The organism is Armatimonadota bacterium, assembly GCA_028871815.1.
Taxonomy (GTDB): domain Bacteria; phylum Armatimonadota; class Chthonomonadetes; order Chthonomonadales; family Chthonomonadaceae; genus REEB205.
This window is the reverse complement of the sequence record JAGWMJ010000010.1, coordinates 57672-115342: the sequence shown is the minus strand read 5'-3', so window position 1 is coordinate 115342 and position 57671 is coordinate 57672. Positions and strand designations below refer to the sequence as shown.

Genomic DNA, 57671 nt, shown 5'->3' with positions numbered 1-57671 from the left:
ACCGTAAGTACGCAGGTATGGAAAGGCTGGAGCTGAGGTAGATGTTCGGCTGTCGCCGCGCGATACTCACCGCCTCCTCCGCCACCGGGTAGTCGAGATGCGCAAAGACCACCTTGAGGTCGGGAAACTCAAGCGCCATATCGGCATACAGCCCCGGATTTGTAAACGGCATGCCGTGTGCGCCAACGCATCCCATCAGCGGCACGCCGAGCCGGTCTGCGGTTTCAAAATAGACGCGACCGAGCGGGCTGTTCGGCGCGAAGCCGTGGCTGAATCCGTGGAGCTTGATACCGACGAAGCCAAGCTCCTTGACACAGTACTCCAGCTCACGGACGGTTTTATCTTCGCCATACTCCTTGATGTTAAGGCTGGCGATGCCAAAGATGTGACCGGGGTAGGCTGCCATGTTCTCCGCGATCTCCCGGTGAACCGCGATCGGGTCCTCCGCGCCGCCAAGCGGCTGCAGAATCGCCGCCACCACGTGCGCCGCGCTCATGGCTCCCACGATGTTCTCAATGTTGTTGCCCGACCAGCCGAAGGTGCGATCGCCTTTGCCGCGCTCGCTGATGTGCTGATGCGTTTCGATGATCGGAAGATCGGTGGAGATCTGTACTTCCAGGCTCATGGTGCTCCTTCTTGCCTGCCTGATGCCAGGCCGGCTTGATTTCGCCGGCCTGGCGCGGAAATCATGCCGCATGCAGCCAACTTCGGTGTTGGCAATCAGTCGGTGGGTTGTGTCTTATGACCGCTTCCGGTTTTTGAGACACGCGGCTAGTAGGCAGACAAGAGGGCGACAACAACCGGCTCGGAGGTGACCGATGAACAGAGAGATGATTATTGAGCGGCAGGGCAAGGCCTACGTACTCTATGGCGGCCTTCTCGATCTGGCTCACGCAGCTGGACTTACATCCATTCGGACGGAGTTGATACAGACACCATGTGAGGGCAACCAGAACGTGGCGATCTGTGCGGCTACGGTAGTGCTGACGGCAGACGGCGCTGAGCGAATCTACACCGGCCTGGGGGACGCTGCACCCGGCAATGTGGCAGCGGCCATGAAGACGTGCCTGATCCGGATGGCCGAGACGCGAGCGAAGGCCCGCGCACTGCGTGATGCCGTGAACATCGGCGTGGCCGTCTTTGAGGAGTTTGGCGAGCTCGAGCTCGAGCAGTCGCAGCCGGTGGCGACGCCGGCCCGCGGCACGCGGCGCGGCAGCCTCACGTTGGAAACCAGCGGCGTCGCACCTCGCCGCCAGCGCGCGGTTATCGATCCGGATGCCGCCGCCACACCGGCGCAATGCAACGCCATCTCGAGTCTATCTGCGAAGCAGGGCCTCGATGCCACGGCCAAAGCAAAGGAGTTGTTCGGTAAGCCGGCAATCACGGAGCTGACGCAGCGCGAGGCCGGCGCCCTGATAGGGTCACTGAATGAGCGACCGCCGCTCAAGCTGCGAAAGGCGGCGTAATCGGCTGGCCTGACGCGGGCTGGCCGGGCGCAGCCGCGGTGGCGCCGGTCTGAAGGAGAACGGCTCACTCAGCGCGAAAGCAGAAGAGTCCAGCCGCCGGACGCCCGCTCGAGATTGCAAGGCTGTTCGCGACGCCGGCTGCAGCGCACAATGAACCGGTGAGGCGCCGATGCAGTCCGACTTCTCCATACGTGCCGGAATGGTGTTGGAGCCGGACGGCCCTCCGTTGCACGATGCGGTGATCCGGGTGAGCCACGGCCGCATTACGGAAATCGTTTCTGCCGCCGGTGCGGGCCGCGCACAAATCGATGCTCCGGAGTGCCTTGCAGCGCCGGGTTTCATCGACATCCACGTTCATGGCGGCGGCGGCGCGTGGTTAATGGACGGCGCCGTGCGGTCGCTCGAGGTCGTCTCCCGACATCTGGCGCAGCACGGTGTCACGGCCTATCTGGTTACTACCGTGACCTCGCCGTGGGATCAGCATGCGAATGCAGTGGCGGCGGCCCGCCGATACGCTCTCTCACATCAGAACGGTCGCGATGGCGCAGCGGTGCTCGGCTGTCACCTCGAGGGACCGTTTATCAATCCGCTCCGGAAAGGCGCGCAGCCCGAGGCGTTTATTCGTCCCCCATCCATTGCTGAGCTGGAGTCGGCCTTAGGCAGCGATATCGAGTTTGTTCGTATTGTTACGCTCGCTCCAGAAATGGTGGGAGCGGGTGATCTCATCGCCTATCTGGGAGCGAGAGGCATCGTCAGCTCGATCGGGCATACCGATGCGACGGCTGAGCAGGTGTTCGCTGCCGTGGAGCTTGGAGCGCGGCATGTTACGCATTGCTACAACGCAATGCGCGGCTTGAGCAGCCGCGATCCGGGTGTGGTTGGAGCGGCGATGGCGCATCCGGCATTATCGGCGGAGTTGATCTGGGATAACATTCACGTTCATCCAACCGCTTGTATGGCGCTGGTGCGCGCGAAGGGCTCCTCGGGCATCATGCTGATCTCCGATGGCATACCGGGATCCGGCATGGCGGACGGCTATCGCTTTTCGTTGGGCGGGCTCAAAGCCGAGGTACGTGAAGGGGCCGCCCGGCTTCCGGACGGCACTCTCGCCGGCAGCCTGCTCACGCTGGACGTGGCGTGGCGGAACGCCGGCATTCTTGACCTACAGGCGCGAACCGCCATGACGAGCGCCAACGCGGCTCGCGCCATCGGCATGGCCGAGCGTAAAGGAGCTTTGGCGCCCGGCAGGGATGCGGATATCGTGCTGCTGAATCAGGATGGCAATGTGGAGGTCACAATTGTGGCTGGCCGTGTCGTGTATGCCGCGCCAGGCTTCGCCGCCACAATGCTTGACGACACTTAGAGGAGGGGTGGATGCGCCAGGAGAGTATTTCGCAGGAACAAGCAGAGTTCTTTAACCAGAACGGATACCTCATCGTCCGTCAAGCGCTGGATCGGGCGGAGCTGGAGGCGATGCAAGCAGCGATGGAGCGGCTGGTAGCGTTCGCAGACAAAACGCGGCCCAACGATCCGGACTACATGTTCCGAGCCGGCCATCGAACCGGTGCGAGCGTCTTGCAGCGCATTGAATACGTGATCGACAAAGATGACACTGCTAAAGCGCTTCTGGCGAATCCGTTTATTCTGCGGTCGGTGGAGACTCTACAGGGGCCGGACTTGATACCGACCTGGGACTCGATGGTGCTGAAGGCGCCCGGCGAAGGCATTATCGTTCCGTGGCACCGTGACGCAGGTACCGGCGGCGTGGGGGATCGGCCGATCTTCAACGTGGATTTCTATCTCGACCGCGCTGACGAAGAGAACTGCGTGTGGGTGATTCCTGGCAGTCAAGCCTGGCCCACGCCGGAAGTGGAAGCATGGTTGGGTGAGCACCGTGACCGCGAGCAGTCCGTCGAGGAGTTCAAATCAAGCCGGGCCGTACCAGCCGTGATGGAGCCGGGAGATGTGCTGTTCCACAACATCCTCGTGCTCCACGGCTCTCCCGCTACAACGGTGAATCGCTGGCGCCGCGTGGTCTACTACGAGTTTCGTCCGGCACACGTGGAGCTGGAGCGCGGGCCGCACGTGCCGGAATACATCCCCCTGAAGCAGAAACTGCTGCTGGCTTGCATGCGGCTGAGGTGCGACGCGGCATGGTTACCGAAGGACGAGCGAGCGTTTCAGTATTTGCCACCAGCGCCGTTCAACACCACGGAACTGGCGCCGAATGAAACACTGGACACCTACCGGTACGCACACGGTGACTACTGGCGTTAGCTTGCCGGCGTGCGGAACGGGTTCAGCTGCCGGGAGCAGCTGGAGGCGGCCAAACAGGGTCGCGGCCGGCGGCCGTTCCGGAAAGGCGGCGAGCACGCAGTGACTGCTCCAGAGCGAATCGCCACGCTCCGTCCCGCGAATCCTCCGCCGCTCGCTGCAGCGCACGCTCTGCGGCGGAGCCGGGTACGCGCTCCAGCGCCATCCTTGCATCATCACGTACTGCAGCATCATTCAGCAGCGCCTCAAGCCGCCGAACGTTCCGGCCATCCGCGGTGTGCCCCACCAGGAAAAGCGCACGAGACCTCACGGTAACCAGCGTGGCCGATTCCGCCAGATCCAGCAGGGAACTGGATGTCACGGCCGCCACGTCGTGATTACCCGGCACGGCCGCCGCATGCGTGACCCTTCCCAGCGCCTGGAGAGCCGCCTTCGCGATCGCTCTGTCGTCCGACGCCGCCAGCCTGCCCAATCCGGGTATCGCGTCGGGCCCAGCGTCACCTGCTCTCATCCAGGCGGCCACACGTGTTTGGCCATCGCCGGATTGAATCGCTTTAAGCAGGTCAGCCACGGTCATCGTACTTAGCGGCACGGTTTAAATCCTCCAGGGCGCACGGTAGGGCATTGAAAGAAGCCGATTGGCCTCTCCATCTCCGATGAAGTGCTCGTGCGCCGGGTCCCATCGAAGCGGACGGCCCAACCGGTAGGATATGTTCGCAATAATGGGCATCGTCACCACGCGGTGGCCGATTGCAACGTCCATGATGGGCAGTTTCCGCGTTTTGATGCTATCCAGCCAGTTCTGCCGGTGATCCAGGCTTTCGGGAATGTGGATTCCGTCCGGCGGCGGCGCATAGTCAAACGCCTTCTGCTCTGTGGTGCCGCTGCTGTCTCCGCCGGAGACGGTGAGTTCGCCCTTGTCACCGTAATAGCGCGCGCCCCATTCGATCTTGTCGGTGCTGCCGGGAAACGACTTGGGATCGCCCGGCTGCCCCCACGTAAGGGTCCAGGCAGGATTCTCAAACTTCCACGTTACATTCATCGTCACCGGCACGTCCCACACGCCATCCGGCGACGGCATACCGGTCGCCTCCACGCTGACCGGCCCGGTCCGGTCGACGTTCATAAGCCAGCTGACGATGCTCAAAACGTGGTTACCACGATCACGGATGAATCCGGCCCCAAACTCCATCATCCACCGGAAGTTGAAGAAGCAGTAGGCGGCATTGTACGGCAGTGAACGGGCGGGTCCCAGCCACATCTCCCAATCCAGGCTGGACGGCGCAGGCTCCTCCTTGCCCCAGCCGTCGGTCCAGTTGGTCGGGTGCCAAACCTCCACCCGCGAAACCTGGCCAATCTGGCCATTCCGGACGTATTCGCATGCCGCGTGGGAGTATCGCTGTGACCGGCCCTGCGCTCCGATCTGCACAATTCGGCCATATTTGCGTGCCGCCGCGATCATCGCCTGGCCTTCCTCGATGGTCTTGGCGGTCGGTTTCTCGCAGTAGACGTCTTTGCCGGCCTGACAGGCCATTACCGTCATAACGGCATGCCAGTGGTCTGGTGTGGCGATCATCACGGCGTCTACGTCGGACCGATCGAGAATCCGGCGGAAATCCTTCGTAACAAATGGATTGCCACCGGTCTTCTTCAGCGCGTCTGCGATATGGCCGTCGTCAACGTCACAAACAGCCGCTGCGCCCGGCTCCACATGGTCCATTCCGCGGCCGCCGGTACCGATGTAGGCGAGGCGGATCGTGTCATTGGCGCCCGGTTTCCCATGGCGACCGATCACGCCTTCCTTCACCAGCAATGGTCCAGCAACCGCTCCAGCCGAACTCTGGAGCAGGCGGCGCCGCGTTAGCGCCCTCTCGGGGCGGATCGGTCTATTAGCTCGCTCGTTTGGCACTGGCTGCCTCCTCCGCGAATCTGCCTCTCTGTTCGACGCGCTTCGGCGAACTCCTGCGCAGGATTTGCACGGAGCATGGGCAAACATGCGTTGCGGAAGGAGCCAGCTTGAAAACCATCACCGCCAGCGCACCGGGTCGCTGTGGCATCGTCGGCAATCCATCAGATATGTACGGCGGAGCCGTCGTCTCCTGCACGGTCCGGGAGCGCGCAACATGCCGCCTGGAGATTCGCGAAGGACCAATTACGGTGGTAAATGCCGACGAAACCGGCGTATGGCGCGATGAGGCGTCGCTGGAACTGCGCGGTGATAAGCTGGATGTGGCGCGCGCTGCCATCCGCTGGTTTGAACTTCCCGTGATGGATGGGGGATTCCAGCTCAACATCGATACCGAAATTCCGATGCAAGCCGGTATGGCTGGGTCCACCGCGATCCTCACGGCGCTGGTCGGCTCGCTTGCCGCTTATCGCGGTGTCAACCTCTCTCCATGGCACATCGCCGAAACGACGCGAAAGGTGGAATCCGGCATCCTGCGCATCCTGTGTGGCTTGCAGGATCAGCATATGGCCGCATTTGGTGGCCTCAATCTGATGGATTGCACCGGCAAGGCGATGCTGGAGCAGCGAAGTGACGAACCACTTGTGACTGTAGAGCCGCTGGCGCCATGGGCGCCACAACTTCCTATCCTGCTGGCCCATACCGGTGTACCGCACGACTCGGGCAAGGTCCATACGCCGCCAAGGGAGCGGTGGTTGGCCGGAGATCCCGAGGTACGCCAGGTCTACCACGATCTCGGCGAGTTGGCGCGTCGCGCAAAACGGGCCATAATCGAAGCGGATTGGCCGCTGCTTGGCGATCTGATGAACCGCAATCACGAGCTGGCTACACGCGTCTCCGGCAAGCATGACGCTGTCGAGAACTTGATCGGAGCCGCCCGCGACGCTGGGGCGATTGGCGCCAAGCTGGCCGGCGCAGGAGGCGGCGGCACCATCATCGCGCTCTCGTCCCGCCTGCCCGAGCTTGCTGATGCGCTGCTTGAAGGTGGTGCGGAGCGGATTCTCTATCCGTCGCCACAGCCTGGCCTTGCGGTTACGGTTTCCGGTGACGCTTAGCGCGCGTCACTTTAACCGCGCGATACCCTTACAGGATTGATGCCATGCGTATAACCAGTCGGGCGCCGGTTCGAATTGATTTCGCTGGCGGGTGGACCGATGTCGGCATCTTCGCGCACGGAGCCGGTGGCGCCGTGCTGAACGCTGCGATCAACCACTACGTGCGCGGAACGCTTGAAACGGTAGACACGGATGTAGACGACGGAATGCAGCCGAGCGCCTCACAGCACGATCTTTCGGTGGATTACCATTGCGACCTGCCGTCGGGGTCCGGTCTTGGAACATCCTCGGCGCTCAATGTCGTCTGGCTGAGCCTGGTCAAATCGAACATCGTGACGGATGCAGATCGCGCACAGATCGCGGAACTGGCCTACCAGCTTGAAGAGATGCTCGGCATCCTTGGCGGCAAACAGGACCAATATGCAAGCGCATACGGCGGTTTCAACTTCATGACCTTTACCGATACCGTGGAGGTGGAAAGGCTGACGCTGCCGCCGGCGGTGGTCGAGGCGCTGGAGGATCGGCTGGTGCTCTGTTACACGGGCAAACCGCGCCTATCCGGAAACATCCATGAGCACGTTTGGGGAGCGTTCCGTCGTGGCGCCGCTGAAACCGTAAGCGCCCTGTATACGCTGCGAGCCTGCGCGAACGAGATGCGACAGGCGCTGCCAGCAGGCGACATCGAAGAGTTCGGACGGTTACTCAATCGAAACTGGGCGGCGCAAAAGCAACTTGACTCCAGCGTGACAAACCAGCAGATGGAGGAACTGTTCGGCCTGGCCCACGTCTCCGGCGCTGCGGCCGGCAAGGCTTGCGGCGCCGGCGGTGGGGGCTGTCTCCTGTTTTTGTCCGAGCCCGGTCGGCGCGCCACGCTTGCGGAGGTACTGCACAACCGCGGTGCTCGCATCATTCCGTTTCGCTTCGAGCTGGAAGGTTTGACGATTCAGCGAGAGCCGGGATGATTCCGCTGTTCGCGCTTCTCGCGGCGCCGTTGATGCGACCCGCCCGGCCGATTCGACCACCGAAACCGCTACTTGCCGGAGTGGCTTCCGTCTCAATCACGCCACCGCTTGCAAAAATGATGGTTCCATTAGGTGGATATGCGGCCCGCCGTGGCGCGGCCGCCACCGGGGTTCACGATCCCATCTTCGCTCGTGCGCTTGTGTTAGCGCAGGGCGGGCGAAGGGTTGCTGTGGTCTCCGTCGATCTCTGCTTTCTACCAGCGGGCATCACGCAGGCCGTCAGGCATGACCTGGTACTTCGGCGCCATCCGCTCCTGGCCGGGGCGCTGTTCCTGAGCGCTACGCACACACACTCGGCGCCCGATCCGCTCGCGATGGATGCTGCGAACACGTTCCACTTTCAGGGTTGGTCGTCATTCGACGGCCCACTGTTGCGGTTTACCGCCTCCAGAATAGCCCTGACAATCGCGGAAGCCGCCGACAGGCTCGTGCCGGTACGCATGGCTGCAGCACAAGCAAGCGTTAAGGGCCTCAATCGCAACCGACGTGGTGGCCCATCCATCGACCGCATGATGACGGTGCTCACGTTCCAGCCCGTCAAGGCGGGTCGGAGTGCATGCGTGGTGGTGTTCGCGGCTCATCCCACGCTATTCAGCAGCTCCATGATGGAGATCAGCGCCGACTGGCCGGGAGTGATGGAAGCCGCCGTCGAACAGAAACTGGGACAGGGTAGTTGCTGCCTGTTCCTGAATGGGGCCGAGGGTGACGCGGCGCCGGCTGGTGAAACGGGATCCACCGAATCAGAACGGGTTACCAGCTACGGCCGCGCTGTGGCCACTCAGGCGCTGCGGCTGGCATATCGTAACGACTTCGTTCCGGCGCCGCGGCTCGCGCTCCAGCCCGTGCGCGTGTCGCTGCCGGAGCCCAGACCCAACGGCCTCTACCTGCTCTCGGCCTCCGGCCTCGGAATTACCTTCGAAAAGGCCGGTGAGCTGGTACGCCAACTCATGCCTCGCGCAACTACCATCAGTCTGATTCGCCTGGGACCCATCGTTCTTGCAGGCCTGCCTTGCGAACCGACTGGCGCGCTCGGACTAAGCATCGAGCACGATGCCAGGCTGGAAGGAGTGCGGTATCCGGCCGTGGTCGCTCTGACGAATGACTGGCTGGCATACGCCTTGGAAGCGTCGGAATACCGCCTGGGCAACTACGAAGCGGGAATGTCGTTTTACGGAAGCGGGCTGGGTTCTCTGCTGGCTGCGAGCGTCAAGGCTGCACTGCCGCAACTGGTTCGGGAGCGTAAAGCGCGAGGCACTTCGCTGCGCCGCCCGCCTTCAGGAACTCAGACAAATCTACGCTGAAGACGGTGCGGCCTAGTTGTTCAAGCCGCCCTGCCAGCTCAGGGCAGCCAGCGGGCAGCACGACGCTGTTCCCAACAGAAACTGCATTACATGCAAATCGAGCTGCCTCTTCAGCATTGACTTCGATCGTCTGGAAGTTGCTGCGAATAACTTCCCGCGCGTATCGGTCGAAGGCCTCCGGATGGTAGGCGACGGTAGCGCCATCCAGTGGGAAGAAGCAGGTGTCCAGATGGTACCAACGGTCGTCGGTCAACTCCAGAGAGAGAACCTCAATGTGAAGCCAGTCTGCAATCCGCATATGGGATGCGATGTCACTGCGCTTCAGGTAGCCGGCTACCAGCCTGTCGCCGGCCATCAGCGCGTCGCCTTCGCCCTCGAAATAGCAATCGTCCGGCAGCGTGAGCACGTTGTAACCGGCCGCCTCAAACCACGCTCGAAACCAACGTTCCTCTCCCTGGCGCTCGGCATGGCGGAAGCGTGAAACGACCGCCATATTGCCGACCACCAGGCCGGCATTCGCGGTAAACACCATGTCGGGCGTCTCCAGCGCCTGTTCAATCAGCTCCACCGTTGCGCCGGCATTCTCCGTCAATGTCTGGTACAGTTTGCGCCATTGGCTTGCTGCCAGGTCCAGGTCCGGTTGGCGGGCGATGTGCATCCAGGGGTTTATTTCATACTTGACGCCGTACGCGGTTGGCGGGCACATCAACAGCCTGCAGCCGGCCGTGGGCCGCACTGCCAACGGTCGCGCGTTCAAAGCGCTGTTTCCACGCCCGGCAGATTTGCGGCAAGTTCCTTCAAAAAGAACTCGCAGTCCGTCACCAGTCCGAATGCTTGATGTGTACCACGGTCCATCAACTTGATGACCGTGTCGGCATCGGAATCCACGCATACCGTTCGCACGGAAGCGGGCAGCAGGTTGCCGGTGGCTACCGAGTGAAGCGTAGTGGCCACCATCAGCGCCACACCAACTCCAGGCACCAATTCGCGCATGGCATCCTGTGCCTTCACCGAGTCAGTGATCACATCGGGCAGCGGTCCGTCATCACGAATGCTGCCGGCAAGAACCACGTCGATGCCGCACGTGAAGCACGCGTGCATCACGCCGGATTTCAGGATCCCGCGATCCACGGCTCTCCGGATGCTGCCGGCGCGACGTATCGTGTTGATCGCCCGCAGGTGGTGTTCGTGCCCGTGAGCCGAGCCCAGGCCCGTCGCCGTGTCGACTCCAAGCGAGGTGCCGAAGAGGCTGTGTTCGATATCGTGGGTTGCCAGGGCGTTACCGGCAAATAGCACATCGATGTGCCCGGCGCGGATTATGGCTTCCAGATAGTGTCCGGCGCCGGTGTGCAGAACGGCCGGCCCGCCAACGAACAGTACACGCATTCGCTCGGCATGAGCCTCAAGCATCGCCTGGGCGATCGCCCGGACGACCAGCTCCTTCGGGCGCTCTGTGGAGACATCGCTTCCCATGAAGGCAAAGGCGTCACCGGCCTCACGGCGCGCCATCGGCGTTACGCGTACGCCGGCATCGCCCACCAGCACGGCTTCGCCACGTTTGACCCGATGCATCGGCACGCAGCGGACGGTTACAGGGCTCGCTTTCGTGTCCAGAACAAGTCCGCAATCCATTTCGATATTAGGAACCGGAATCCACGCTCGTTTTACGTGTACGGCGGTCTCGAGATTGGTGGTGGCATAAAAGCCGTCGGGAAACACCCCATCTGCCGGTGATGGAGCGATTATGGCCTCACCGCTCGCGCGGACGGCGCCATGCTGGCCGATCCGGTGGAGCACATGCTCCAGTTTGGCGGGATCGTCGGCGATCACGAGGATTTCTGCGTGGCTCGTGTCAAACCGTGTCGCACCGATCCGGAAGTGCTCGATCTCGTACCGTGCATCCTCAAGCAGGATGATGTCGAGGACCTTTGAGAGTGTGAGCGAATCTACGATATGACCATCCAGGTGGACCAGCTCTGCGGCCATTGCCTTCACCCTCTTCCCTTTATCACCGATAGGCGCAAATATGGCGCGCTTCGCCTTCGCGAAATGCGCGCCATGGTGTAATCACAACCGGCAACGGCCGTTGATCTTTTGGGAACTGGGCCGCCGTTCGCCCCTCACCCGGGTGGTGCTACCGCAGTTCCACAGGAGGCTGAGTTAAGTATCCTGCGGGCGCATTGTACCCGCTGCAGCACAGGAACGGGTTTTGCAGGCGCTGCGATGCAATCGGCGATTTCCACGAACGCGTCATAGCGGGCGCCGAAACCATCCAGGTCCGGCTCCCGACACAAAATGGCCCGAACACCATCCCCACCTTACGCCGGCGCCGAATCTGCGATTACGGCGTGCCGAACGGCCCGCCAACCGCGGGTTCCGTAGGATCTGCGTCGACCTTTGCAGCGGCGTGCAGTATTGCGGACTCGGCGCGGCTTGCCGGTATGCCCACGATCTGCTCGCCATCGGCAAATCTCCATGCGTACGGCACGCCCTCCAACGGGGGCGCCGTCGCAACGCCGCCCTCCAGCAGGATCCTGCTTCGCAAAGGCACTGTGTACCCGTACTCGTCGGCTTCGGCGCATATCCCACGTATGCCATTTCTCACGGCATACGAAGGGCCAGGAGCGCGAAGAGGCCCCTGCCTCGCTCGCCAATGAGCTGGAGGAACATGATGTACCGCGCGCCCGGTTTCAGCAGCGGCTCATCCTCGTCCCGCTCCCCAATGCCGCGCGTGCCCAGCGCAGCGTTGACCCAGGGCAAATCGCCGCCGTTGTTCATTACCTTCACTACGGACGGCGCCTGCACCCCTGCGCCGCGGAAATATCGCTCGACGGCGACCAGGAAGACGGTCGACTCGGCGGCTCCAGCGTAATTCTGCGGCATGTGCTGCTCACGCAGAACAGCCACGACGCGCCCAAGCACAACAACCGGCGCCTCGCGCACCATCTCGACAAGGGTGCGCGGCGGGGCCGAATAAGTACCGATCGTTGCCGCCGCCGACGGAGAGGCGGCATTCTTTCCGAAACCGGCCGGCGCCAGGAACGGTTGAATGGCGGCCACGACAGGCTTGAGCACGCCGCCATCCTCCAACGGCCGCGTCATCCTGCCGTTCTGAACCACCGAGCAGGTTTGAGCGCCCGGGTTCCAGACGACCTCTGCGCTGCAGCCGTTTCCTTCCAGCCATATATCATCATCGCTGGGCGGTGCGGAGAGGATTGATTTAGACGCTTCGTTCGGAGCCGGGGCCGCGTTGAGCAACTGCTCCAGCGCGCCCGAGACCGAACTGACGTCAGCGACGCCCGCGTAGCTCGCCTTGCCGCCGGAAAGATGAAATACAACGGCGTACCGCCAGACCGGCGGTGCCGGCGAACTGCCGGCTGGTTTGCAGCCTGTGAACGGCAGAAAGGCGAGGGTGAGCGCCAGGCAGGGCGTCATCAGATCGACCTGTAACATGGTTACTTACCTCGTTACTTGCCTCGATGCGCACGCATTGGGCATTGCGTATAGCCTAGGTTGGTCAATTCATTCGCCTCGTCAGGCGTGCGTACGGCGGTGCCGCAGAGGAACCAGTTTTGTTCCGTCGACCACATCAGTGCGCCGTGATCGCCAGGCAGGACCAGATCTGTGTGGCCGAGACCAAGGCAGTGACCTATTTCGTGTGCCGCGAGCTCCGCGAGGTGATGCCGGGAGCTCGCGGGAGGAAAGAACGACCCGCATGAGTAGTCCGTTGCGCATGGGCCCATCGTGTACGGGTTGAACGTCACCGTCCTCTGAGCGTCATTCTGCCATATTGTGCGAGGGCACATCGTCGGCTCGTCCGGACTGCAATAATCCTGGAACAGAATGTTCGCGCCGAGCGTGAACGCAGTGTAGACGAACGTCGCCAACCGGCTTGCGTGCCGGTTATCGGTTGCGGCGCCGTTGTAGGCATTATACTGCGACGTTGAGGCCCACGTGATGTTGCAGTTGTCGGGCAGCCCACGATACCGGCGATCACGCGCGGCTTGAAGCGCGCGCCGCTCAAGCCACCATCCAACGGCCAACGATAAGGTTTCTTCTGCGCCGACCAGTGTCGCGCCAACTGTCATCCGGACCTTAGCACCTTGCAATCGTGAACGATAAGCGCTGTCATCCAGAGCAAAGCGAAGGATCTCTCTGCCGTGGGTCCCGGCTTCCAACACGAGCGCGGCTCCGGTCATCGCTCAGGTCTCATTAGGTCGCATAGCGCCGACTCGCAGAATGCAGCCGCAACGCGACGCGCGCGGACTGCCTACGACGGCGGAGGACCAAACCGATGGCGCAGTGTCATCAGGGCTGCCGCAACGCCGTCTTCGTCGCAAGAGCCAATGATCTCGTTCGCGACCGCCCTCACCGCCGGCTTGCAGTTCTCCACGGCCAGCGCCAGGCCGGCCCAACGGAGCATGGGGATGTCGTTCCAACTATCACCAATAGCCAGCGTCTCCTCCTGCCGTACTCCAAGCCGCTCTGCGACGATCCGCAGCGCGCTGCCCTTGTTCGCTTCAGGAGGCAAAAACTCGAGATACTCCGCGTTGCTCTTGGTCACACAAAGGGCTTCGCCAAATCGCTCCTGGTACTCGGGCAGCATCCGGTCAATCGTCGCGGGCGCATCCACGATCAGCAGTTTGGTTGGCCGTTTGCCGGCGCAGAATGCAGCGAAATCCTCTTCAAACCGCACCGGCGAATGCGTGCGCGATCGGTATAACTGCAGCCATGGAGTTTCGTGCGCCGTATGGAGGAGATCGTTCCAGTAGAAGTTGAGCTGCAAGCCGCGCCGGACGCACTCCTCCACGATAACCTCGCTGAGGCCCTCGGGAACGCTTTCGGAAAGCCAGGTCGGGCCCGAAACGCTGGCCGATACCATCGCCCCGTTGTACGATATCATCGGTGTGGTCAGGTCGAGTTCGCGCGCGAAGGGAGCAGCCGATGCCTGCATCCGGCCGGAGGCCAACACAACTGCCATGCCGGTGTCTACGGCTGCCGCAACGGCTGCCCGGCTGGCCGGCGTTAGTTCCTGCTCGCTGTTGAGAAGCGTGTCATCGAGATCGAGAGCGCACAGGCGCAACATTTGCGGCATCTTACGGCCTTTAGTAAGTTGAGACATGCGTCGTGCGTCGGGTTGCGCTTCGAACCGATGACGGCGACGGAACGTAGTGTATCTTATATCGGGTTGCCTACGGACGTACAGCGGAACATAGGGATGCAGCACGATGAGACGCAATCGACAACTACCCGAGGATGACGGCTTGACGGAGGACGATGAGAACCCATCGGTCGCCGACGCTGGCGATGCCGGATTAACTGCCGCGAGCTCAGAAGCTCTTGAGCTACTGACCGCACTGATCTCCGTAACGCGGCCTGGTGACGAGTACAATCGTGCGTTGCGCCACATTTACCGCCTGGTTGAACAGCAGGCGGGCGTAACGGCCGAGGCCGTGAAGGCGATCGCCGAGTATGAAGAGGCGTATAACAAACTGATTGCACCGGCAAACCGAATTGCCGTGTGCCTGGGCACGGTCGCGCCGGAAGACCCGCCAGCCGAGGGCAGCGCCGCCTCGCGGAAATCTCGGTTGCGACAGAGGCAAAAGGTGCATGCCGGCACGGCGAGAATTGCTGTAGGCGACCAGGAGTATCTAGCCAACATCGATCCCGCGATGGAGGAGAAATCGCTCGGAGTGGGCGTACAGGTACGGATCAACGACGCGTTTGCCATTGTTGGCGCCCTTGGATACGCCCAGGGTGGATCGGTGGTGAAGGTCAACGAAGTGATGCCGGATGGGCGGCTCCGGGTTTCGCTCGACTCTCAGGGATCGCAGTCACGCATCGTGTATCGTGGTGACTCGATTCGTGATGCCATTATCAAGAGTGGCGCGGAGGTGCGCGTCGAACCGCACTTCAAGGTCGCAATAGAGTGCTATCCTGCCCAGCAAGGCAGCGACTACTACCTGGAGGAGGTGCCCGAGCTTCCCTGGAGCATGGTCGGCGGACAGGACGAAGCGATCCGCGTTATTAACGATGCCATCGAGGCGCCACTGCTCCACGCCGAACTCTTTGAGCGCTTCAAAAAGCGGCCGCTCAAGGGCATTCTGCTCTACGGTCCGCCCGGTTGCGGTAAAACCCTGATCGGCAAGGCGACCGCGTGGAACATCACGCAGGCATACAAAACGGAAACGGGCCGCAACGTGAAGGAGTACTTCATGTACATCAGCGGACCAAAAATCCTGAATATGTGGCTGGGTGAGAGCGAGCGGATGGTGCGTGACCTATTTGCCCAGGCGCGCGAGAAAGCGGCGGACGGATGCCTCGTGTTCATCTTCATCGACGAAGCCGAGTCGCTCCTTCGAACAAGGTCCGGCGGCCGCTGGATGAACATCTCCAACACCCTGGTGCCGCAATTCTGCGCGGAGATGGATGGGCTGGTTTCGCTGGACAATGTTGTGGTTATGCTGACCTCAAACCGGCCGGACTACATCGACCCGGCGATCCTGCGGCCCGAAAGACTGGACCGCAAGGTGAAAGTCGGGCGGCCGGACCGAAACGCTTCGCGAGATATCTTCCGCATCTACCTGAACGGCATGCCGATCGATCCGGCGCTTGTGCTCGACCACAAAGGCGATGCCGACGCTGCGCTGAATGAAGTGCTGGACCGCGTGACCGACGCTCTGTTCACACGCAGCGAAGCAACCCGCTGCCTGGAAGTGATGCTTCGAAACGGCAGTTCCGAAGTCCTTAACTGGTGCGATCTCGTGAGTGGCGCACTGATCAAGTCGGTGGTCGAGCGTGCCAAGAATGTGGCGATCAAGCGCAGTATCCAGTTGATGTCGAGTACCGAAGGGATTCGCCTGGATGATCTGCTTGCTTCGCTGGCTGATGAGTATAGCGAGAATGAGATCTTTCCGAAAGGCGATTCGCTCGAGGATTGGTTGAAGCTGCTGGACTACGAGCCGGAGCGTGTTGCCAGCGTGCGGAAACCGCGCAAATCGGAGCGGGCACGCGCCACGCCCGAAGTAATCTAGGGGCGAAGCCTCCCGGGGAAACCGTGAACCGACTTACTGGGCTGGAAACTGAATACGGCATCCACGTTGAAGGACGTGGCCCTCGCGACTGGATCCGCGAAACCGTTTCGCTCGTCGGCGCCTGCCCATTTCCGTCGGTGCGGTGCTGGAACTACCGGAGCGAGCAGCCCCGTCGAGACATGCGGGGATTTACGGCGCAGTTCCTGGCCTCGGATCCCGTCGACGCGCAATTCGACATCGGCGCGTCGCCGGGCGCCGGCGAGACGCGCTGCGATCGATGCCTGGAAAATGGCGCGCGCTTCTACAACGATCACGGCCACCCGGAGTACGCCACGCCGGAGTGCAGGTCGCTGCGCGATTTGGTGGCGCACGATGCAGCCGGCGAGCGCATCGTCCTCGCCTCTGCGCGGGCATTGAGCCAAGCATCCGGCCGCAAAGTGACGATCTACAAGAACAACACCGACTTTCACGGAGCCAGCTACGGCACTCACGAGAGCTATCTGATGCAGCGCAGCGTGCCGGTGCAAACGCTCATTTCCGCTATGCTGCCATTTCTGGCAACACGGCAGATCTACGCCGGTTCGGGAAAGGTAGGCTCGGAGATCCGGGAGCGCGGTGGGGTGGGCTTCCAGATCTCGCAGCGGGCCGACTTTCTCCAGGTGGCCGCCAGCGTGGACACACTGCACAACCGGCCGATATTCAACACGCGCGATGAGCCGCACGCCTCGATCGCACAGTATCGCCGACTTCACGTGATCTGCGGCGATGCCAACATGGCGCAGCACTCTACGGCACTTAAAGTGGGTGCAACCCAACTGGTGGTGGAGTTGCTTGAACGCGGATGGAGCCCGAAGCTGGAGCTGGTAGACCCCGTACGAGCGGCGCACAGCGTATCGCGCGATCTCACCTTGAAAGAGACGGTCGAGTGCTGTGATGGCTCGCCGCGGACGGCCATCGAGGTTCAGCGGATCTACCTGGATGCCGCCCAGCAGCTGCAGCTTGACGATGCCGATGCCGTGTGGGCCTGCGCGGCGTGGCGCGACGCGCTGGATGGGTTGGCCGACGAGCCGGAAGGTATGGCTGATCGCATCGACTGGGTGGCGAAGTACCGTTTGCTCGACACGTTCCGAGAGGCAGAGGGCCTCAAGTGGTCGGACGCAACCATGCAGAGCCTGGATCTGGCCTACCACGATCTGGATCCCGACGTAGGGCTGTTTCATGGCCTCGATGCGGCTGGCCTGATGCGTAACACGGTTACGCCGGACCAGGTTGAAATGGCGATGCGGCAGGCGCCAGCCGATACGCGTGCCGCGATCCGCGCGCTGTTTATCCGTCGGTTCCCCGGTAGCGTGCGAAGCATGGGCTGGGGCGGTATCCTGTTTAATCACGGGGACCAGGAGCTTGCACTCAGTTTGGAGCCATTGGTGGAAGCCAACGTGGCGATACTGAACAAAGAGCTCGAGGCGGCAGGCTCGGTTCAGGAAATCATCGACGCGCTCGCCAAGACGGCTTGAGCCTGTGTGCGGCAGTAGGTTGGCAAACGAGAGAGAGGCACCACCATGATCATGAAGTGCGAAGAGCGAAAGCAGGCGCCGACGGCGCCGGTCAACCCGCTACGCAAGGGCGCCGATGACGAAGGGCCATCGAAACCCGATGTGAAGCGGCCCGATACAAGCGACCTACTGAAGCGAATGAGGCAGATCGATCCCGAATCTGCCCGCCGATACCGGCAGCGCAGCGGCGAATAGCAAGATGACAATTGCGCCGGATCTCTGGACACTTCTCGAACGGTCGCAACATCGCTTCGTCACGGCGCAGCCACCGCCGCAGGAGGGTGGCCGGCCAGCATTGGACACGTGCGGCACCACCGTTATCGCGGTGAAGTTCGATGGTGGCGTTCTGAATGTGGGTGACCGCAGAGCCACCGCTAACTTTGCCGTGATGTACGATCACGCCGAGAAGGTTCTGGCCGTTGATGAGGTTACGTTAATCGCAATAAGCGGCTCGTATGCCCGTTCACTGGAAGTGGTTCGCTACCTGCGCACGTCGTTCAAACTGTTCGAGCGCACCTACCTTCAGCCGATGAGTCTGGATGGCAAGCTGGCCGAGCTGACCCGTGTCGTGCGTGCCGGAGTCCCCGAGGCGCTCCAGGGCATCGGCGGCTTCATTCCGGTGTTCAGTACGTTCGACCTGGAGGCGGGTGAGGGCCGGATCTTTTTCTACGACGGAATGGGCGCCCGGTTCGAGAGCGCTGAATTCGGCGCGGCCGGCTCAGGATCGATGCAGATTCGAGGCGTCTTCGACTATATCGTGAAGACACTGGGTCCGTTTCACAAGATGCCTCGGACGGACGCGCTTCGGCAGGCGCTGATCATGTTGGATATTGCTGCTGACCTCGATGCCGCAACCGGAGGCTTCGCCAAGATTCTCCCGGTCGCCCGGGCAATCACCGCCGGCGGGATCGTGGATGTTCCCGATGACGAGCTGCTAAAACTCGTCGATGAACTCCGCACACCCGGGCAGCAGGCGCATCAAGGCTAAATGTACACTCCCTACGACTTTAACGAGGCGGTCTCACGCCGCACGGAGTTCATTCAGGACAAGCTCGTCTCCGGTAGCCCGGTGGTGGGGATGGCGGTTGACGCAGGCGTGATGCTCTTTTCGATGCGCCACACACAGCGCAAGATCTACGAGATATATGACAGGCAGATGTTTGCGGCGCTCGGAAACCAATCCGACGTAGAAACAATTCGGCTTAGCGCCATCCAGATCGCGCACCAGGAAGGGTTTGAACGCAGCCCGGATGATGTGACCATCCACCGCCTGGTTGGATTCGCTCTGAGCCCATCAATCAAGAAGGCGTTCGGCGACCAACTCTCGGTACCCTGGGTTGTGCGGGCTGTATTCGCCGAACTGGGACGTTCGCCGGAATCCGATTCCTTCGTCACGCTGAATTACGATGGCGAGTATCAGGTGCTGCGGCAAGCAGCGGTAGTTGCGGGCAGTTTCGCCGCCGAGGAGGCGATGCGAAAGCATCTCGAGCCTACGCCAGAGCGTCCGAAGTTGAGTGTAGCGATCGACATCGCCGCGCGGGCGTGGGCCGCAGGTGCGCGAGCAGATCGCACTCGCCGGTCCGAGATTCGACCGGACGACCGCGATGAAGTTCAGGCTGCTGATGATGGGGAGGCGGTCGACTCGGATTATTTGAACGCTCTGCTTGAAGACAGGACCCCCGAGGTCGGCCTCCTGGAGCGGACAGCGGACGGCGCGCCGCGTTTCCGCCTGGTTCCAGAGGCCTCTATTCGCGAAGCGCTGGCCGCCCGGCTTTGACGCCTGGCGAGTAACCATATGGAAAAGCGGATCGTGGGTATTGAGACCGAATTCGGGTGCATGGTGCAGCCGGAGGCGGGGATGTCGCCGGAGGACGCGGTCGACCGCGTGCGCGATCATGCGTTTTACGAACGGGCGCTTGGGTTACTGGACCTGCACGCCCGTGACTATGCCTTTGAACCAATGCGGGCCGGCGGTTTCCTGAAGAACGGAGCCCGACTCTACGTGGATGCCGTTGGGAGTCACGAAGAGTATGCTACGCCGGAATGCTGTGACATCATCGATCTGGTTGCGCACGACCGGGCTGGACGCGTTTTGCTTGCCGGCATCGTGCGCGACATGGGTCTGCAGGATGTTATCAGTTTCCACAGCAACAGCATCGACCACTTTGCCGGTCATACGTTCGGCTGCCACGAAAACTACCTGGTGCAGATCGAGGACAACGCCTACAGTGAGGCGCTCACGGCACTCATACCGTTCCTCATAACGCGGCAAATCTATGCCGGTACCGGGCGTGTCGGCGGGCACCGGCTCACGCGGCCCGGCAGCAAGACGAACGTGATGACCGTGGGTGAGCATGAGGTCGATTACGTGTGGGTCTCCAACTTCTATGGCGTGGAGCTCGATTCCAGCGTCGATTTCCAACTGAGCCAGCGAGCCGACCACATTGTCAAAACGGTCTCATCACGCGTACGGTTCAACCGGGCAATCATAAATCCGAAATGGGATTCGTACTACAGCTACAGCAACCTGCACCGCCTTCACATACTCTTTGGCGAAAGCAATATGAGTGAATACGCCTGCATGCTCAAGTGCGGGGCAACCAGCCTCGCGCTGGATCTCGTGGAGGAGGGACTTGCGCCAACCGAACTGCAGATTGCCGATCCCCTCATGGCATTGAGGCGCATCTCACGCGATCCTAAATGGCGTTGGGTGGTTGAACTTACCAACGGCCGAACGATACGTGCCGTCGATCTTCAGCGAGCCTGGCTGGCGGCCGCCAAGAAGCGGTGCGCCGGCGCCGGCGAACGCACTGAAATGGTCTTAGCAGAGTGGGAGAGGACGCTCAACGACCTGGAGGTTGATCCGTTGAGCACAGCCGATCGCCTCGACTGGTCCGCCAAATACCGGCTCTATTCGCGGTTTATCCAGGAAACGGGTGGAAGCTGGCACGATGACGCCATGCAGAGTGTGGACCTCGAGTATCACAACATCGATCCCGAACGCGGCTTGAGCTACGAGTTGGAGCGCATTGGTGACCTCGTTAGGCTGACGACCGACGATCAGGTGGCAGCCGCGGTCGAGAATCCGCCGGACGATACCAGGGCATTTGGTCGCGCAGCCATCATCCGCCATCTGCTGAAAACGCCCGGACTTCGATACCTTATCGACTGGGACGCCGTGTATATTGAACGCAGCCGCCAGTTGGAGCTGAAGAATCCGTTCAGTACGTATGCGCGCGAGGCCACCCGGTTCATCAAGGGCCTTTAGGCGATAGGGGTGGCCTCACGCGCGAACGAAGCGACACCTCAGAGCGTCGAATCCGTATAATAGATTGAGTTTGCGCGATCGCGGGTACTTCGCGGTGTCATCACAGGAAACGTCATCACTTCGAACTGCGTTTCTCGGGCTGGGCTCCAGTTTGGGAGATCGGCGCGATAACCTGTGCACGGCTGTTCTGCGGTTGGCGCGTACAGAGGGGATTATTGCCAGGCGACACTCGTCACTGTACACCTCGCCGCATCTGGGACCGGTGCCGACCGATGCGGCGGCATATCCGCACCACTTCAACTGCGTTATAGAACTGCATACCGTTGCCGATCCAAAGAGGCTGTTGGAGATATGTCACCAGGTGGAAGTTGCTGGCGGACGTAACCCCGGAGAGCATAACTTGCCAAGGAGTATCGATATCGATCTCCTTCTCATGGACAACATTCAAGCCGCCTGGGATGATCTGGTGATACCACATCCGCGCCTGCATGAAAGACCGTTTGTGGTAGTTCCACTCGATGAGATCGCGCCGGACCTGGTTCTTCCCGGCGGATTCCCCTTGGCAGGGTTGGCAAGGGCGATCGACAAGAGCGAGTTGAAGTGTCTCTGCGGCCCGGAATGGATGGCTGTACTATGAACTATCTGTACGAGGCTACAGACCCGGCAGGCAAAACGGTCGTTGGCAAAGTTGAGGCTCTGGATGAGCATCATGCTCACGGTCTTCTGGCGGATCAGGGCCTTTCGGTGGTATCGCTTGGTATTGGCAGGGCTGTAAGCGTGGGCACGGTAAAGCGTAGCGCAGTTGTAGCTAATGACACCTCAACCGCACCGGCGCCACTGCCCCACAACAGGCTGGCCGTGCCGTCGTCGGCTCTGGCGCCCGTGTCTGCCACGCCGGCGGCCGGGGCTCGCATAACGTTCTCCGGCTCCGTCGCTCACCTGACGCCAACAGCGCCGGGCGACGTGGCGTACACCACGCCGCCGGTTGTGCAGCCCGTTCGCTGGCTTCACCGGCGCGTATCTACGCGCGACCAGCTCTTCTTCTTTCAGCAGTTTGCCGCCCTGGCGCGCAGTGGCGCCTCACTCTACACTTCACTGGAGTCGCTGGCCCCTCGAACTCCGAACTCGCGCCTTCGGAAAGCCGCGGAGCAGATGGCCGCTGCTGCCCGCACCGGACAAACGGTATCGTCGGTTATGGAGCAGATGCCGGACGTCTTCCCAGACCACGTCACGGGCCTGGTTCGGGCGGGGGAACTGGGCGGTTTCGTAGAGGTGGCGCTTCTGCAGATCGCCGACATCTACGAGCATAACATCGCTCTGTATCGTGGCGCGTGGATACCGAAGGCCATGGCCCTCCAGGCAGTGCTGATGGTGCCGATCATCCAGCCGCTGTTTCCCACCATCTTTCCGAATATGCAATACGGGCTGTACATGGAACTGGTGCTATTTCGCAACCTGCCCATCTGCGCCCTCGCCATCGGGCTGATCTGGTGGGCCGGACGGCGCTTGCAGTCACCGAAGTGGCGCCTCCGACGCGATACCTGGTCGCTCAGGATTCAGCCATTCGGCAACCTGCAGCGGCAGGGCGCCATCGCGCTGTTCCTTACGATGTTGAAGCGTCTCTATCAGGCCGGCCTGCCGCCGGCGGCGGCCTGGAACGGCGCCGCGTGGAGCGCCAGCAATCTCGCTATCCGCAACCATCTGCTGGAGGCTGGCGAGATGGTCCAGCGCGGCTCGCCGATCCCGGAGGCGTTCCGGCACACTGGGCTCTTCACGGATGGCGTGGAGCAGCTGGTGATGACGGGTCACCAATCCGGTGAGATGGTCGAGATGCTGGGTCAGGCCGAAAACTACTACAGGGAGCAAACCGCCACGGCAACCACGCGCGCCAGGTTTGCGATATTTCGTCTTGGGCTGATGGCGGCCATTATCATCGGCGGCCTCTCGGTATGCTGGTTGGTAAAAGCCTACTTCTATCAGGTGTTTCACTACACAGACGGCTGGGTACAGTAGAGGAATCCCCATGGGTACATTCCGCTATACTGCCACAGGCTCAGAAGGTGGCCAGGTTTCGGGAGAGGTAGAAGCGGAGGATCTCGCCTCTGCGGCAGATGCCATACGTCGCCTGGGCCTGGTGGCTACGCGCCTTGAATCCGCCGTGGCAGTTCCCTCTTCGGCTGCCCCTCCCGGAGTCCTCGATCTCAGCAGGGCTGTTGCTGTGATGCCGGCGCAGGCCGACGCAATGCTCAACATCGGGGCAGACGGCACCGTAGGCAGACTCGAGCCGTGGGAGCGTGGCGGCCGCGTCGAGCCGCCGCCCGCGCCGGTATCCGCGACCATCGGTTCCAGCCAACCCGGCGCCGCCGCGCCGTCGCGAATGGATTTTGGAACGGTCGCCACGTGGAAGGTGGATGACAGCCGCAAGAGCATCGCCGACCGGTTTGCCGATCGGTTGATAAAGCCTCTGTTCGCCGGCGCCGCTCTTAAGGATCTCGCCGCATTCTATCGCCAGTTCGCAACGCTCATAGGGGCTGGACTGCCGCTGTTTCAGGCGCTGGTCTCGTTGGAAGGCAACACCACCAACCCGCGGTTGAAGCGCCTGGCCGCCGACGCTTACATGCACGTTCAGCGCGGCGGCAAACTGAGCGACGCGTTTGCAGCGCGACCCTGGCTGTTCAACGCCATGCAGATCGCCACACTTCAGGCTGCCGAGCAGGGCGGTATGCTGGACGAAGCGCTCCGGCGGATGGCCGGCTACGTGGAGCATGAACTGGAGGTCAAGCGCCTCATCGCGGCCGAAACGCTCTACCCCAAGCTCGTACTTTTTGTAGCGCTGATGCTCCTCGGAGGTAATTTCTTCGTCACCGGCATGCCCGCCATAGCCGACCTGGTTCTCGGTCGTATGACCCCTGCTGGTTACTTTATGGATACCATCGGGTTCGCGCTGATGTTGTTGATACCCGTGGTGCTCGTGGTTGCATTGTTTCGGCTGGTGGTGTTCAACAGCCGTTCCGCGCGCGAGGCGTATGATCAAATCAAGGTGACCGTGCCTGTTACCGGTGGAATAGTCCGGTCGTTTGTAGCGGCCCGTTTTGTTCGCACGCTCGCGGCGCTCTATCGTGGCGGATTCGCTTTGGGAACGGCTGTGCGCGTTGCCGGCGACTCTTGCGGCAATGCAGTTGCCTGCGCGGCAGCGTATCGCGCGGGCCTCACCGCAGAGCAGGGCGGACTAATTTCGGATGCACTGGCACGTTCCGGCTTTTTTCCAAAGCTTACTATCGACATGATGAGGACTGGCGAGGTTACCGGCAATCTGGATGCAACCATGGACAAGGTCGCCGAGTACTACGAAGCAGAGGGCCGAAGCGCAACGCATAAAGTGGCGACGATCTTCGCCATCATCGTCTTTCTCCTTGTGGCACTATTAGTACTGTTGGCGCTGATGCGCTTTTATGGTGGCCTGGCTGCCAGAGATACCGGAGCCGTCGGCGGATGACGGCTTCCCGAACTCCGTGCACGGGTGATCGTCCAAACCGGCGTCGTCGGAATGGAAAAGCGGCGTGAGTGCGCCGCCCGACTACTACGCGATCCTTGGCGTGAGCCCGACTGCAGATATCGCCCAAATCAAGAAGCGCTATCGCGAGCTTGCGCTGCGTTTTCATCCAGATAGAAACCACGAACCTTCTGCCGTGGCGCGTATTCAGGAGATAAACAACGCGTGGAATGTTCTCGGTGACGCGGGCAAACGCGCCGTGTACGACGCGGAGCGTCAACTGCTGCAGTCAAACCGCCCGCCAACGGCACAACGACGGCCGGCGGCGCCTCAGCCGGCCGCCGCAGGTTTCAACGGGTTTGGCAGAACGGCATCCCGTGAGTCCGCCGACGCCGTGAGCTTCCGCCAGTTGTTTGCCGCTGCCGTCACCGCTGCAAACAGCCGGCGGTGGTCCGATGCAGAGCTCTTTTGCCGGCAAGCGCTGCAGGTCAACCCGGCGGCCGCGGCCGCACACGAATTGATGGGCGATCTCTATGCGCGGAGGAACCAGTTCTCCCACGCCTCCGTCTCGTACGCATATGCCATCCAGTTGAATCCGCCGAATTGGTCTGTGCATGCCAAAATGACGGCGCTCAAGGGTGGCGCCGGTCCCGCTGCGCGCGCTGCCGGCCCCGTTTTCGGTGTCGGCGTTCGCACACCACATCCACCACAAACCGCGGAGCGTGCCGCCGCCACCATCGGCGCCGTGGCTGTAGCGTCTATCGGAACGTTTGTGGTCGGCATTTTGCTCGCCCTCTTCACACCCGGTACTCCGGTCATCGCTGGAATCTCACTGACTCTGGCCTTAGCGCTGGTATTGGTTGGTCTCAGCGGCGGGGTGCTGCTCTCCCTGGGGGCACGGTTTCCTCCGGTCTCGCACGAGGGGCTGCTCGCTGCCCACCAGCGCAAACAGATGCCGCTTTTGCCCCCATACGTGACATTGGGCGTTGTGGCCATCTTCTCCTTTTACGTGTCGGCAGCAGTCTACTTCGCTATCGGCAGCTTCAAGGGGTCGCTCTCCCGGTTCATGGTTGCGGCGTATGGCGTTGCGCTCGGCCTGGCCGCGCTGCTCGTACTACTCTCCTCTACCCAGTCCGTTATAGGGTCATCCGCCGGCGAATGGGTGGTAAGCGCGAATTTCGTCTTCCCGTCGCTGCTGGCGGGCTGGTCGTTTATGGATACGCTTCGGGCGCGATAGGCCCGATGCCTGTCGGGTATACTCTCTCGGCTTGGCGCCCCCAGCATAACTGCCTTCTCGCCCCTGTCGGCCACACCAGCACTCTTTCCGAACCAGCTCGAACGGAGCCTTCCTTAATGCAAGTTCCTCACCACTCCAAACGCTTTGCCTCCTGCTCGGTCCTGCGGACTCTCTGTGCATGCGCGGCTGCATCGCTGGTCGGCACAGGGTTCGCTTCCGCTCAATCCGGCACAGCGGTTTTCAACAAGATGGAGGCGCACTACAACGCCGCCTCGTCATTTAGCGCCACCATCACGCTGACGCAGTCAAAAAAGCAAGGCAAGCCGACCGGTTCAATCATAAGCACGCAGCATGTTCTATATCGTGCGCCGAACAAGTTTCGCGTGGAAACCGCAGCTAATGGTTCCGGCGGCATGGCCGCAATCCACCGCCACGATTTGAGGATGTCGGATGGCGCTGCAATGGTGGAGTTCGATCCTGCCACGAAGAAATACATCTCGCGGCCGGCGCCGCCAAAACTGACTGCTGGGCAGATACTGGGTTTGGCCGTCCCAACCTCCGGCATCAAATTACTTCCAGCTACTCACGTTGGTGCACGTGCCGTATGGGTGGTGGAAGTCCCCGTTCCGCCGCTGCCCGCCACCATTTCGCCGCAGCAGCGCGGCCAGATCGCCCCATTCCTCGCGCCAACCGTATTCTATATCGACAAGCAGACGAACGAGTGCCTGCGCATTGTACATGACGCGCCGGCCGCGAACACCGAAGTCACATTCACCAGCCAATCGTTCAAAGCTAGCGTGCCGGCGTCGTTGTTCCATTTCGTGCCGCCGAAGGGCGCCACGCTTGTGCAGCCTCCGGCGCCAGGCGCGCAGCCTCATCCTTAGTTTAACCCCACGGTGAATCTCAATAGCGTTTCACGCGTTCTCATCGTTCGGCACGGTGAGACCGCGTGGAACCTGGAAGGGCGCATCCAGGGGCAGACCGACGTCTGCCTCTCGCCAGCCGGAGTGGTACAGGCTGGCCTTTTGGCCGATCGCATCGCCCGTGACTTTGCGCCCGTAAGCGCCATCTACAGCAGCGACCTGCGTCGAGCGTCACAAACGGCCGCGGCGATCTCACTCCGGTGCGGCGCCGGTGTAGTAACAGACCCACGCCTACGTGAATATGCCCTTGGCCGGTGGGAAGGTCTCACAGCGAACGATATCGCCGCGAATGGCGAGGCCGAGCTGTACCGTTCCTTCCGGGCCGATCCGGCGCACGTGCGGCCGCCGGGGTCAGAAGAGGTCCTGGCTGCGCATCATCGTATGGCCGCAGCCTGGGATGCAATCGCCGAGCCGCCGCCCGGCGCGGTCTCCGTGGTAGTTGGGCACGGCGGAAGCCTGGCGCTGCTCCTATCGCGATTGCTTGGCGCGGATATCGAGAGCGCATTTCACCTTGAATTGAGCAATGCTTCGCTGTCCGTGGTCCGGTGGAACACGGAGCCTGCGCCGAGGCGGCTGCGTGTTGTGCTGCTGAACTGCACCGCTCATCTGAATGCCAACCATGCGCTGCAGTCACCGGATGCGCCAGGGTGAGGCGTACCGGCAGCGTCCTTAGCCCCTGGCTCGCCATTCGGCGAAACCCGGCCCGCGCCCTGCCGGTGGCGTTCGTGATTGCTCTCGCTGTGGTATTGGTGGCGTCGGTTGTCACAATTGTCGACTCGATCAACCTTACCATCTACACGCTGTACGGCTATAACCGGTATCTCACCGGGTTTACCCCACGTAACGCACTCACAATCCCTGCAGGGCAGGTTCAGCGCCTCCGGGCGCTTCCGGAAATGGGTCCGCTGTTTCGCGTCCACTCATACCAAACCCTGGTGCATACCATCTTTGGCAAGATGCCGCTGCCGATATTCGGCATGACGGCGGCTGGCCGGCGCATGATTATGCAGCGATCGGGCGTGAGATTGATCGCCGGCCGAATGCCGGTGGATGGCGCGCCGGAGGCGGTAGTCTCGGCAGCCGTGGCGCGCAACCTGCATGTAGCCCTCGGTGGAAACATATGCACGCCCGACTCGCAAGATAGCTACGCACCGGAGCCAATTAAGGTCACCGGTCTACTCGGCGGACCGGTCTGGCTGGGTCTCACATCCCGGAAGTTCGTCGACGCCCACTCGCCATTCACATACTCCGCGCTGATCGGCTTCGCGCCGTCAACCAGTCTGGCCGCGCAGCGACGGCTGGATGTAGCGGCCACGCACGCGGTTGATGGCGGTATCGTTCGCGTCTGGAAGTACAGCGGATTGGTTCGCGAAACGCGGAGCTCGCTGGCAAACCTCTACTTGATTCTCGATCTCGTCGTCGGCATCATTGTGTTCTGCATCGCGTTCGTTTGTGGTCTCTTGTCCAACATCTACTTTTCGCAGCGGTTGCCGGAGGTTGCTACACTGTACGCCATCGGCCACAGTCGTGCGTTCCTCTTGTGGTGGGCGGCCGCGGAAACGCTGATTATCAGCATCATCGGGTGGACGGCAGGCATGGCGGGAACCGTCGCGTTGCTGCAGGCGCTTCGATTGCTGTTTATCGTACCAAGGGGGCTGCTGCTGGACCCGTATGACCTCACCGGCTATGCATTCGCGGCGCCGCTGCCAATAGCCATTACAGTGTTCGCCATCATCACGGTAGCCATTCGACTGCGATCCCTGGACCCCGTCAGCATTATCGAGCGGCGCGGCTAAAGGCGACTTCCACGGTTGGCGCCAGCCACACGATTACGGTTCTTCACACGAGGTGAACGTGAAAGAGTAGAGACCGAAACCCGGCGACCGCGTGGCAAGCCGCAGCTCGTGGTAGCCGAACTTGCGGTTCTTGATCACGTAGTACATCCTCGGCTGATCAACCAGCAGATAGCTGTTGCCCGTGTTGTCGTACTTCAAATCCGCTCCGGCATCGGCCTTGGGCACCGGCAGATTGTCCTGCGCCACGAACAGCATAAACGGCTTGCCGGTCTCAGGCTTGATGACGGCATTACACTGCAAGGCGTGGTACTTCAGGGCGATGTAATCGGATAGGTCGGTGGTATGCCGAGCGTGCTGCAGGCTCTCCAGCTCTTGTGTCCAGAGGCCGTTCGCATACACCTCACCATCATCGTGCGGAACCCCAGGATCCACAAACAGCTGCGTGTGGCCAGGTTGCCACGGGTCCAGGTTGCCGTGCTGTCCCTCTTCGGCGCCGCGTGAGCCTACGTATAACTCCGGCGTCATCGGGTAGCAGACTGCACCCGCTTTATCCGAGCTGTGCACGGGGCTCATCGGTGGTGGAAAGTGGAGGGTAGGGTGGATTTGGTGCAGCAGCCGCTGGATTTCCAACTCGGTCTCACGGTAGCCACCCTCGCCACTATGGTCGGCCACAATCAGGTCCCTCCAATCAACGAGGTAGTGGCGCGGCCAGTAGGAGTTGCGAAACAGATTCCAGTTCACGTACTGGCTGTCAACCAGTACCGGATAGGTAATGCCGAGTCGTTTGACGGCGGCAGCTACGTTCGCGATGGAGTGAGCAAATTGAAACTCCGGAGCATGAATGCCGATAATAACCAACCCGTCTTTGGCGTACCGCCTGTTCCACTCCTCAAGATACGGCAGGGTTCGAAGACAGTTTACACAGGTGTACTCCCAGAAGTCGATCAGAACCACGTGATGCGTGTTCGCCAGGTTTCGCAGGTCCAACGGCCGGCCGTTGGTGTTCAGCCAGTCCTCCGGTGCGCCGGAAAGCTGGGGCGCCGGCTGCGGCCACCGTTCGCTTTGTAACTGCTGCGAACGTGAGTTGCTTTCGGGCCACCATGCTGTTGCGGCAATAGCGCTCACCGCGAGTATGCCGCACACGACCAGTGGAAGTGAACGCAGCCCGTGTTTCATGTGTACTCCTCGATCCACCTGTTATCTAACAGATACCGGGCCGTCATGCGTTCTGGTTCCATCGGTCAGGCACCACCGCGTTGCCGAGCCGGGCAGAGCTACCGTTCCACCTGCTCCCACTGGCGCGACGCGCACGATGCGTCTACCGCGGCGAGCACGGCCTGGTTCCGGTATCCATCCTGGAAGTCGGGAGAGAACCTGCCGCCAGACGCGACCGCATCAACGAAATCCTTCATCATGTTGACGAAGGTATGCTCGTAACCCAGGATATGGCTTACGGGCCAATACGCTTGCATATAGGGCATAAAGCTCTCAGTAGCCTGTACGAGATGGAAGCCCTGAGTTCCCTGCGGGTCGTCTGCCAGGTAGAGTTCAAACTCGTTCATTCGCTCTAAGTTGAACGCAATGCTGCCCTTTTCACCGTTTACTTCCCACCGCTTGTAGTTCTTGCGGCCCGGCGCCAGCCTGGTAGCCTCAAACGTGCCGGTAGCGCCGCTCTGAAACCGAGCCAGGAACGCCGTGACGTCGTCGACGGTAACATCACCAAGCTCACCCGAAGCTGTGAATCCCGCCAGTCCGCCTTCGGTGTCGGCGAGGAGTGGGCGCTTCCGGATGAACGTCTCACTCATGCCCGACACCTCTGTGAACTCCGTGCCGAGCATAAACCGCGCGGTATCGATCAGGTGGGCATTCAGATCGCCGTTGGAGCCGCTGCCCGCGATGCGCTTGTCCAATCGCCAAACGAGCGGCACACCGGGATCCAGGATCCAATCCTGCAGGTATGCGCCACGGAAGTGGCGGATAGCGCCGATCCTGCCCTCACGCACCAGCTGTTCGGCATATGCGATGGCGGGCGCTTTCCGATAGTTGTGGCAGATACCGTTCACCTTGCCGCTGGCACGCGCTGCTTCGAATGAGGCCCGGGCATCATCCAGGGTGATGGCAAGCGGCTTCTCGCACAGCACATGTTTGCCGGCTGCCAACGCGGCCTGTGCGATGGCCGCGTGGCTGTCATTCGGCGTACCGATATCCACGATGTCGATATCCGGCCGCTCGATAACGCGGCGCCAATCCGTATCGAACTCCTCCCAGCCGAGCCGCTCCATGGCGGCCCGCCCTTTGGCTTCGTTTCGACCGCACAGTACTTTGAGGATTGGGTCTGCGGGCAGGTCGAAGAACCGACCTGCCTGGCGCCAGGCATTGCTGTGCGCCTTTCCCATAAACTGGTATCCGATGAGAGCCACGTTCAGCTTGCGTTTTGCCATCCCTGCGCTCCTTCCTTCCGAAAGAATACCCGTCGCTGCCGGCTGGAGTTCAGATTGCCGGTGGCCAGCCGACGCGCCAGAGGTGTAGGGCGGCTGCGCCGGACCACTCCTGCTCCGGGATAATTTCGTTAGCGCGCATCCAGAGCTCCAACTGCGCCATGACCGCATCATGCGCGGCCGAACTGATCGTCCATTGATAGTGCCAGGAGCGGCTGCGGAGTTGCTCGAGCGCCTGCTCCCAGCTTAACCTCCGCCGCCAGCACAAGATGCCGTCGTCGACGCGCTCCACGTTGGCGCCGTTCTCAGTAAGATGTGCGAGCACCGCATCCATCGGCGAACCAGACTCCGCAGTTGCGCCAAGGCCGGCGGCGAGCGTGACATATTGGTCGCGCAGCGATATCTCCTCGCGTACTTCGCGCGCGGCAAACAGCATTCCACCGCGTACAAGCACGCGTTGGACCTCGGCGAGCGCTGCGTCCGGGTCAGGCAGCAGGTGCAGGATGTGGACCATCAGGACCACATCGATCGTTTCGCTCCGCAGCGGCAGGGCCGTAACGTCTCCCAACGCGCACTGTACGGTCACGGCGCTCTGGTTCGCCTTGCGCCGGAGTACGGAGAGCATACCGGCCGAGCGATCAACAGCGACGGCGCTCAGTCCGGCCGTGGCTGCGGCCAATGTAAACCGACCTGTTCCAGCCGCTGCATCCAGCGCTACAGAACCGTCGCTCAGGCTGCCGGCTGCCTTCACGATCTGCCATAGGCGACGAGCCACGTCTTGCGGAACCGTACGCGACTGGTCGTACTCCTCGGCAACGCGGTCGTAACTCCACGAAGGATCCACTGCGGTCTGACGGCTCACAACCCGGCCGTCACCGTTCCTGCCTGCCCCAGTCGATCGGCGCCGAAGGCGAGATCGACGCGGCCCAAACCGGGCCAATTGTGCCCAGGTTTGGGTCTACGGCCGGCTGAATGTGGAGCAGGATGGGCGCGGCTGCGTTGACTAGCCTCGAAGCGGCGCCGGTCAGGTCACGGACATCGTGGCGACCTATCGCCGTAATCCTGTCGCCGGGATGGATTCCCGCTTGCTGAGCTGGCGAGAGGCGCACAACCGTGGTAACCAGCAGCCAGGCCGGAAACGCCTTCACGGTCAGACCCAGCGATGGCTTAATGAGCGGGTTCGGTGACTCGGCGAGACTGTTGCGCTGCAGGGTGATCCGTCCGGCCGGCAGATCCAGCACGATGTTGAAGTACCGTAGAAACTGGGTACCCACAAACCCAAACGTTGGCGCGCTGCCGTCGGTACGTTCATCGATATCCACCACCCGGCCGCTGGCATCAATGCCCGCAATCGTCAACGTTTGTGCGCGCGCCTTTGCAATCTTGTACGCTCCGGCCGGCGTCTGTGCGGTCACGACGATTCTCGGATAGTGCTGCTCCACGAATCCGGCGGAAACCGCACAACTGTACGGCATCAGCATGAGACCTGTGTACCCAGTATCGACCAGTGCGTCGAATGGCGAGTCGCCGCCGACATTGACAGAGACGTCTGGAAGCACACCGCCATTGTCGCGCGTCAGCAAGCACGTGAATACCGGCGCGTTGTGGCTGTCCCATTTCAACTCCGGCCGGGCGCCGCCAGGCCAGAATGTAATACAGGATCGCACGAAATCGAATTGAAGGCACCAGTGAGCCAGTACGTCCATGCCAAGGATGCCGCAGGCCCTTACACCCGGCGGTGACGGTATGACGGCCTTGTTGGAAACCAGTACTGCCGTGGGGCCACACGACAGTGTGGCGCGTCCACTGCCAATGCAAAATCTGTTCACCAGGATTTTGCGACCGGCAATCAGGCCGGCCGCGGAGGGAACTGAGACGCTAGCGCCGGCGCCAGGGTCGCCGATGTGATCAGCGCGAATGAGCGTCTGGCCCGCGCCGGTGTCCAATACAAACGGGAGGGCAGGTGACGTGCCGATGGAAGCCGGCACGATGATGACGCCGCCTGAAAACACGAACGGTAGGGTGGTTGGCTGTGGCGGGGTGAGTGCACTTTGCGCGCGCACAGCGTGCGACAGCGCCACGAGCACCGTCAGCCAGAGGCCACGCCTAGCGCATCTCTTGGCCACCGGTAACATTGATCGCTTGCCCCGTCATATACGCGGCCTCGTCCGAGGCCAAAAACACAACGGCATTACCAACATCTGTGTACGTACAGGCACGTCCGAGCGGCACCTGATCGAGATACTTCCGTCGAACCGCCTCGGGCGATATTCCCTGCGTTTTGGCGTACTGATCAAAAAGACTCTCCTGCCAGAGTGTGCCATCCAGCAGGTTACCGGGACAGACGGCATTTACCCGTATGCCGAGCGGGGCTAAATCGAGCGCCAGGCTCTGGGTGAGGCCGATTCCGCCGAATTTGCTGGCGGCGTAGGCGCAGTTACGAAAGCTGCCCTTCTTGCCTGACTTGGAGTTGATCTGAATGATCACGCCGCGCTTGCGAGGCGCCATAGCCCGAGCCGCCTCCCGTGCTGTGAGGAAGTACCCCGTGAGGTTCACATCCAGAACGTCGCGCCAATCCTCCGCCGTCAGCTCCAGCACATCGGCGGCCTTCAGAATGCCTGCGTTGGAAACGGCCAGGTCCAGGGGTCCCAGATGCGCCTCGGTTGAGCGAACCATCTCCGCAACCTCGGCCTCATCGGTCACATCGCACTGCGCGCCCAGGGTTTTGCAGCCAGGATACTTCGCGGCAACCTCAGCGGCAACTCGCGCGGCAGCCACACCATTCCGATCTGCCGCGCATACGCCATGACAGCCCTCTTGCGCCAACCGGTGCGCCAGCGCTTCGCCCAGGCCTTGGCCGGCTCCCGTTATAACGGCAACACGACCAGACAGACGCAAGTCGGTTGAGCTTGCGTGCACAGGTACTGCCATCTAAAACCGCCTGTAGTGCGGGCGTATGAAGGCGTCGGCTTCCGGGCACCCGCGTGCGCAGAGCGAGGCGGAGTCCCATTCCAGCTTTTTACCGGATCTGTAGGCTACATTGGCGAGCAACACCTTTTCCGAGAGCGGCCCACCGTAGTCGAAGTTGCATAGTGGCCGGGGTTGGCCGTGGTTCTTGCATGCCTCGATCCATTCGCGATGGTGGCCAATCGACGCCGGAATGGATGGAGCCGGCGGCACATAGCCCACGAACTGATCGGCAGGCAGCAGCACGTAGCGGCCGTAGTCTGCCAACAGCATGCCGGTTTCGCCTACGAACAGAGTGCCATCGCCCCACGCGGGCAGCTCGCCGGTTGCAAATTGCGGTGGCCGCTTTCCACCGTTGTACCAAGTCAGTGATATTGCCGGGTTGACCCGGGTTGCCGCGAACTGGTAGTGGGCGATCAACCATGCAGGCGTATTCTCGGCAAGGAGCGTCGGTCCTTCAGTCTCCACGGAAATCGGTGGACCCAGTTCCAGTGCCCAGTTCGACAGATCGACGTGGTGACAGGCCATGTCGGCCAGCGTTCCGCCACCAAAATCCCACCATCCGCGCCATGTGGCGGGCAGGTATACCGGGTTATATGGCCGTAACGGCGCGACACCCAGCCACAGCGGCCACACCAGGGTGGATGGAACCGGAGGTCTGTCGGTAGGCCTCCCTGTTCCGGTCCAGATTCGATCCGCCCAAACGTGAACATCCGTAACCACTCCGATGGCGCCGCTGCGTATCACCTCGACGACGCGGCGATAGTTGTCGCCGGCGTGAATCTGCGTTCCGAGCTGCGTGGTCAGTCCGCGTTGCCTTGCCTCGTCCGTGACCTGGCGGGCTTCGTAAACGGTATGGGCCAGCGGCTTCTCGCAATAGACATGCCGACCCGACTTCAGAGCGGCCATCGTCACCGGCGCATGCATGTGGTCGGGTGTGCTCACTACCACGGCATCGATATCGCGCTGCTCCATCATGCGGCGGAAGTCCCGATACAGGCGGGCCGCTGGAAACTCCTTGGCCGCCGGCGCAAGAAACGTATCGTCCACGTCGCACAGGGCCACGATATTCTCGCTCTTGACAGCCGCCAGGTTGTCACCGCCGCGATCGCCGACGCCGACCACGCCAATGTTCAAGCGGTTGTTGGCCTGGGTGCTCTTTGCGCTCGCCGGCAGGGTGCTCATCCACAGTCCTCCAAACGTTCCGGCGGCGCCCAGAATCGCCTGCCTTCGCGCTACCTTCGGCGCCGCTCGTTCGCTTTCTCGGGTCATCTCGTTTCCTTCTCAGATTCCTCTGCCTCTGGTGCGGCGGTGATACGAAACAGCTCCTGCTCGGCTCGGCGGGTCCAGAACATCCCGTCTTCCAGCTCGGCCGCCACTGTCGGCATCACCGAGCCCAGCTGCTCCAGCGCGGTCATGCCCAATCCGCTGATGTGCGGAAAGATCAGTGCCTTGCCGGCATAGCGCCCGCTCTTCACGTCCTCCAACCCGTGCGCGGCGGCTTCCATGCCACCGATGGCCGCCAAGGATCGATTTGAATTGAGCTTTCCGCACTCCACATACTCCAGTGTTTGACGCATATCGGCCAGTGCCGATCCGCTGCTGCCGATGATCCGGGCGCCAGTGAGGAGGCGGCTTAATTCCAACGAAGCCATTGTCCCTCGCGCCACGCCAGCAAAAATGTTGAGCCAGCCGGCCGGCGCCAGGAACTGGGCAGCCTGCGCAATCGCCTCCGGAGCGGCCGCCATGCACACCACGTCGTCGAACTCGGCCGTTCCCACCAGCTCGTTCATATTGAATTGCACCGCTGGGTCGATAAGTAACAGCCGGATTCCGCGCGATGCCGCCAGCTTCGCGTACCGCTGGTGCAGGGCGGCGAGGCGCGGTGCGTTCATCTCCGTACCAACAATCAACGCCGGTGGCTCGGCAAGGTCAATGGCGCGCTGAAGATGCATCTGCCCCATCGGTCCACCGGCGCCGATGATCATGCACCGCCCTCCAGGCTGCAGCTGGGCCGAGCGGCGCATCCGCCAGGCATCTCCCAGCTTTTCTGGTAGCGCGGCAACGTATCGGTGGCAGTTGTAGTGAATGCGGCCAACGTCCAAAGGAGTCGCGCCGAGCGGCAAACTGTCCGTCAACAAGACGCAAATCCCGCGATCTGCCAGCAATGCGCCGGCGGCCGTGGCATGGTTGGCCGCTTCGGTGCCGATGAGAAGCATATCATCGAATTGCGCCGGCCGCTCCGCGATGAGCTGGTCCGCCCATCTTGCATGCATCGGAACGGACTCCAGCAAGCCACAAAGCGGCGTCAGGCGATTCAGCAGCTCTCTCGACGCGCCACATGCCACGATGGTTGTTGGCGCAGCAGATTGAATCGGCGTGAGGTCGATGTTGCCGGCCGCGACGGAACCATCGTCAACAACCAGCATCGAACCTGACGCGGCGGGTTCTTCACGCCACCGCTGCTCGTACGCCGCCACAACGCACGCCCATGGCTCGGTTAGCGCAGCCTCTACGTAACCGGTTTGCGGCGCTACCGCCATCAGATAACACCCTTCGTCGCCGTCCAGCGCCTCGGCCGGAATAAGCGCGTACTGCGAGAGCCCGCCACGGAAGACATAGCCGAACGCCATGCTGCGGCCCTTGTAGAAGATATCCGCCTGAACCACATAACGCTCGCCCGGAGAAAACCTCGCTGCGCGCCGCGATCCGGCAGTCACGACGGTGCAGACCAGTTCGTGCCCTAGCGTCACGGGGTCCACGCCGAGGTCCCTACCGGCCATGCGCGGATGGTCTGCGCCAAGACCGATGACCTTGGTATCCGAGAAGCACAGGCCACACGCATCACAGCGAACAAGCAGTTCGTCCGGTCCCGGCTCCGGAATCACAACGCGCTCCGGTCGCCCATCGCGGCCCAGGTTATCGAATCCAGCGCCGTACAGCCTCCATTGGAGCATCGCGCCGTGGTTGCTCAAATCGCCGCTCCCGTGTGTCAAGCCGCGCTCTCCTTACTGCCGCTCAATCTGCCGCCTGCGGTACGCCTCATCGGGACGCCCGTGGATGCGCTGTACCTGGTCAGGGCCAAGAAAGTGCGGTCCGCCGAACGCCATCGTACCCTGCAGCACCTGCGCAGCCTTGACGCACATAACCGTGCCGGCGCGGACGTCGGTTGCAGTGGCGCCCAGTACAATGAGTCCGTGGTTGCGCATCAGAATCGTCTTCGGCGCCTCGCTCCACACCTGGATATACGCGTCAACGGCATCACGGATTGCGAGTGCTAGCGGAATGCCGGGATCCACGTAATCCACAAAGCAGGATGCCGGTCCACAACTGACGATGTGGTCCGGGAACAAGCGGCCACTGGCGTGCTCGGCGGCCTGCTCTGAGCATAGCAGCGCGTTAACAGCGGTGGGGTGCGTGTGTCCGATAAAGCGCACATCCGGTAGGGTGAGCAGCCAGGCATGGAAGAACGTCTCGACCGACGGCATTACGCCTGGCTCAGCGTCCAGCACGCTCGCAAGCAGCAGGTCCTTAACGGCCGCGTCGCTCAGTTCCGCACCAGCCATGGCCTCCAGGATCGGAGCTGCGGCGACCCTGCAAAACCCATCCTCGGTGATCGTTGAGAGGCTTCGTCCGCTTGCCTTCACATAGAAGCTGGCCGAGTCAACTGCGGCAGAAGTGTTGCCTTCGGCCAAAATGGCGCAGCCGGCACGTTCGTCACCCAGCGCATGGGATAGCCTCACAAGTGCGTCCAGCGGTTCCGTATCTATTGACATTGAGCTGCTCGTCGGCGATGGCGTTGGCAATGGTGTTACCACCGCTCCAGCGTCATTCGGCTCGAAGCCGCGCCTATCCTTCAACGGCGTGCCGCGGGTTATAATGAGCAATGCCTTCCGCCAGCACGATCGGCGAACCTGCCACACGTCGGCTTCCATCTGTGGAGCGGCTGGCCCGCCAACTGCTTACGTCCATGGTTACTCCGGGATTGACGAAGGCGGAATGCATCTACGCTGCGCGCATCGTGCTCCAAAGGAGTCGCCTCGCGATGGGTTCCGGCGCCGGCGCACCCGAGCCTAACGAGCTCCTCCGAGCGGCCGCCGATGAACTGTTGAAGATTGCCTTGCCGACCGTTACGCCGTGCATCAATGCCACCGGGGTTGTGCTGCACACGGGTTTGGGGCGCGCGCGGCTTGCCCACGAGGCGGCCGCTGCAATTGCGGCCACTGCCCGCTGCCACAGCACGCTTGAGGTAGACCGCGACACCGGCGCGCGTGGTTGTCGCGGTGATCGTGCCGGCCGCCTGCTTTCGATGTTGACCGGCGCAGAGCACGCGCTGATTGTGAACAACTGTGCCGCAGCGGTTTTTCTCTGCATCACCGCTCTTGCATCTGGCCGGGAAGTCATCATTTCGCGAGGAGAGCTGGTTGAGATCGGTGGCTCGTTCCGGATGCCGGATATAATTCGCGCCGCCGGTGCCCGCCTGGTAGAGGTTGGGAGCACCAATCGGACTCGAATCGCGGACTATGCGAGGGCGTGCACGCCCGAAACGGCCATGATCCTCCGCTGCCGGCCGAGTAACTTCGCAATGACGGGTTTCACCGAGGCGGCCACCACCGAAGAGCTGGTTGCACTGGGTCGCGCCAATGGCGTGCCTGTGATGATGGATCAGGGAAGCGGGTCCGTCGTTCCTACCGTGCCGGCGGACGGCGGCACGGCAGATTGCCTAGGCGGCTCCGTTGCGAGTGGCTGCAGCCTGGTGACCGCCAGCGGAGACAAGCTGCTCGGTGGTCCACAGTGCGGCGTAATCCTTGGCGACCGAGCCACGCTGACCCGCATCGGTTCCCACCCCGTGGCGCGAACCCTGCGAGTGGATAAGCTGACTCTTGCAGGTCTGGAGGCCACGCTGAGCCTCTATTCGGAACCTGAGCGGGCCAGGCTGGCCATTCCAACACTCCGATATCTGTGCAGGACTCCGGACGAGTTGAAGCGTGCTGCACGAACCCTACAGAGAATGCTGATACGCAGATTGCTGCCGAACACTGCGGATGTGCGTGTGGCGCCCGGCCTATCCGCAGTTGGCGGCGGTTCACTGCCTGATGAGCATCTGCCCACGACCGTGGTGGTGATCGCGCCACGACCGGACGGGATCTCTGCCTCGCAACTCGCCTGGCGCTTGCGTCAGGCACGACTGCCGGTCTTTGGACGGCTTTCAGCCGGTTATCTCCTGTTGGATGTGAGGACGGTGGATCGTGAAGAGATGGTCCAACTTGCCGACGCTGTTGCCGAAGCACTGAGAGGGGGTGATTTGGATAGCGGATGACATTGATGCGCGGACTCGCCTGACGCATCTGGTGCGGTGCGCTGGTTGAGCCGCCAAAATCGGGGCCGAGCGTCTCGCGCAGGTTCTGCGTGGAGCGGCCCTCTACCAGGATGACGACCTGCTTGTAGGCATCGCGACTGGTGATGATGCAGGCGTCTATCGCATTTCAGACGATCTTGCCATGGTGCAGACCGTGGACTTCTTCACGCCGGTAGTGGATGACCCCTGGGTATTTGGCCAGATTGCGGCTGCCAACTCGCTCTCCGACATCTACGCGATGGGCGCGGAACCCAAAACCGCGATGAACATCCTCTGCTACCCGATCCGTGATCGAGATCCTAATGACCTTGCCGAAATCATGCGTGGTGGGGCCGAAAAGGCGGCCGAGGCACGGGTCGTCATTCTGGGTGGCCACAGCGTTGATGATCCGGAACCGAAGTACGGAATGGCGGTCACCGGCATCGTGAACCCGGCGTTTATTACGACGAATTCGAGCGCGCGGGCGGGCGACGTGGTGGTGCTGACAAAGCCACTCGGGACCGGAATCGTAACGACCGCCGCGAAGTACGATGCCTGTGACGGCGCGGTGCTGACGGCGGCGTGCAGCAGTATGCAGCAATTGAATGCATCGGCCGCGTCGGCGATGCGGTCCGTGGGGGTTGGACCCGGCCGAGCTATTCAGGCTGCAACCGACATAACTGGATACTCACTTGCCGGACATCTTTACCGCATGGCGGCTGCCAGCGGCGTGGTAATCCGGATCGATCCGAACCGCATTCCGGTTCTGCCGGGCGCCGAGGAGTTGGCCGCTGCCGGTCATACAACGCGGGGCGGCGCCGAGAATCTGGACTATGTGCGGCCATATTTGAGCATTGAGTGTGACATCGCGCCACCTCGCCTGCACGTCCTCGCCGATCCGCAGACGTCCGGAGGACTCGCCATCTGCGTTGCTGAAGAGTCGCTGCGGACTCTGCTCCGTGCTCTCAGATCGGGTGGCGCCGGCGCCGACGTGGTCGGCCGTGTTGAGGCGGGGGATGAGCCGCGGCTTCGATTTGCTGCTATCCCGGATCCGTGATCAGCGCACCGTCACGGAGCTGGCTGCAGACGGGATGAGGTAACTGACGTGCGAAAAGCTATTTGTGCCGCCTTGTTGCTTATGATCGTGGCGGCCGCGCCCAGTTCCGCCCAGCACCGGCGCCGGCGCCCAATCGGCGCACCGGTTCACCCAGCGAATACCGCGCCCGCTGCTGCGGTAGGCGGCAAGACGGCGCCAGTCAGCCTTCCGATGCCCCCGGAGTCAAAGGTTCAGAACGTTACCGGCAGTTCCGGCTTCTTCTCCGAGCCCGGTGTCGCCATCGATCCGGGCAACCGGAAGCATGCCGTGGTGGTGTGGCAGGATCCGGCCACAGCGGCGTGGACGGACGATGGCGGCAACACTTGGCGGCGTGCATCCGGTGTCAAGTCGACGCGGTACAAAGTATCCGGTGATGTCTCCGTCACATTCGACGCCGAGCATCACGCGATCATCTGCTATATGGCGTTTGACAAGCTGGGCACCACCGACTATTGGGCGCACCGGGCTGGTCGCAACGGTATATTTGTGCGGCGGTCCCTCGATGGCGGAGCCACCTGGGAGTCACAGGACCGCGCGGTAACGGAGAACCCCGACAAGCCGGGCGCACCAATGGAGGACAAGCCGTGGATCGTAGCGGACCAGACGAAGACTGCATTCCGCGGCAACCTGTATGTTGGTTGGACGCACTTCACGCTTGCCCATTCTTCGATCTTGCTGTCACGTTCCACGGATGATGGCCTGACATGGTCTGCGCCGCTGCAAATCAGTACGCGGCTCGGCAGTCCGCGTGATGACAACGGTGACGTCGAGGGCTTTACAGGTTCTGTAGCGCCGGACGGAACCCTCTACGTATCGTGGACGGATGGTGAGCACATCGTCTTCACACGGTCACACGATGGTGGCGTTACGTTTGAACGTTCTCGCGAGGTGCTTCCAACAGGTGACGCGTACTTCAGCTTGACGCAGGTGCGACGTTGCAACGGGTTTCCCGTGATGACGCTGGCGCCGGGCGAAGGCGGATCGCCGATGCGCCTCTATGAAGTGTGGAGCGATCTTACCAACGGGGATGCGGACATCTTCTGCAGCAGCTCCGACGACCGCGGTAGCCGGTGGTCTGCGCCTGTCCGCGTGAACGACGATGCCTTGCACGACGGCGTTGACCAGTTCTTTGCCTCCGCTTCGGCTGATCCACAGACCGGCGCGCTGTACGTGCTGTTGTACGATCGGCGCGCCATCCCGGGTGGGCAGCGTGCGCGGGTCGTGCTTGCCCGATCCACCGATGGCGGCCGCATCTTCAGGAACTTCGACTGGACGACTACCGGTTTCAATCCCATGAACGCTTTCATTGGCGACTATACGGCTGTGGCCGCCCTTGGAGGGATGGTTTACGGCGCATGGGCTGAAACGCAGCCGCCTTCGGACGCTGGAGTCACAGGTTCTCCGCAACGCAGATACCTTGGTACGGTCGTTCGTGCCGCGTCGGCCGATTTCGGAACGCGCCATTGACGCGCGGCTAATTCACCCTTAGATCGAGGTCTGGATGTCAAAGAGTTTCGCGCTGCTGTCAGCTTTGTTTGCGGCGCTTGTCACCGGGGCGCCAACTGCAGGAAATCAGGCATCCGGCGTGGCGGTTTGGCGTGCCGGCGAGCTTGGCGGCGGGTTAAACCTGCTTTCCGGCGCGGACGGAGTCGCATCACTGCACCGTGTTGGAAATATGCGCGTGGTCGAGCCCGACGCGGGCGCGAATTCTTCGCGTTACCTCTACTTCCAAACCGCCGAAGCCAACCGGTTTTCCAGCTCGGCGCCCGTATGGGTCACCGTCACCTACACCGATCTTACGCCGGGCGCACCGATCGGTTTGGAGTATGACAGCGTCGACGGTGCCACGGTTACCGGCAAGTATCGACCGGCAGAGGGTCAAGCCGGCGGCTGGCGCTCAGGATCCGGCAAGTTTCTGCGGGTTGAGTTCCGTCTGAACAGATTCGCTGCACGGCATGCCCAGAACCTCGGCGCGGATTTCCGGCTTGACGGTCTGCAGCTTGCGGTTCACAGCGTGCGCCTGTCCGGACGCCAGCCAACGGACTGGAGCCGGCTTGAGCGCACGTTTCCTCCGGCGATGCCAACCGAAACGCGGATTGGTAGCGGCAAACAGCTGATTGTCGGTGGTTTCGATCCGCAGAGCTTTGCGGATGCGCGCTCCGCGGCACAGCAATTGGCGGTTGCTGCGCCGGGAATGAAGGCGCTTGGGGTAACCAGCCATGAGGTGTACGTTCGCTGGAACCTCTGCGAGCCGGCGCCAGGCAAGTGGGATTGGAGCGTCTACGACCGCTATGTCCGGATCTATAAGCGCACCGGACTCAAGTGGGTCCCGTTCCTTATATGCGGGAGTGCATATAGCTTGCCGGATTGGTACTACCACAGCGCCAAGTCTCAGGGCTACGTCTGTTTGGAGCACCACAAGGCGAGTGACGTGCAGTCGCTGTGGAACCCCTACTTCCGGCACCTAGTTCGGACCTTCGTGCAGGCGTTCTTGCGTCACTATGCCGGCAGCGGCGTGATTGAGTCGGTGCTCCTCGGCATCAGCGGCAACTATGGAGAGGCCATCTATCCGGTCTCCGGCAACGACTGGACGGCGGACGTGCACGGCCACTACCATACGCATCCCGGCTTCTGGGCCGGCGATCCGTACGCCATGCGGAGTTTTCGTGCGTGGCTGCGCCGCAGATATCGCACCATAACAGCAATTTCCGCCGCCTGGCATGCCCCGATCGCATCGTTTCAGCGCATTGTGCCGTTTCTCCGAGCGAACGCGCCCGATCAGCGAGCGTGGCTCGACCTCATGGATTGGTACATCGGATCGATGACCGACTACGTTCGCTTCTGGCTCCAAAGCGTGCGCGAGGTCTATCCACACGGCGATGTCTACGTCTGCACGGGCGGCGATGCCGCGCCGGAGCATGGCAGCGACTTTGGGCAGCAGGCGAAAGCGGCCGCAGAGTTCCACGCCGGCATACGCATCACCAACGAGGGCAGCAACTATCGCGACAACTTTTCATACACACGGTGGGTTGCTTCGGCGTGCCGCCAGTATGGCGCCTACTTCAGCTTTGAACCGGCCGGTGGCGTAGACGCCGGCGGAGTGGTGGCGCGCATTTACAACGCTGCCGCCTCCGGAGCGCTCGGCCTCCACTACTACTACGGCAATCTGTTCGGGTCGGCCGAGGCGCACGCCAATTTCGTGCGTTATGCGCCGGAGTTCCGTAGTCGCGGTCCGCTTCTGTCGATCGGGCTCTACTATCCCGAAACGTGGATAAGGCTGCACCACAACGACTTCCTGGGCATCGCCCAAAACCTTCGCAGTTATACAGACTACGCGTTTGCGAGTGACGGTCAGATCACCGATGGCGCACTGAGTCGGCTGCGCGTGCTGCTGCTGCCAAAGGCGGGCGTTATGGAACGCAGCATTCTGGACCGGATCGTACAGTGGGTACGCGCCGGTGGCATTCTGATCGTGCCTGCGGGTCTCGAGCCGATCGCGACTCCGGATGGAACGGTTATCTCCTCAGTGCTTCAGGAGTGCGAGGCACGTCCGGGCGCCGGCCGAGTGGCGAAGCTGCCGATAGCCGGCAATGACCCGAATTTCGGCGGCGCCGCCGCGCACTGGCTGGAGGAGCACAGAATGCCGGATCCGGCGACCGTCGAGATGCTCGAGGCTGCGAGTAGCGATCTGTTCGGTACTCGTTGCTCACGGCATCAGTCGGTGTGGTACAACGCCGGTGTGGCGCCGCAAACTGTGCACCACCGGATTGTACCGGCCGGAGGTATAGCGACAATCAATTGGCCCTAGATGGCCCGCGGACGCACCAGAAGCGAGACGTATTTGATGATGAACCAACACACGGGTTCGGGCCGGGCGGTCGTCGTCGGCGGCGGTGTCATGGGCTCGCAGATCGCAGCGCACCTTGTCAATGTCGGCTGGCAGGCCGACGTGTTAGACGTGGTCTCTACCGACGGAACGGATCGCAGTTCGATGGCTTCCGCAGGAATCTTGCGAGCCGCAAAACTCCGGCCGGATCCATTCTTTGCTCCCTCTGACAAGTCCCGTATTCGCGCGGGAAACACCACCGACAATCTGGATTGGATGGCGGGCGCCGACTGGGTTATTGAGGCGGTGGTGGAATCCGCTGAGATAAAGCGCTCCGTACTGGCCGCGATCGAAGGAGCCGCTGGACCGACGGCGATTATAACGACAAATACTAGTGGTCTTTCGATCTCCGACATGAGCGCCGGGCGCAGCGACAGCTTCCGGGAGCGCTTCTTCGGCACGCACTTCTTCAACCCACCGCGGTATATGCGGCTTATGGAGATCATTCCAACACCGGAGACATCCCCGGCGGTCCTTGAGCAGTTTACCGGGTTCTCTGAGGACGTCCTCGGTAAGCGGGTTGCTTACGCGCACGATACTCCGGGATTCATCGCAAACCGACTGGGCGTGTTTGCCATGATGCGTACGGTCCATGCTGCGCTGAAATACGACCTGAACGTGGAAACCGTGGACGCGTTGACAGGTCCCTTGATCGGGCGCCCAAAGAGCGGTACTTTCCGTCTTTGCGATATATGCGGGCTGGACATTACGGCGGATGTCGCAGCGAACCTTTCCTCCCGGCTCGTTCGCGACCGGTACCACTCTTCGCTGGATCTACCCGAGCCGATGGCAACGCTGCTCGAGCAAGGCCGGATCGGCGAGAAGGTGGGCGCGGGATTCTATAAGCGACTGCCGGATCGTCAGATATTGGCGCTGGACTGGGCAACACTGAATTACCGACCACGCCACGATGCCAGGTTGAGCCGGTTCGCCGATGTGCGGGCTCTGCCGCTGGCCGAGCGCTTGAGGAAACTCCTGGCCGACACGTCGCCGGAGGCGATGTTCCTCTGGGAGGTGTTGCGCGATCTGCTCTGTTGTGCCTCAGACATCTCCGCGGAAATAGCGGACACACTGCCGGCCATCGATAACGCCTGCCGCTGGGGCTTTGGTTGGGAATTGGGTCCGTTTGAGACATTGGATGCGCTTGGCTTGCGCTGGTTCGCCGAGCGCGTCGCAGAGGACGGCCTGGCGGTGCCGGCGTGCGTGGAGCAGGCTCTCCAGACCGGCGCGGATAGCTTCTATACCGCCATGGACGGCGCCAGGCTGTGCGTCGATGTCACCGGCGCTCCGCCACGGAGCGAGATCGTGGAGGCGCCGAAGTTCCTCTCGCTGGCGCGAGTGAGGGGGTCGGGAGGTGTTATCCGCGAAACGCCCGATCTTTCACTGCTGGATACCGGCGACGGCATCCTGTGTCTGGAATTCCACTCCAAGATGAATGTGCTCGGTGACGGCATTTCGGCGTTCATCGACGCCAGTCGTGAAGAGGCTGAGCGAAATGGCGCGGCGCTCATCATCGCCAATCAGGGTGAGCACTTTTCCGCAGGCTTCAACCTGCAGCTTGTCCTGATGGGTATTTATGAGCGGGACTGGGATTCGATGCTCAATCTGGGCCAACGCCTCCAGTTGGCGCTGCTGCGGCTGAAGCGCGCCCGTGTGCCGGTCGTGGCTGGCGTGCACGGCTACGCCCTGGGCGGCGGCTGCGAGGTAATGCTCCATGCAGCACGGGTTGTGGCGGCTGCTGAGAGTTACATCGGCCTGCCCGAGGCCGGCGTTGGTGTCATTCCCGCCGCGGGCGGCACCACGGAACTGGTTGTACGTGCGCTGGCGGGAATGCCGCCGGCAGCCGGTGTGGATGCCTTCCCGTACGTGCACCGCGCCTTTGAGGCGATGGGCATGGCGCAGATTTCGTCGAGTGCCCGCGGAGCGGTTTCGCTGGGCTATTTGCGGCCCGACGACATTCAGGTGGCGAACAGTGACGCGGTGGTCGCCACGACACGCGCCATCGCACTGGAGATGGCTTCGCAACCGTGGCATGCTGCCGAGCCGGCGGCGATCTCCGCAATGGGCAGCGACGGCATCGCACGATTCGATCTGGAACTTCATATCATGCGCCGGTCAGGTTATATCAGCGAGCACGACGCATTGATCGGACACGAACTGGCGTCGGTGATGTGCGGCGGCAATCTCCCGCACCCGTCGACCGTAACCGAGGAATACATGCTGCAGTTGGAGGCAGAAGCGTTTGTGCGGCTTTGCAGCACTGTGAAGACGGCAGAACGTATCAAGACAATGCTGGAAACGGGACGTCCGGTTCGAAATTGAGCGCAGACCGGTGGATTCGGCGATGCGGTTCTGTTTACGGCACAGCGTTGCGAGCGTGCTTTCACGGAGCGATTGCGCTGTACGGCTTGAACATGGTGGCGTCGCCGGCGAACGGCCAGACGGTCGGGCAGATTACTGTGGATGCGCGTCCTTCGGCGAGTACCAACCGGTTTGACCCTCGCACCGCCCTCGGGGCGTCGGTCGATTCTCAGCACGCCGGTTCCATCCCCTATATCTACTCGCGGCAAAATGTCAGCCAGATGCTTTCGGCGGGGTGGCAGCCGGTGAGCTATCGGCTATACACCGAGCTAAGCGTTCAGGCGTGGCACTGGTCACCGACCGGAACATGGAGCGACCCGACCGGCGCAGGATACTTCACCGGTTCGGCGCCGGCCTCCGGCTCAATTATCGATTCGTGGGGATTCCGGCTGCCGCACCGTGGTTTTACCCACGATCAAGCAAACAATGACGACTACTCGCGCCTGACAGACGGACACGGGCACACGTACTGGAAGAGCGATCCGTATCTGAGCTCGCGGTACACCGGTGAGCCGGATGCCGCTCATCCGCAGTGGATTGTCCTGGACCTCGGCCAGCGTGTGGATGTGGATGCGATCCGTATCAGCTGGGCGAATCCGTACGCCGTGAGCTATCAGGTGCAGTACTGGACCGGACCGCAGGCGATGAGCGACCCGGCACATGGCGGCTGGCAGACTTTCCCAGCCGGCGCAATTGACCGTGGTGAGGGGCGCGATGAGGTACGTAAGCTTGCGGCCTCACCCGACCTCGTGCGCTTTGTCCGCATTTTGATGACCGCCTCTTCCAATACGTGGGATACCCATGGCAACAGCGATCCTCGCAATGCGATGGGCTATGCCGTGGACGAAGTGTACGTCGGAGTGATTGGGGCCGATGGTTCGTTCATCGACGACGTGGTTCACGAGCCGGATTCGGGTCAGACTGTAACCTGGGTATCCTCGGTCGATCCCTGGCACAGCAGTTCGGATCAGGTTATCGACCAGGAGCAGCCGGGGCTAGACCAGGTTCTAGGCTCGCCGATCGCTCGCCACTTGCCCGCCATGGTCCCGGTGAGCATGCTGTACGGAACACCAGATGACGCTGCAGCGGAGATCGCCTACCTCGTCAAGAAGGGTTATCCGCTGGCAGGTGTCGAACTCGGTGAGGAGCCGGATGGCCAGTATATCGTGCCGGAGGATTACGCCGCGCTTTGGATCCAGTGGGCGACCGCCATCCGGAGGGTTGCCCCAAAGGTGCCGCTCGGCGGGCCAGTTCTGCAAACGACCGACGCTGTAGCTGCGTGGCCCGACTCGGATGGTGATACCTCGTGGCTTCATCGGTTCTTCCGCTACTTAAGCCTGCGCGGCGCGCTCGGTCGTCTGGGTTTTCTCTCGTTTGAGCACTATCCGTTCTCAATCAGCTCCATGCCGACGGATGACCTTGTGGCGGAACCGGTGATCGTGGCACGATTCTTCCAGATGTTGAAACTGGCTGGAGCGCCGGCGGGTGTGCCGGTATACATCACCGAATACAATTGCGCTGCCAATTACAACGAGGCGGCTGTGGATGTAGGTGGCGCCGACTGGATCGGCGACTTTCTCGGCAGTTTTCTGACGGATGGCGGAAGTGGGGCGTTCTACTACGAATACGAGCCTGAGCCGCTCGAACCGTCGCCTTCCGGAGACTGCTGGGGAGTGCTCTCGATGTTCCCGAGTGATTCACTCAACGATATCCGGTTTCCGTCGGCCCAATACTTCGCGGCCAGACTGATCACACAGGACTGGCTGTCGCCTGGCGGCGGCGAGCACACCGTGTACACGGCGGCGAGCAGCATGACCAATCAACTGGGCCAAACTATTGTAACGGCCTATGCGGCAAAGCGTCCGGATGGCCGCTGGGGCCTTCTCGTAATTAACAAGGACTTCACCTCGGCGCATGCATTCCGCGTCGTTTTTCATTCGACCCGGGATAGTGGCTTCCGGGGCAGCGTCAAGGTATCTGTCTTTGGCCCGGATCAGTATGGCTGGCATCCGAACGGTGTCGAAGGGGCCGCCAATCCAGACGGGCCAATTCAGGAGGCGCGGGAGACGGTGGCGCCTGAGTCCACGTTCACCGTGCCGGCTGGCGCGATGATGGCTGTTACCGGCTCCGTTCGATGATCACGGCATTGAAAGGGGTGGCGAATTGATTGATGCAGTCGTTGCTTCCGGAGCGAGAACGCCGATAGGGCGCGCTACCCGCGGTATGCTGCGGTTCGCGCGTCCCGAAGACATGGCGGCCATAGTCATAAAGGCGGCAATTGAGCGTGCGGGCGCCTTCGACCCCGCTCTGGTGGACGAGGTAGTTTTCGGCTGCGCAATGCCGGAGCAAGAGCAGGGCATGAACGTGGCCCGCATTGCCGCGCTGCGAGCCGATTTGCCCATTTCGGTACCTGCCGTCACGGTAAACCGCTTTTGCGCCTCGGGACTGGAGGCTATCGCGATTGGGGCGCAGAGAATAGCCGCTGGCCAGTGCCACATCGTGGTGGCTGGCGGCGTGGAGAGCATGAGCCTGGTGCCGTTTGATAAGTCGCCGGTAAAGCCGAATCCCAGTTTGCTCGCGTCGTATCCGGACGCCTATCTCAGCATGGGGTTGACTGCCGAGAACCTTGCTCAGCAGTACGCCATCACGCGCGAGGACGCCGACGATTTTTCTCTCGAAAGTCATCAGCGGGCCCTCGCCGCCATGGCCGACGGGCGGTTCGATGATGAAATCGTTGGTGTACCCGTGCAGTTCGCCACTTTTGGTTCTGATGGCAAGCTGAGTAGCAGCTCTCACGTTGTTGACCGTGACGAGTGCCCAAGGGCTGAAACATCCGCTGCAGCGCTTGCGGCCCTCAAGCCGGCATTCAAGCCCGACGGCGTAGTCACGGCGGGCAACTCGTCGCAGCGCAGCGATGGCGCAGCCGCAGTTGTGTTGATGTCACCCGAACGCGCGCGTGATCTCGGAGTTGCGCCATTGGGAACGTTTCGCGAATACCGCGTCGTGGGTGTGCCGCCTGAAACCATGGGTATCGGTCCGGCATATGCGGTTCCGCGACTGCTGCATGCGGCGAACGTGGAACTCCGCGATATCCGCACCGTCGAGTTGAACGAGGCGTTTGCAGCACAGGTGCTGGCAGTGCTTAAAGAGTTCCCGATGGACAGGCTGAAGGTCAATCCGAATGGCGGTGCGGTGGCGCTGGGGCATCCATTGGGATGTACCGGTGCGCGGCAGGCGGTCACGCTCCTGCATCGCATGCGTGGCGGCGCGGGTGGGCTTGGCATCGTGAGCATGTGCGTCGGCGGGGGCATGGGCGCCGCCGGGCTCTTTGAAGCCGCCAATTGACCGATCGCCGACCCGGCCACGGTGCCGACCCTGTCAGTTATGGGGGCAGAGAAGGAACATTGGGCACACGCTGCACTTGTACTCTGCGGGTGCGGGCCGATACTGCTTCGAGGCCATTTCGCGCAAAGTTCCCTCCGCGGTCCGGACGCAAAGATCCTCGTTCTGTCTGGTGTTTTGAACCTCGGTCACGTCCCGCGTTGTGAGGCTGCGGACAAACACGCGCGGCGGCCGTTTGGCTTTCTGACGCAGTGATGCGGACCAGATCAGGCACCGCTCATCTCGGGCATCGCTGGCCCGAAGGCTGCGCCATACCAGCCGCTCGAAAACCAGATCTCCGCGTTCGCTGCACACGAGATTGGGTTTGGAGCGGATCTCACCCCACCTCGTACTAAGCACCAATCCACGCGGCCTTGGATCCACATGCCTACTTGCACAGGCGTCGGCGATTGCCGCGCAGAAGCCGAGTGCGCGCGGCAACAGCCGCTGCAAGTCTGCGCGCTCCTCGGGAGCAGCGTCCGCAGCGAACTGCTTCATGGCTTGCTCGGCCACATCCGGCACATTTGCCGCGGCTCGGCCGGCGCACGCGCCGCCTACGGCCTCCACGGCCGTTTGAACGAAACGAAATAGAACGAGGTTGGTGGTGTCACCGACTGTATCACCCGCTTCTCTGTACAGGGTCAAACGCGGACACCACTGAAAGTCGGTAACCTTGCTCAGCGAGCAGCCTTGCAACACCGGACGTCCGGTCGGCGGCTCGTTCCGACTATTGACCCGCCTTCGCGACTGTGCGGGCGCCGCACCGGTAATGGCTTGCAGGAATCGCACCGGCTGGCATGGCCGGCCGTCGCTCAGCTCGCCCCAGCTGAGGAACAGCGAATCCCGAGCCCTGGAAAGTCCTACAAAGAAGAGTGACTCAGCATCCAGGGAGGCCTCATTGGACGTGTCCTCCGCGTCGTCGCTATCGATGTCGGCGCCGGCCTGCCATTCAAAGTGCTCGCCGGCAAGCTGCGGCAGGAATACCACGGGAAACTCCAGGCCTTTCGAGCTGTGGATAGTCAGCAGGCTGACCGCGTCCATCTCATAGAGTCCCGGAGGCGGCGCCGAAGCGCGGTTGGCATGACACTCGATCTCAAGCAGAAGCCGGTCGCCGAGCTCGCAAGGCGTCATCAACCTGTGTTGGCGCGTCGACGCGGCGGCAGGTCGCCATGCACGCTGCAGCACACCGTATATGCTTAGCCGGTGGCATGCTGCCTCGGCATTATCGGCAATGCCGGCGCTGCGGAGATAGTCGGTGCGCTCAAAGAGGCTGCCGGCCAGTAGCGACCACGCCGATGACGTGTCGCCCGGCTCTTCCGCTGTTGCGTTTGCTGTGAATGGATCGTCGGCAATGCGTCCGGCTTCGCTGGAGAGCGCCGGGATGGTCGAAAGCCTCCGAGATGCGAGCGTGTCGCCGCCGCCGGCTTTGAGAAGAGCGATCATGTCGCGCACCTCCGGACGCTGCCACATCATCCCCATGGCAAGCACTGGAACGTCGCGCCGGCGGAGCCGATCGGCCATGGATGCCGCTTGAGCGTGAGTGCGGCAAAGAACCGCGTGATCGCGCCATGGGCGTCCTTTGCGGTGAGATGAACTGCACTGCTCAGCCACAAAGTCGGCTTCCGCCTCGTCATCCTCAGCGCGAACAATCGTGATCTCGTTCCCCGGCGCCTCCTGCCGCACGGCGTTCCAGAGGTCGCCCGATTGTTGGGTAGCGGCGTCGATTGAAAAACCCATGCCGCGCAGCCCCGGCAGAGCCTCGTGCGACGCCACACCGCTCACCAGGCGGACCAGCGGCGGCGCCGCCCGATAGTTGGCGCGAAGCGAAACCACGCTTGCGTTCGGCCATGCGGCGCGGAAATTGGAGACCGTGTGGGGGTCGGAGCCATTCCATCGGCAGATTGTCTGGCGCGCATCGCCGACTACCCAGAGTCCGCTGCCACCACCTGCCATCAATCGAACCATTTCAGCGCTGGCCTGGTTCACATCCTGATATTCGTCTACCAGCAGATGGTGGTACATCGCCTGCTGCCGCCGTAGAACGGCCGGCTCCTTCTGCAGTAGGTGGACAGCCCGCGCCACGAGCTCACCCAGGAAGAGCATCGATCGCTCCTCCATCAGCGTCGTCAACGCGCTCCACAATCGTGTTACTTCGGCTACATCGCTGCGACCAATCGCCGCAGCCGTGATGCTGTCGGGCGACTTGAGGGCGTTGCAAGCGCGCGAGATGGCCTGCAGACCTCCGGCCAGCCAACGCGCCGAGGCAGGCTCACCGGAGGACGTCCTTAGCTGAAGGCGGTCCCGCTCCGCCAGCAGCATTGCAACTGCGTCCACGGTATCGGCTATGGCCGGGCGCGCAGCCACACCAACGCCCGCACCCTCCTTCCGAAGTAGATCGAGCGCAAAGCTGTGGAAGGTGCCGATCCATACGCGCTCGCCTTTTGCGCCGGTACCCCGGGTGATCCGCGTGCGCATTTCGTTGGCCGCGCGGTTGGTGAACGTGAGCGCGAGTATCTCATGCGGCTGGATGTGTTGGTGCTCCATCAGCCACGTTATTCGCGCTGTGAGCACTCTGGTTTTGCCGGTTCCTGGGCCGGCGTCAACCAGAGCCGGTCCGGTCTCAAGCCATGCGGCCCTTTGCTGCTCGGCATCCAGTTGCAGGCTGCCTGGCTGCGTGTCAACTGCCGGCGACTTTTCCACATCTGGCAGCAGGAGGGCGTGTGGCATCCGGCGCAGGAGTCTCTCGTACCCAACACCCAGGTGCGCGGCGATCTGTGTGGCCGTCCATCCCTGATCATAAAACAGATGCTGCAGTACTTGCGCCGGCATAAGAAACTCCGCCGCGAAGACGTTTGCTTCGTTCTCGTTCCGTTCTACCGGGCTGTACCCAACTGCCTCGTCGAAGAGGTCGTCGCCCCATGCCTCTTCATTGGCCACCGCGCTCGACTCACCACCGGAGTAGTCCGGATGGAGCCGGTAGTGGCCCAGCTCATGCGCCGTGACAAAGAGCCTACGTTCATCATCCAGATCGCTCCGCATCCAGATTTGGCCGGCGCAGCGGTCCAGTACGGCGATGGCGCCGCCAAGCAGCGGGTCATCGGGGCGAAGCAGCGTCACTGTGAAACCGGAGGCAGTCAGTGCAGCATGGACGGCGGCTGCGCCCGGAATGCAGGTTGGGTTCCCGGCGCTGTCGAGGCCCAACTCACGGCGCCAGGTGACCGCATCGCGGCGCGCTGCCGCCCAATCATTCATCCTGCGGCAGGATCTCTTCCGTCAACCACGGCTTCTTCTGTTCAACACTCATATCCGGCGCCGCTTCGATGGCTTCGGTCCAAGACTCAGTTCGGGCGGCTTTTGGTGGCTCGTTGGCATAGAAGCTCGCGCCATGCGACAGCGTGGGCGGCATCCGGAGATAGCCCTCAACGGCGGCGCGCGGAACGGCGAGCAGCGCTGCAACCTTGTCCATGAATGCGGCTGGTATGGTTGCGGCGCCGATCAGGCGACGCTCCAGTTTCCAGAACACTGAGCTGCCAATAGCGAGATCTGCGGTGACCTGAGCTGGCTCGATCCCGCGTTCTCGGGCTGCGCCGGCCAACGACTCCAGCGAACTCTGACAGCTTGCCAGATACTGCCTGAGGCGGTGCTCGGCGCGTTTGGTGGCCGCGGCGTCCTGCTCCTGTGTGCGCTCCGCCTCCTCGGATTCGCGGCTGTCCATCCAGCCGGCAAGCGCCCAGTCGAGTATCTCAGCCCGTCGCCCCGGGTATCGTCGGCTCAGCCTCTCAACCGTTTCGCGGTTCATCGGCGGCGTCTCTGCCATGATCGCCGTGAGAAGGTCATCCTGCTCCAGCCGTTGTTGCTTCGAGAATTCAGGTTCCATGCTAACCCTCTCCGAGTTCGGCGCGCACATGTTCGGCGGCGGCCCGGCACCATGTTCGAATCGTTCTATCGGTTACGCCAAGGCGCTCGGCCGCCTCGGCATGCGTACAGCCGTACATGGCTGTGAGCAGGAGCGCTTCTTGATGCGGTTGCGGAAGACCCGCCAGTGCAGCGCGAACGCGTTCACGATCTTCGACCGCGTCGAACGCGGCGAGCGCTGTCGCGTCCGCGGCTTCATTCGTGTGCATGGTTACCATGCCATCAGCTCCCATCATCGCATCGTCGGTTCTCATCTGGTTCTCATGCGTGTACCGCCTGCTGGCCGCGAGATACGCGCGAGTAACCACGAGGGAGAACCGGCATGCCAGAAAACTGCCCGGACCGCTTTGGAGCAGCTGGTCCACGACGGCGTCGACAGTTGCCGCCACCACCTCCTCGCGTCGGCTCTCCGGCAAATCCGTGCCCTTCCTTGAGCATGCGCGTGCGCCCGCCGTAGCGCGCCGGTACAACTCATAACATGCTGCCTCGAATCGCTGGTCGCTCTTATTCCAGACGCCGTTCGCGATTGCGCCCGCGAGAACTTCAGAGGGAATATGTTCCGGATTGCCATAGGAAGTTATTCTGAGCGCTGCCGTCAGCGTTGCCACCGACCAGTACCGGACGACCTCGATTTGAGCTGCTATGTGTGGATCCGGTGCATGGAAGTGTGACGGGGCAGATTCGCCCTGCGGCTCCACGCCACCACTCACTTTTACGGTGTCGCCATTGTTCATACTGCGCCACCATCGGCAAATGCGGAAGCTGTATCAACAAAAAACATTCTGAATCCGTTTCGGAACTAATAATTGCCGTGAGAACTGTTTCTCATGCAGTTTGAACACAGCGTGCTTCCGCATTCGTCAAAGCAGAGAGAGTGTATCTTCAGCATCGCGTGAAAGGTGGATGAGGATGCAGGAAACTACCGTATGTGAGCTGGCGGAACTGATCACGAACCTGGTTCGCGATGCGCGCACCGATCTCGATGCCGGAAGCCTCGGCGCTTTCGAGACGCGGATGAGCGCGGCCTCAGACGAATACAGTCGAGCGCCGTCGGTTCTCCGCGAGTTGGCGCACAACAGCGGATGGGCCAGCCTCCGCGTTGCATTGATGGAACTGGACGAGCATACGCGCACGACTGCCGAACGAACAGTCCCTCGCCACCGGGTCCTCCGCCGGGCTGCGTAGTGCGCCTATAATACCATTCGGGCGTGGTGAGGCGATACACGAGCCACGGTTTGACCGTCTTCAGGCGTGGCAGGTAGAATGGCGCCATTCCACGTGCTTTGGGTCGCACGGAAGCAGCACCGCACCATGACGTCTACCGCTCCGGGAGCACCACCTACTTTCCACAGCACAGCTTCGCATCTTGAGCGTGTGGCCGCTGTCGATCCGGAGGTCTACGAACTTGCCGTTCGAGAGACGGCGCGGCAGCGTGCGGTCGTGCGGTTGATACCCTCCGAAAACTACACGTCTGCAGCCGTCATGCAGGCTATGGCCACGGTGTTCTGCAACAAGTACTCGGAAGGCTATCCCGCCCGGCGCTATTACGAAGGAAACGAGGTCATTGACGATCTCGAAAGCCTGGCGCGTGACCGGGCGACCGAACTGTTTGGCGCCGACCACGCCAACGTGCAGACGTACAGTGGTTCGCCGGCAAATATGGCTGCGTACTTTGCGCTGATGAAGCCGGGAGACACGGTGCTTGGGATGCACCTGCCCAGCGGCGGACACTTGACGCACGGCTGGAACGTGAACTTCAGCGGCATCATCTACCGTTCGGTGTTCTATGGTTGCGACCCGGAGCATGGTATCACCGGGATGGATCCCGAGACCGGTGTTCTGGATTACGATGAGATCCTTCGGATTGCGCGCCGCGCGCGACCAAATGTGATTTTTGCGGGTGGCACAGCCTATCCGCGCCACTGGAATTACCAGAAGTTTGCCGAGATTGCAGCCGAAGTTGGCGCATGGTTTGTAGCCGATATCGCGCACGTCAACGGGCTTATCGTCGGTGGCGTCCATCCCGATCCTGTGCCATGGGCCGATGTCGTCACCTCGACCAGTCATAAGGCTATCCGCGGGCCCCGTGGCGGATTCGTGCTCTGTAAAGACCGGCCAATGATGGACGACCCCAACCAGCGCCTGCCGGACAGAATCGACAAGGCGGTGTTTCCAACGCTGCAGGGTGGGCCGCATGGAAATACGATGGCCGCGCTGGCCGTCTGCTTCAAGGAGGCAGCCACACAGGCGTTCCGTGATTATGCTGGCCTGGTGGTGCAGAATGCGCAGAGTTTGGCATCAGCTCTGCAGGACCGTGGGTTCCACCTGGTGACCGGTGGAACGGACAACCACCTGATTCTCGTCGACGTGGTCAAGTCGCGCGGCGTCCCAGGCAAACCTTATGCGCGAGCTCTCTATGACGCCGGCATAGAGGCCAACTTCAACTCGGTACCGAACGACCCGCGAAAGCCGTTTTCACCAAGCGGCCTCCGAATCGGCACGCCGGCAGTGACGACGCGTGGATTTGGTGCCGAGCAGATGGTCCAGATTGCCGAATGGATGGATCGTGTTGCGTCCGGCGCCATCAAAGATGGTAAGACGTGGCGCTTTGACGAAGGTGTTGTTCGGGCAGTTCGCGAGGAGGTCACCGACCTCTGTTCCGATGTGCGGTTTCCGGTGCCTGGGATCGATTGCTGAATAGCGGCGGCGCCAGCCCGGCGGAGCGTTTCGTCGCCCTCTACAACCGACCAAGGTACCGGAAACTGCGGTACAGGCAGACGGCGAGCGCCGCAAGCATTATCAGCACCCACGCGCCACTGTAAATACCGGCGCCGGTTGATCCGAACAAAAGTATGGGCGAGCATGCAATTGCTGCCAGCGTGGTCACGGCGCCTGCCAGAAAGAACATCTTGCCACTGTATGCGTTGGCGGCATACCAGATTGCATCCGAGCTCATCGTCTTCGGCACGCGGAATCCGTACAGCCGGTTGCGAGGAATACGCCCTTGAATGAGCGGAACCGAGGCCACCATGAACAGCATGCCCGTCATCACTGCCGCCACCAGGTGAATCATAGCCGTCCTCCTTGCCCAAACCTGCTGCACAGAGGCTGCGCCGTTATCAAATACGGCGTTCACCTGGCAGGGTTTCGCGAGTTGGCATCGGAAGTCCGAGGGTGAATAGGGCGCTCTAGCCGGCCGACCAGCCAGCCGTTGTCCTCGGCGAGGATGCGCCAGGTGTCGCCTTCGGCCCGCGCCTCCGGGGCGACATAAGTGGTTGAGTTGTGGTCTGTGGTTACAATATCCACACCAACCTTCGATTGATCCAGAAATGGGTGTGCGTACGGGAGCAGCGGTATGTCGCGCCGCTCGTCTGGCGAGTAGCCGCCGTAGTAGTTCATGCTCGGCCTGCGCGGAACGATATGGAAGTAGATGATCGGTACTCCGCTCGCAGCGTCCGCCTTTGCCGCAACGGCCATGCGCTGATACGGCCCCAACACGTCATTCCGCGCAGCCGCGTAGCCGCGCGTTACGGCTACGGAGATCAAGACAAAAATGGCGATTACGAGGCTGGAAAGCGTACCCAGAACCGCCTGGCGCGAGCGGCCACACCTCGCAATGCACGCCGCGATCGCTGTCAAGATCAGCATGCCGGTGGTTGCAAAGCGCACGGCGTGAATCACGTCGGCTGGAACCGGGGCGCCTTTCCGCATAAACAGTGGGCCGATCCAGGTCGCAATCGCGATAATGCCGGAGAACAGCAGCGCTACTGCTACCGATTTTCGAAGGCTCCGTATCGCGGCCGCATTCGGAGCCAGCGTAAGTAGTCGGTCCAGCCAGGCGCCGGTCAGCAGGGCGGCGGCGGGGTAGGCTGGGGCGATATATGTGGGAAGCTTCGCAGCG

General features: G+C 61.9%; 50 protein-coding genes (2 of these 50 cut by a window edge). 28 read left to right on the top strand and 22 right to left on the bottom strand.

Annotated features, from left to right (window positions below):
• Positions 1-625, bottom strand: the 5' portion of a protein-coding gene (locus KGJ62_12530; protein ID MDE2127408.1) for an amidohydrolase family protein. It extends 236 nt beyond the left edge of the window; only the first 625 of its 861 coding nucleotides appear in the window; the start codon lies at positions 623-625; its stop codon lies beyond the left edge, outside the window.
• 193 nt (positions 626-818) lie between these two features.
• On the opposite strand from KGJ62_12530, the gene KGJ62_12525 reads away from it, so the two are divergent.
• The 3 genes from KGJ62_12525 to KGJ62_12515 all read left to right on the top strand — a co-directional run bounded on the left by KGJ62_12525 (position 819) and on the right by KGJ62_12515 (position 3743).
• Positions 819-1466 (top strand): hypothetical protein, encoded by a 648-nt coding sequence (locus KGJ62_12525; protein MDE2127407.1) that lies wholly within the window; start codon positions 819-821, stop codon positions 1464-1466.
• Positions 1467-1635: 169 nt separating this feature from the next.
• Positions 1636-2829, top strand: coding sequence for an N-acetylglucosamine-6-phosphate deacetylase (gene nagA / locus KGJ62_12520; protein ID MDE2127406.1), 1194 nt, complete (start codon positions 1636-1638; stop codon positions 2827-2829).
• Positions 2830-2840: 11 nt separating this feature from the next.
• The gene (locus KGJ62_12515) at positions 2841-3743 is read left to right on the top strand and encodes a phytanoyl-CoA dioxygenase family protein (protein MDE2127405.1); all 903 of its coding nucleotides are present in this window, start codon (positions 2841-2843) and stop codon (positions 3741-3743) included.
• 22 nt (positions 3744-3765) lie between these two features.
• Here the strand turns inward: KGJ62_12515 and KGJ62_12510 are convergent, their stop codons facing one another.
• Positions 3766-4332: a hypothetical protein gene (locus KGJ62_12510; GenBank protein MDE2127404.1), complete on the bottom strand. Its 567-nt coding sequence runs from the start codon at positions 4330-4332 to the stop codon at positions 3766-3768.
• Positions 4333-4335: 3 nt separating this feature from the next.
• Complete coding sequence (locus KGJ62_12505; GenBank protein MDE2127403.1) at positions 4336-5649, bottom strand: Gfo/Idh/MocA family oxidoreductase; 1314 nt, start codon at positions 5647-5649, stop codon at positions 4336-4338.
• A gap of 107 nt (positions 5650-5756) precedes the next feature.
• Here KGJ62_12505 and KGJ62_12500 point away from each other — a divergent pair, with 107 nt between their 5' ends.
• From KGJ62_12500 to KGJ62_12490, 3 genes are read left to right on the top strand one after another with little or no spacing between them, the layout of a single operon-like run.
• Positions 5757-6761, top strand: coding sequence for a hypothetical protein (locus KGJ62_12500; protein MDE2127402.1), 1005 nt, complete (start codon positions 5757-5759; stop codon positions 6759-6761).
• Positions 6762-6805: 44 nt separating this feature from the next.
• Positions 6806-7723 (top strand): hypothetical protein, encoded by a 918-nt coding sequence (locus KGJ62_12495; protein ID MDE2127401.1) that lies wholly within the window; start codon positions 6806-6808, stop codon positions 7721-7723.
• Positions 7720-9084, top strand: a complete 1365-nt coding sequence (locus KGJ62_12490) for a neutral/alkaline non-lysosomal ceramidase N-terminal domain-containing protein (GenBank protein MDE2127400.1) — start codon at positions 7720-7722, stop codon at positions 9082-9084. The genes KGJ62_12495 and KGJ62_12490 overlap by 4 nt, the downstream gene beginning before the upstream one ends.
• Here the strand turns inward: KGJ62_12490 and KGJ62_12485 are convergent.
• From KGJ62_12485 to KGJ62_12460, 6 genes are all read right to left on the bottom strand, one after another.
• Positions 8990-9790 (bottom strand): amidinotransferase, encoded by an 801-nt coding sequence (locus KGJ62_12485; GenBank protein ID MDE2127399.1) that lies wholly within the window; start codon positions 9788-9790, stop codon positions 8990-8992. The two genes, KGJ62_12490 and KGJ62_12485, sit on opposite strands and share 95 nt — an antisense overlap.
• 47 nt (positions 9791-9837) lie before the next feature.
• The gene (locus KGJ62_12480) at positions 9838-11070 is read right to left on the bottom strand and encodes a TIGR00300 family protein (GenBank protein ID MDE2127398.1); all 1233 of its coding nucleotides are present in this window, start codon (positions 11068-11070) and stop codon (positions 9838-9840) included.
• Between the two features lie 355 nt (positions 11071-11425).
• Positions 11426-11629, bottom strand: a complete 204-nt coding sequence (locus KGJ62_12475; GenBank protein ID MDE2127397.1) for a hypothetical protein — start codon at positions 11627-11629, stop codon at positions 11426-11428.
• 56 nt (positions 11630-11685) lie between these two features.
• Positions 11686-12537, bottom strand: coding sequence for a hypothetical protein (locus KGJ62_12470; GenBank protein MDE2127396.1), 852 nt, complete (start codon positions 12535-12537; stop codon positions 11686-11688).
• A 14-nt stretch (positions 12538-12551) separates the two neighbouring features.
• Positions 12552-13172, bottom strand: a complete 621-nt coding sequence (locus tag KGJ62_12465; protein MDE2127395.1) for a hypothetical protein — start codon at positions 13170-13172, stop codon at positions 12552-12554.
• Positions 13173-13354: 182 nt separating this feature from the next.
• Positions 13355-14179 (bottom strand): HAD family phosphatase, encoded by an 825-nt coding sequence (locus KGJ62_12460; GenBank protein MDE2127394.1) that lies wholly within the window; start codon positions 14177-14179, stop codon positions 13355-13357.
• A gap of 133 nt (positions 14180-14312) precedes the next feature.
• Between KGJ62_12460 and KGJ62_12455 the strand changes: the two genes are divergently transcribed.
• The 13 genes from KGJ62_12455 (at position 14313) to KGJ62_12395 (ending at position 28388) form a co-directional block, all read left to right on the top strand.
• Entirely contained in the window at positions 14313-16118 is a 1806-nt protein-coding gene (locus tag KGJ62_12455) for an AAA family ATPase (protein MDE2127393.1), read from the top strand.
• A gap of 23 nt (positions 16119-16141) precedes the next feature.
• Complete coding sequence (locus tag KGJ62_12450; protein ID MDE2127392.1) at positions 16142-17632, top strand: proteasome accessory factor PafA2 family protein; 1491 nt, start codon at positions 16142-16144, stop codon at positions 17630-17632.
• Positions 17633-17683: 51 nt separating this feature from the next.
• Complete coding sequence (locus tag KGJ62_12445) at positions 17684-17866, top strand: ubiquitin-like protein UBact (GenBank protein MDE2127391.1); 183 nt, start codon at positions 17684-17686, stop codon at positions 17864-17866.
• A 4-nt stretch (positions 17867-17870) separates the two neighbouring features.
• The gene (locus KGJ62_12440) at positions 17871-18659 is read left to right on the top strand and encodes a proteasome subunit alpha (protein ID MDE2127390.1); all 789 of its coding nucleotides are present in this window, start codon (positions 17871-17873) and stop codon (positions 18657-18659) included.
• A complete protein-coding gene (locus tag KGJ62_12435) occupies positions 18660-19448 on the top strand; it encodes a hypothetical protein (protein MDE2127389.1) in 789 nt (262 codons plus the stop codon).
• Positions 19449-19466: 18 nt separating this feature from the next.
• Positions 19467-20939, top strand: a complete 1473-nt coding sequence (locus tag KGJ62_12430; protein MDE2127388.1) for a proteasome accessory factor PafA2 family protein — start codon at positions 19467-19469, stop codon at positions 20937-20939.
• Positions 20940-21033: 94 nt separating this feature from the next.
• Entirely contained in the window at positions 21034-21576 is a 543-nt protein-coding gene (folK, locus tag KGJ62_12425) for a 2-amino-4-hydroxy-6-hydroxymethyldihydropteridine diphosphokinase (protein MDE2127387.1), read from the top strand.
• A complete protein-coding gene (locus KGJ62_12420; protein ID MDE2127386.1) occupies positions 21573-22952 on the top strand; it encodes a type II secretion system F family protein in 1380 nt (459 codons plus the stop codon). The genes folK and KGJ62_12420 overlap by 4 nt, the downstream gene beginning before the upstream one ends.
• Before the next feature lie 10 nt (positions 22953-22962).
• Positions 22963-24435 carry a type II secretion system F family protein gene (locus tag KGJ62_12415; GenBank protein ID MDE2127385.1) on the top strand — a complete coding sequence of 491 codons (1473 nt, stop codon included), beginning with the start codon at positions 22963-22965 and terminating at the stop codon, positions 24433-24435.
• Between the two features lie 64 nt (positions 24436-24499).
• Entirely contained in the window at positions 24500-25669 is a 1170-nt protein-coding gene (locus KGJ62_12410) for a DnaJ domain-containing protein (protein MDE2127384.1), read from the top strand.
• A gap of 116 nt (positions 25670-25785) precedes the next feature.
• Positions 25786-26553, top strand: coding sequence for an outer membrane lipoprotein carrier protein LolA (locus KGJ62_12405; GenBank protein ID MDE2127383.1), 768 nt, complete (start codon positions 25786-25788; stop codon positions 26551-26553).
• Positions 26554-26565: 12 nt separating this feature from the next.
• On the top strand, positions 26566-27243 hold the full coding sequence (locus KGJ62_12400; protein MDE2127382.1) for a histidine phosphatase family protein: 678 nt from the start codon (positions 26566-26568) through the stop codon (positions 27241-27243).
• The gene (locus KGJ62_12395; GenBank protein ID MDE2127381.1) at positions 27240-28388 is read left to right on the top strand and encodes a hypothetical protein; all 1149 of its coding nucleotides are present in this window, start codon (positions 27240-27242) and stop codon (positions 28386-28388) included. The genes KGJ62_12400 and KGJ62_12395 overlap by 4 nt, the downstream gene beginning before the upstream one ends.
• Before the next feature lie 33 nt (positions 28389-28421).
• Here the strand turns inward: KGJ62_12395 and KGJ62_12390 are convergent, their stop codons facing one another.
• The 8 genes from KGJ62_12390 to KGJ62_12355 form a co-directional block, all read right to left on the bottom strand.
• Positions 28422-29564 (bottom strand): redoxin domain-containing protein, encoded by a 1143-nt coding sequence (locus tag KGJ62_12390; GenBank protein MDE2127380.1) that lies wholly within the window; start codon positions 29562-29564, stop codon positions 28422-28424.
• 98 nt (positions 29565-29662) lie between these two features.
• Positions 29663-30829 (bottom strand): Gfo/Idh/MocA family oxidoreductase, encoded by a 1167-nt coding sequence (locus tag KGJ62_12385; protein ID MDE2127379.1) that lies wholly within the window; start codon positions 30827-30829, stop codon positions 29663-29665.
• A gap of 49 nt (positions 30830-30878) precedes the next feature.
• Positions 30879-31688 carry a class I SAM-dependent methyltransferase gene (locus tag KGJ62_12380; protein ID MDE2127378.1) on the bottom strand — a complete coding sequence of 270 codons (810 nt, stop codon included), beginning with the start codon at positions 31686-31688 and terminating at the stop codon, positions 30879-30881.
• 10 nt (positions 31689-31698) lie between these two features.
• Positions 31699-32952, bottom strand: a complete 1254-nt coding sequence (locus KGJ62_12375; GenBank protein ID MDE2127377.1) for a PDZ domain-containing protein — start codon at positions 32950-32952, stop codon at positions 31699-31701.
• Positions 32933-33757 (bottom strand): sorbitol-6-phosphate dehydrogenase, encoded by an 825-nt coding sequence (gene srlD, locus KGJ62_12370; protein ID MDE2127376.1) that lies wholly within the window; start codon positions 33755-33757, stop codon positions 32933-32935. The genes KGJ62_12375 and srlD overlap by 20 nt, the downstream gene beginning before the upstream one ends.
• Positions 33758-35065: a Gfo/Idh/MocA family oxidoreductase gene (locus tag KGJ62_12365; GenBank protein ID MDE2127375.1), complete on the bottom strand. Its 1308-nt coding sequence runs from the start codon at positions 35063-35065 to the stop codon at positions 33758-33760.
• Positions 35062-36789 (bottom strand): alcohol dehydrogenase catalytic domain-containing protein, encoded by a 1728-nt coding sequence (locus KGJ62_12360; protein ID MDE2127374.1) that lies wholly within the window; start codon positions 36787-36789, stop codon positions 35062-35064. Before KGJ62_12360 ends, KGJ62_12365 begins: the two co-directional genes overlap by 4 nt.
• Before the next feature lie 12 nt (positions 36790-36801).
• Positions 36802-37569: a class II aldolase gene (locus KGJ62_12355; protein MDE2127373.1), complete on the bottom strand. Its 768-nt coding sequence runs from the start codon at positions 37567-37569 to the stop codon at positions 36802-36804.
• A 110-nt stretch (positions 37570-37679) separates the two neighbouring features.
• Here KGJ62_12355 and selA point away from each other — a divergent pair, with 110 nt between their 5' ends.
• The 7 genes from selA (at position 37680) to KGJ62_12320 (ending at position 49819) form a co-directional block, all read left to right on the top strand.
• The gene (gene selA, locus KGJ62_12350; protein MDE2127372.1) at positions 37680-39113 is read left to right on the top strand and encodes an L-seryl-tRNA(Sec) selenium transferase; all 1434 of its coding nucleotides are present in this window, start codon (positions 37680-37682) and stop codon (positions 39111-39113) included.
• 1 nt (position 39114) lies between these two features.
• On the top strand, positions 39115-40188 hold the full coding sequence (selD, locus tag KGJ62_12345) for a selenide, water dikinase SelD (protein ID MDE2127371.1): 1074 nt from the start codon (positions 39115-39117) through the stop codon (positions 40186-40188).
• Between the two features lie 210 nt (positions 40189-40398).
• Positions 40399-41694: an exo-alpha-sialidase gene (locus KGJ62_12340; protein MDE2127370.1), complete on the top strand. Its 1296-nt coding sequence runs from the start codon at positions 40399-40401 to the stop codon at positions 41692-41694.
• A 34-nt stretch (positions 41695-41728) separates the two neighbouring features.
• Entirely contained in the window at positions 41729-44035 is a 2307-nt protein-coding gene (locus KGJ62_12335) for a beta-galactosidase (GenBank protein ID MDE2127369.1), read from the top strand.
• Between the two features lie 36 nt (positions 44036-44071).
• Positions 44072-46435, top strand: a complete 2364-nt coding sequence (locus KGJ62_12330) for an enoyl-CoA hydratase/isomerase family protein (GenBank protein ID MDE2127368.1) — start codon at positions 44072-44074, stop codon at positions 46433-46435.
• Between the two features lie 47 nt (positions 46436-46482).
• Positions 46483-48612 carry a discoidin domain-containing protein gene (locus KGJ62_12325; GenBank protein ID MDE2127367.1) on the top strand — a complete coding sequence of 710 codons (2130 nt, stop codon included), beginning with the start codon at positions 46483-46485 and terminating at the stop codon, positions 48610-48612.
• Positions 48613-48637: 25 nt separating this feature from the next.
• Complete coding sequence (locus KGJ62_12320; protein ID MDE2127366.1) at positions 48638-49819, top strand: thiolase family protein; 1182 nt, start codon at positions 48638-48640, stop codon at positions 49817-49819.
• A 33-nt stretch (positions 49820-49852) separates the two neighbouring features.
• Here the strand turns inward: KGJ62_12320 and KGJ62_12315 are convergent, their stop codons facing one another.
• From KGJ62_12315 to KGJ62_12305, 3 genes are read right to left on the bottom strand one after another with little or no spacing between them, the layout of a single operon-like run.
• Positions 49853-53107: a UvrD-helicase domain-containing protein gene (locus KGJ62_12315; protein ID MDE2127365.1), complete on the bottom strand. Its 3255-nt coding sequence runs from the start codon at positions 53105-53107 to the stop codon at positions 49853-49855.
• On the bottom strand, positions 53100-53732 hold the full coding sequence (locus KGJ62_12310; protein ID MDE2127364.1) for a hypothetical protein: 633 nt from the start codon (positions 53730-53732) through the stop codon (positions 53100-53102). The genes KGJ62_12315 and KGJ62_12310 overlap by 8 nt, the downstream gene beginning before the upstream one ends.
• A 1-nt stretch (position 53733) precedes the next feature.
• Positions 53734-54504, bottom strand: coding sequence for a hypothetical protein (locus tag KGJ62_12305; GenBank protein ID MDE2127363.1), 771 nt, complete (start codon positions 54502-54504; stop codon positions 53734-53736).
• Between the two features lie 175 nt (positions 54505-54679).
• Between KGJ62_12305 and KGJ62_12300 the strand changes: the two genes are divergently transcribed.
• Both KGJ62_12300 and KGJ62_12295 read left to right on the top strand, forming a co-directional pair.
• The gene (locus KGJ62_12300; GenBank protein ID MDE2127362.1) at positions 54680-54955 is read left to right on the top strand and encodes a hypothetical protein; all 276 of its coding nucleotides are present in this window, start codon (positions 54680-54682) and stop codon (positions 54953-54955) included.
• Between the two features lie 126 nt (positions 54956-55081).
• Entirely contained in the window at positions 55082-56467 is a 1386-nt protein-coding gene (locus KGJ62_12295) for a serine hydroxymethyltransferase (protein ID MDE2127361.1), read from the top strand.
• Positions 56468-56507: 40 nt separating this feature from the next.
• Here KGJ62_12295 and KGJ62_12290 read toward each other — a convergent pair whose 3' ends face one another.
• Positions 56508-56843, bottom strand: a complete 336-nt coding sequence (locus KGJ62_12290) for an SdpI family protein (GenBank protein ID MDE2127360.1) — start codon at positions 56841-56843, stop codon at positions 56508-56510.
• 59 nt (positions 56844-56902) lie between these two features.
• A protein-coding gene (locus tag KGJ62_12285) for a glycosyltransferase family 39 protein (protein ID MDE2127359.1) crosses the window boundary here: on the bottom strand, positions 56903-57671 show its 3' portion. It continues 1076 nt past the right edge of the window; the window shows 769 of its 1845 coding nt (coding positions 1077-1845); its start codon lies off the right edge, out of view; the stop codon is at positions 56903-56905.

Bases quoted from the DNA above. Each gene is read 5' to 3' on its own strand.
- KGJ62_12525 (MDE2127407.1), top strand. From the start codon at position 819: ATGAACAGAGAGATGATTATTGAGCGGCAGGGCAAGGCCTACGTACTC.
- nagA (MDE2127406.1), top strand. From the start codon at position 1,636: ATGCAGTCCGACTTCTCCATACGTGCCGGAATGGTGTTGGAGCCGGAC.
- KGJ62_12515 (MDE2127405.1), top strand. From the start codon at position 2,841: ATGCGCCAGGAGAGTATTTCGCAGGAACAAGCAGAGTTCTTTAACCAG.
- KGJ62_12495 (MDE2127401.1), top strand. From the start codon at position 6,806: ATGCGTATAACCAGTCGGGCGCCGGTTCGAATTGATTTCGCTGGCGGG.
- KGJ62_12490 (MDE2127400.1), top strand. From the start codon at position 7,720: ATGATTCCGCTGTTCGCGCTTCTCGCGGCGCCGTTGATGCGACCCGCC.
- KGJ62_12485 (MDE2127399.1), bottom strand. From the start codon at position 9,790: ATGTGCCCGCCAACCGCGTACGGCGTCAAGTATGAAATAAACCCCTGG.
- KGJ62_12480 (MDE2127398.1), bottom strand. From the start codon at position 11,070: ATGGCCGCAGAGCTGGTCCACCTGGATGGTCATATCGTAGATTCGCTC.
- KGJ62_12470 (MDE2127396.1), bottom strand. From the start codon at position 12,537: ATGTTACAGGTCGATCTGATGACGCCCTGCCTGGCGCTCACCCTCGCC.
- KGJ62_12465 (MDE2127395.1), bottom strand. From the start codon at position 13,172: ATGACAGTTGGCGCGACACTGGTCGGCGCAGAAGAAACCTTATCGTTG.
- KGJ62_12460 (MDE2127394.1), bottom strand. From the start codon at position 14,179: ATGCCGCAAATGTTGCGCCTGTGCGCTCTCGATCTCGATGACACGCTT.
- KGJ62_12455 (MDE2127393.1), top strand. From the start codon at position 14,313: ATGAGACGCAATCGACAACTACCCGAGGATGACGGCTTGACGGAGGAC.
- KGJ62_12445 (MDE2127391.1), top strand. From the start codon at position 17,684: ATGAAGTGCGAAGAGCGAAAGCAGGCGCCGACGGCGCCGGTCAACCCG.
- KGJ62_12440 (MDE2127390.1), top strand. From the start codon at position 17,871: ATGACAATTGCGCCGGATCTCTGGACACTTCTCGAACGGTCGCAACAT.
- KGJ62_12435 (MDE2127389.1), top strand. From the start codon at position 18,660: ATGTACACTCCCTACGACTTTAACGAGGCGGTCTCACGCCGCACGGAG.
- KGJ62_12430 (MDE2127388.1), top strand. From the start codon at position 19,467: ATGGAAAAGCGGATCGTGGGTATTGAGACCGAATTCGGGTGCATGGTG.
- KGJ62_12420 (MDE2127386.1), top strand. From the start codon at position 21,573: ATGAACTATCTGTACGAGGCTACAGACCCGGCAGGCAAAACGGTCGTT.
- KGJ62_12415 (MDE2127385.1), top strand. From the start codon at position 22,963: ATGGGTACATTCCGCTATACTGCCACAGGCTCAGAAGGTGGCCAGGTT.
- KGJ62_12405 (MDE2127383.1), top strand. From the start codon at position 25,786: ATGCAAGTTCCTCACCACTCCAAACGCTTTGCCTCCTGCTCGGTCCTG.
- KGJ62_12390 (MDE2127380.1), bottom strand. From the start codon at position 29,564: ATGAAACACGGGCTGCGTTCACTTCCACTGGTCGTGTGCGGCATACTC.
- KGJ62_12385 (MDE2127379.1), bottom strand. From the start codon at position 30,829: ATGGCAAAACGCAAGCTGAACGTGGCTCTCATCGGATACCAGTTTATG.
- srlD (MDE2127376.1), bottom strand. From the start codon at position 33,757: ATGGCAGTACCTGTGCACGCAAGCTCAACCGACTTGCGTCTGTCTGGT.
- KGJ62_12365 (MDE2127375.1), bottom strand. From the start codon at position 35,065: ATGACCCGAGAAAGCGAACGAGCGGCGCCGAAGGTAGCGCGAAGGCAG.
- KGJ62_12355 (MDE2127373.1), bottom strand. From the start codon at position 37,569: ATGTCAATAGATACGGAACCGCTGGACGCACTTGTGAGGCTATCCCAT.
- selA (MDE2127372.1), top strand. From the start codon at position 37,680: ATGCCTTCCGCCAGCACGATCGGCGAACCTGCCACACGTCGGCTTCCA.
- KGJ62_12340 (MDE2127370.1), top strand. From the start codon at position 40,399: ATGCCCCCGGAGTCAAAGGTTCAGAACGTTACCGGCAGTTCCGGCTTC.
- KGJ62_12335 (MDE2127369.1), top strand. From the start codon at position 41,729: ATGTCAAAGAGTTTCGCGCTGCTGTCAGCTTTGTTTGCGGCGCTTGTC.
- KGJ62_12330 (MDE2127368.1), top strand. From the start codon at position 44,072: ATGATGAACCAACACACGGGTTCGGGCCGGGCGGTCGTCGTCGGCGGC.
- KGJ62_12315 (MDE2127365.1), bottom strand. From the start codon at position 53,107: ATGAATGATTGGGCGGCAGCGCGCCGCGATGCGGTCACCTGGCGCCGT.
- KGJ62_12310 (MDE2127364.1), bottom strand. From the start codon at position 53,732: ATGGAACCTGAATTCTCGAAGCAACAACGGCTGGAGCAGGATGACCTT.
- KGJ62_12305 (MDE2127363.1), bottom strand. From the start codon at position 54,504: ATGAACAATGGCGACACCGTAAAAGTGAGTGGTGGCGTGGAGCCGCAG.
- KGJ62_12300 (MDE2127362.1), top strand. From the start codon at position 54,680: ATGCAGGAAACTACCGTATGTGAGCTGGCGGAACTGATCACGAACCTG.
- KGJ62_12295 (MDE2127361.1), top strand. From the start codon at position 55,082: ATGACGTCTACCGCTCCGGGAGCACCACCTACTTTCCACAGCACAGCT.
- KGJ62_12290 (MDE2127360.1), bottom strand. From the start codon at position 56,843: ATGATTCACCTGGTGGCGGCAGTGATGACGGGCATGCTGTTCATGGTG.